The sequence below is a fragment of the Novosphingobium sp. KCTC 2891 genome (genome assembly GCF_025938155.1).
In the GTDB taxonomy this organism is placed as follows: Bacteria; Pseudomonadota; Alphaproteobacteria; order Sphingomonadales; family Sphingomonadaceae; genus Novosphingobium.
Window position 1 is genome coordinate 110300 of record NZ_JAPCZG010000007.1, and the last position, 54513, is coordinate 164812.

General features: G+C 67.2%; 55 protein-coding genes and 1 tRNA gene (2 of these 56 only partly in view). 24 read left to right on the forward strand and 32 right to left on the reverse strand.

The window, feature by feature from the left end; translation table 11 throughout:
* From OLX02_RS13985 to OLX02_RS14010, 6 genes are all read right to left on the reverse strand, one after another.
* Positions 1-711 carry the 5' portion of a hypothetical protein gene (locus OLX02_RS13985; protein ID WP_264423788.1) on the reverse strand. It extends 501 nt beyond the left edge of the window, so only the first 711 of its 1212 coding nucleotides appear in the window; its start codon is at positions 709-711; its stop codon lies off the left edge, out of view.
* Between the two features lie 236 nt (positions 712-947).
* The gene (locus tag OLX02_RS13990; RefSeq protein WP_264423790.1) at positions 948-1301 is read right to left on the reverse strand and encodes a DUF3768 domain-containing protein; all 354 of its coding nucleotides are present in this window, start codon (positions 1299-1301) and stop codon (positions 948-950) included.
* Between the two features lie 129 nt (positions 1302-1430).
* Positions 1431-2069, reverse strand: a complete 639-nt coding sequence (locus tag OLX02_RS13995) for a hypothetical protein (RefSeq protein ID WP_264423791.1) — start codon at positions 2067-2069, stop codon at positions 1431-1433.
* A gap of 590 nt (positions 2070-2659) precedes the next feature.
* Positions 2660-3256: a hypothetical protein gene (locus OLX02_RS14000; protein ID WP_264423792.1), complete on the reverse strand. Its 597-nt coding sequence runs from the start codon at positions 3254-3256 to the stop codon at positions 2660-2662.
* Between the two features lie 258 nt (positions 3257-3514).
* A complete protein-coding gene (locus tag OLX02_RS14005) occupies positions 3515-4690 on the reverse strand; it encodes a tyrosine-type recombinase/integrase (protein ID WP_264423794.1) in 1176 nt (391 codons plus the stop codon).
* Between the two features lie 183 nt (positions 4691-4873).
* Positions 4874-4966 (reverse strand) — tRNA-Ser (locus OLX02_RS14010).
* A gap of 245 nt (positions 4967-5211) precedes the next feature.
* Between OLX02_RS14010 and OLX02_RS14015 the strand changes: the two genes are divergently transcribed.
* Positions 5212-5988: a DUF1134 domain-containing protein gene (locus OLX02_RS14015; RefSeq protein WP_264423795.1), complete on the forward strand. Its 777-nt coding sequence runs from the start codon at positions 5212-5214 to the stop codon at positions 5986-5988.
* Between the two features lie 10 nt (positions 5989-5998).
* Here the strand turns inward: OLX02_RS14015 and OLX02_RS14020 are convergent, their stop codons facing one another.
* Positions 5999-6586 carry a hypothetical protein gene (locus tag OLX02_RS14020; protein ID WP_264423797.1) on the reverse strand — a complete coding sequence of 196 codons (588 nt, stop codon included), beginning with the start codon at positions 6584-6586 and terminating at the stop codon, positions 5999-6001.
* Positions 6587-6638: 52 nt separating this feature from the next.
* On the opposite strand from OLX02_RS14020, the gene OLX02_RS14025 reads away from it, so the two are divergent.
* Positions 6639-7811, forward strand: coding sequence for an aromatic amino acid transaminase (locus OLX02_RS14025; protein ID WP_264423799.1), 1173 nt, complete (start codon positions 6639-6641; stop codon positions 7809-7811).
* Between the two features lie 77 nt (positions 7812-7888).
* Here the strand turns inward: OLX02_RS14025 and OLX02_RS14030 are convergent, their stop codons facing one another.
* Genes OLX02_RS14030 through OLX02_RS14060 form a run of 7 tightly spaced genes read right to left on the reverse strand, consistent with a single transcriptional unit; the run spans position 7889 to position 14931 of the window.
* Complete coding sequence (locus OLX02_RS14030) at positions 7889-8512, reverse strand: riboflavin synthase (protein WP_264423801.1); 624 nt, start codon at positions 8510-8512, stop codon at positions 7889-7891.
* A gap of 16 nt (positions 8513-8528) precedes the next feature.
* The gene (gene ribD / locus OLX02_RS14035) at positions 8529-9500 is read right to left on the reverse strand and encodes a bifunctional diaminohydroxyphosphoribosylaminopyrimidine deaminase/5-amino-6-(5-phosphoribosylamino)uracil reductase RibD (RefSeq protein ID WP_264423803.1); all 972 of its coding nucleotides are present in this window, start codon (positions 9498-9500) and stop codon (positions 8529-8531) included.
* A 7-nt stretch (positions 9501-9507) separates the two neighbouring features.
* Complete coding sequence (locus tag OLX02_RS14040) at positions 9508-10023, reverse strand: hypothetical protein (RefSeq protein WP_264423804.1); 516 nt, start codon at positions 10021-10023, stop codon at positions 9508-9510.
* A gap of 44 nt (positions 10024-10067) precedes the next feature.
* Positions 10068-13067 carry an L-glutamate gamma-semialdehyde dehydrogenase gene (locus OLX02_RS14045; RefSeq protein ID WP_264423805.1) on the reverse strand — a complete coding sequence of 1000 codons (3000 nt, stop codon included), beginning with the start codon at positions 13065-13067 and terminating at the stop codon, positions 10068-10070.
* Between the two features lie 48 nt (positions 13068-13115).
* Complete coding sequence (locus tag OLX02_RS14050) at positions 13116-13868, reverse strand: M48 family metallopeptidase (protein ID WP_264423807.1); 753 nt, start codon at positions 13866-13868, stop codon at positions 13116-13118.
* Positions 13865-14344, reverse strand: a complete 480-nt coding sequence (locus OLX02_RS14055; RefSeq protein ID WP_319641252.1) for a YcgN family cysteine cluster protein — start codon at positions 14342-14344, stop codon at positions 13865-13867. Before OLX02_RS14055 ends, OLX02_RS14050 begins: the two co-directional genes overlap by 4 nt.
* Positions 14332-14931: an SCO family protein gene (locus OLX02_RS14060; protein WP_413630288.1), complete on the reverse strand. Its 600-nt coding sequence runs from the start codon at positions 14929-14931 to the stop codon at positions 14332-14334. Before OLX02_RS14060 ends, OLX02_RS14055 begins: the two co-directional genes overlap by 13 nt.
* Before the next feature lie 157 nt (positions 14932-15088).
* Between OLX02_RS14060 and OLX02_RS14065 the strand changes: the two genes are divergently transcribed.
* The 5 genes from OLX02_RS14065 (at position 15089) to ssb (ending at position 19180) form a co-directional block, all read left to right on the forward strand.
* Positions 15089-15667, forward strand: a complete 579-nt coding sequence (locus tag OLX02_RS14065; RefSeq protein ID WP_413630309.1) for an ankyrin repeat domain-containing protein — start codon at positions 15089-15091, stop codon at positions 15665-15667.
* 13 nt (positions 15668-15680) lie between these two features.
* Positions 15681-16343 carry a COQ9 family protein gene (locus OLX02_RS14070; RefSeq protein WP_264423814.1) on the forward strand — a complete coding sequence of 221 codons (663 nt, stop codon included), beginning with the start codon at positions 15681-15683 and terminating at the stop codon, positions 16341-16343.
* Positions 16344-16435: 92 nt separating this feature from the next.
* Positions 16436-16681: a FeoA family protein gene (locus OLX02_RS14075; RefSeq protein ID WP_264423816.1), complete on the forward strand. Its 246-nt coding sequence runs from the start codon at positions 16436-16438 to the stop codon at positions 16679-16681.
* A gap of 9 nt (positions 16682-16690) precedes the next feature.
* On the forward strand, positions 16691-18544 hold the full coding sequence (gene feoB / locus OLX02_RS14080) for a ferrous iron transporter B (RefSeq protein ID WP_264423818.1): 1854 nt from the start codon (positions 16691-16693) through the stop codon (positions 18542-18544).
* Between the two features lie 72 nt (positions 18545-18616).
* Positions 18617-19180 (forward strand): single-stranded DNA-binding protein, encoded by a 564-nt coding sequence (gene ssb, locus OLX02_RS14085; protein WP_264423819.1) that lies wholly within the window; start codon positions 18617-18619, stop codon positions 19178-19180.
* A 128-nt stretch (positions 19181-19308) separates the two neighbouring features.
* Here the strand turns inward: ssb and OLX02_RS14090 are convergent, their stop codons facing one another.
* Positions 19309-20055, reverse strand: a complete 747-nt coding sequence (locus OLX02_RS14090) for a 7-carboxy-7-deazaguanine synthase QueE (protein WP_264423820.1) — start codon at positions 20053-20055, stop codon at positions 19309-19311.
* A gap of 19 nt (positions 20056-20074) precedes the next feature.
* Positions 20075-22777 carry a valine--tRNA ligase gene (locus OLX02_RS14095; RefSeq protein WP_264423821.1) on the reverse strand — a complete coding sequence of 901 codons (2703 nt, stop codon included), beginning with the start codon at positions 22775-22777 and terminating at the stop codon, positions 20075-20077.
* Between the two features lie 137 nt (positions 22778-22914).
* On the opposite strand from OLX02_RS14095, the gene OLX02_RS14100 reads away from it, so the two are divergent.
* The 4 genes from OLX02_RS14100 to OLX02_RS14115 are packed head-to-tail and all read left to right on the forward strand — an operon-like array spanning position 22915 to position 26547.
* Complete coding sequence (locus tag OLX02_RS14100; protein WP_264423823.1) at positions 22915-24045, forward strand: MlaE family ABC transporter permease; 1131 nt, start codon at positions 22915-22917, stop codon at positions 24043-24045.
* Positions 24042-25010, forward strand: coding sequence for an ABC transporter ATP-binding protein (locus OLX02_RS14105; RefSeq protein WP_264423825.1), 969 nt, complete (start codon positions 24042-24044; stop codon positions 25008-25010). The genes OLX02_RS14100 and OLX02_RS14105 overlap by 4 nt, the downstream gene beginning before the upstream one ends.
* 9 nt (positions 25011-25019) lie before the next feature.
* Positions 25020-25958, forward strand: coding sequence for an MlaD family protein (locus tag OLX02_RS14110; protein ID WP_264423826.1), 939 nt, complete (start codon positions 25020-25022; stop codon positions 25956-25958).
* A gap of 16 nt (positions 25959-25974) precedes the next feature.
* Positions 25975-26547, forward strand: coding sequence for an ABC-type transport auxiliary lipoprotein family protein (locus OLX02_RS14115; RefSeq protein ID WP_264423828.1), 573 nt, complete (start codon positions 25975-25977; stop codon positions 26545-26547).
* A 9-nt stretch (positions 26548-26556) separates the two neighbouring features.
* On the opposite strand, the gene OLX02_RS14120 is transcribed toward OLX02_RS14115, so the two are convergent.
* The 7 genes from OLX02_RS14120 to crcB form a co-directional block, all read right to left on the reverse strand.
* Positions 26557-26814: a plasmid stabilization protein gene (locus tag OLX02_RS14120; protein WP_264423830.1), complete on the reverse strand. Its 258-nt coding sequence runs from the start codon at positions 26812-26814 to the stop codon at positions 26557-26559.
* Between the two features lie 77 nt (positions 26815-26891).
* Positions 26892-27584, reverse strand: a complete 693-nt coding sequence (locus OLX02_RS14125; RefSeq protein WP_264423832.1) for an ATP12 family chaperone protein — start codon at positions 27582-27584, stop codon at positions 26892-26894.
* Positions 27584-27814: a hypothetical protein gene (locus tag OLX02_RS14130; protein WP_264423834.1), complete on the reverse strand. Its 231-nt coding sequence runs from the start codon at positions 27812-27814 to the stop codon at positions 27584-27586. Before OLX02_RS14130 ends, OLX02_RS14125 begins: the two co-directional genes overlap by 1 nt.
* The gene (locus OLX02_RS14135; RefSeq protein ID WP_264423836.1) at positions 27811-28473 is read right to left on the reverse strand and encodes an HAD-IA family hydrolase; all 663 of its coding nucleotides are present in this window, start codon (positions 28471-28473) and stop codon (positions 27811-27813) included. Before OLX02_RS14135 ends, OLX02_RS14130 begins: the two co-directional genes overlap by 4 nt.
* A complete protein-coding gene (locus tag OLX02_RS14140; RefSeq protein WP_264423837.1) occupies positions 28470-29072 on the reverse strand; it encodes an FMN-binding negative transcriptional regulator in 603 nt (200 codons plus the stop codon). Before OLX02_RS14140 ends, OLX02_RS14135 begins: the two co-directional genes overlap by 4 nt.
* Positions 29072-30445 carry an RluA family pseudouridine synthase gene (locus OLX02_RS14145; protein ID WP_264423839.1) on the reverse strand — a complete coding sequence of 458 codons (1374 nt, stop codon included), beginning with the start codon at positions 30443-30445 and terminating at the stop codon, positions 29072-29074. The genes OLX02_RS14140 and OLX02_RS14145 overlap by 1 nt, the downstream gene beginning before the upstream one ends.
* Positions 30442-30843 (reverse strand): fluoride efflux transporter CrcB, encoded by a 402-nt coding sequence (gene crcB / locus OLX02_RS14150; RefSeq protein WP_264423840.1) that lies wholly within the window; start codon positions 30841-30843, stop codon positions 30442-30444. Before crcB ends, OLX02_RS14145 begins: the two co-directional genes overlap by 4 nt.
* A 196-nt stretch (positions 30844-31039) precedes the next feature.
* On the opposite strand from crcB, the gene rpsU reads away from it, so the two are divergent.
* The 9 genes from rpsU to gatB all read left to right on the forward strand — a co-directional run bounded on the left by rpsU (position 31040) and on the right by gatB (position 39529).
* Positions 31040-31246 (forward strand): 30S ribosomal protein S21, encoded by a 207-nt coding sequence (rpsU, locus tag OLX02_RS14155; RefSeq protein WP_008995590.1) that lies wholly within the window; start codon positions 31040-31042, stop codon positions 31244-31246.
* A gap of 177 nt (positions 31247-31423) precedes the next feature.
* Entirely contained in the window at positions 31424-31969 is a 546-nt protein-coding gene (locus OLX02_RS14160; RefSeq protein WP_264423844.1) for an FKBP-type peptidyl-prolyl cis-trans isomerase, read from the forward strand.
* 110 nt (positions 31970-32079) lie between these two features.
* Positions 32080-32382: an Asp-tRNA(Asn)/Glu-tRNA(Gln) amidotransferase subunit GatC gene (gatC, locus tag OLX02_RS14165; protein ID WP_264423846.1), complete on the forward strand. Its 303-nt coding sequence runs from the start codon at positions 32080-32082 to the stop codon at positions 32380-32382.
* Positions 32383-32518: 136 nt separating this feature from the next.
* Positions 32519-34003: an Asp-tRNA(Asn)/Glu-tRNA(Gln) amidotransferase subunit GatA gene (gatA, locus tag OLX02_RS14170; protein WP_264423848.1), complete on the forward strand. Its 1485-nt coding sequence runs from the start codon at positions 32519-32521 to the stop codon at positions 34001-34003.
* Positions 34004-34048: 45 nt separating this feature from the next.
* Entirely contained in the window at positions 34049-34831 is a 783-nt protein-coding gene (locus OLX02_RS14175; RefSeq protein ID WP_264423850.1) for an FkbM family methyltransferase, read from the forward strand.
* Between the two features lie 163 nt (positions 34832-34994).
* Positions 34995-35852, forward strand: coding sequence for an FkbM family methyltransferase (locus OLX02_RS14180; RefSeq protein ID WP_264423852.1), 858 nt, complete (start codon positions 34995-34997; stop codon positions 35850-35852).
* Positions 35853-35942: 90 nt separating this feature from the next.
* Positions 35943-36734 (forward strand): FkbM family methyltransferase, encoded by a 792-nt coding sequence (locus tag OLX02_RS14185; RefSeq protein WP_264423854.1) that lies wholly within the window; start codon positions 35943-35945, stop codon positions 36732-36734.
* A 57-nt stretch (positions 36735-36791) separates the two neighbouring features.
* The gene (locus tag OLX02_RS14190; protein ID WP_264423855.1) at positions 36792-37964 is read left to right on the forward strand and encodes an acyltransferase family protein; all 1173 of its coding nucleotides are present in this window, start codon (positions 36792-36794) and stop codon (positions 37962-37964) included.
* 71 nt (positions 37965-38035) lie between these two features.
* A complete protein-coding gene (gene gatB, locus OLX02_RS14195; RefSeq protein WP_264423856.1) occupies positions 38036-39529 on the forward strand; it encodes an Asp-tRNA(Asn)/Glu-tRNA(Gln) amidotransferase subunit GatB in 1494 nt (497 codons plus the stop codon).
* 70 nt (positions 39530-39599) lie between these two features.
* Here gatB and OLX02_RS14200 read toward each other — a convergent pair whose 3' ends face one another.
* The gene (locus OLX02_RS14200; RefSeq protein ID WP_264423857.1) at positions 39600-42509 is read right to left on the reverse strand and encodes a M16 family metallopeptidase; all 2910 of its coding nucleotides are present in this window, start codon (positions 42507-42509) and stop codon (positions 39600-39602) included.
* 164 nt (positions 42510-42673) lie between these two features.
* Between OLX02_RS14200 and clpB the strand changes: the two genes are divergently transcribed.
* Complete coding sequence (clpB, locus tag OLX02_RS14205; protein ID WP_264423858.1) at positions 42674-45253, forward strand: ATP-dependent chaperone ClpB; 2580 nt, start codon at positions 42674-42676, stop codon at positions 45251-45253.
* 72 nt (positions 45254-45325) lie between these two features.
* Here the strand turns inward: clpB and OLX02_RS14210 are convergent, their stop codons facing one another.
* Positions 45326-46204, reverse strand: a complete 879-nt coding sequence (locus OLX02_RS14210; RefSeq protein WP_264423859.1) for a dienelactone hydrolase family protein — start codon at positions 46202-46204, stop codon at positions 45326-45328.
* 160 nt (positions 46205-46364) lie between these two features.
* Here OLX02_RS14210 and OLX02_RS14215 point away from each other — a divergent pair, with 160 nt between their 5' ends.
* From OLX02_RS14215 to OLX02_RS14225, 3 genes are all read left to right on the forward strand, one after another.
* Complete coding sequence (locus tag OLX02_RS14215) at positions 46365-47201, forward strand: SDR family oxidoreductase (protein ID WP_264423861.1); 837 nt, start codon at positions 46365-46367, stop codon at positions 47199-47201.
* A gap of 83 nt (positions 47202-47284) precedes the next feature.
* A complete protein-coding gene (locus OLX02_RS14220) occupies positions 47285-49429 on the forward strand; it encodes a PQQ-dependent dehydrogenase, methanol/ethanol family (RefSeq protein WP_264423863.1) in 2145 nt (714 codons plus the stop codon).
* Positions 49430-49470: 41 nt separating this feature from the next.
* Positions 49471-49935, forward strand: a complete 465-nt coding sequence (locus OLX02_RS14225; RefSeq protein ID WP_264423865.1) for a beta-lactamase hydrolase domain-containing protein — start codon at positions 49471-49473, stop codon at positions 49933-49935.
* Here OLX02_RS14225 and OLX02_RS14230 read toward each other — a convergent pair.
* From OLX02_RS14230 to OLX02_RS14260, 7 genes are all read right to left on the reverse strand, one after another.
* Complete coding sequence (locus OLX02_RS14230) at positions 49926-50324, reverse strand: VOC family protein (protein WP_264423867.1); 399 nt, start codon at positions 50322-50324, stop codon at positions 49926-49928. The genes OLX02_RS14225 and OLX02_RS14230 overlap by 10 nt on opposite strands.
* A 60-nt stretch (positions 50325-50384) precedes the next feature.
* Entirely contained in the window at positions 50385-51236 is an 852-nt protein-coding gene (gene purU / locus OLX02_RS14235) for a formyltetrahydrofolate deformylase (protein ID WP_264423869.1), read from the reverse strand.
* A 72-nt stretch (positions 51237-51308) separates the two neighbouring features.
* A complete protein-coding gene (locus tag OLX02_RS14240; RefSeq protein ID WP_264423871.1) occupies positions 51309-52088 on the reverse strand; it encodes an SDR family oxidoreductase in 780 nt (259 codons plus the stop codon).
* Between the two features lie 24 nt (positions 52089-52112).
* Positions 52113-52664 carry an NUDIX hydrolase gene (locus OLX02_RS14245; RefSeq protein ID WP_264423873.1) on the reverse strand — a complete coding sequence of 184 codons (552 nt, stop codon included), beginning with the start codon at positions 52662-52664 and terminating at the stop codon, positions 52113-52115.
* Positions 52661-53335: a TPM domain-containing protein gene (locus tag OLX02_RS14250; RefSeq protein ID WP_264423875.1), complete on the reverse strand. Its 675-nt coding sequence runs from the start codon at positions 53333-53335 to the stop codon at positions 52661-52663. The genes OLX02_RS14245 and OLX02_RS14250 overlap by 4 nt, the downstream gene beginning before the upstream one ends.
* Positions 53335-54117 carry a TPM domain-containing protein gene (locus tag OLX02_RS14255; protein WP_264423877.1) on the reverse strand — a complete coding sequence of 261 codons (783 nt, stop codon included), beginning with the start codon at positions 54115-54117 and terminating at the stop codon, positions 53335-53337. The genes OLX02_RS14250 and OLX02_RS14255 overlap by 1 nt, the downstream gene beginning before the upstream one ends.
* A gap of 25 nt (positions 54118-54142) precedes the next feature.
* Positions 54143-54513: the 3' portion of a LemA family protein gene (locus OLX02_RS14260; protein ID WP_264423879.1), read on the reverse strand. It continues 310 nt past the right edge of the window; only the last 371 of its 681 coding nucleotides appear in the window; its start codon lies beyond the right edge, outside the window; its stop codon occupies positions 54143-54145.

Genomic DNA, 54513 nt, shown 5'->3' on the forward strand with positions numbered 1-54513 from the left:
GGGTATCGAAGAGACCACCTTGAAGTTTCCGATGGTCCAACCAGTGGCTGGCAGCCAAGTTGGAGTCTCCTTTGTCGTAAGGCCTGTGGCGCGAACTTGATTTGTGCTTTCCGCCCATTGAGTGATGCCAGCCGTCGCTGTTTGTGCACTGATCTTGGCGCAGAACATGCCGGGCTCCCAAGCAGCATTCTCCGCTCCTTTGGGACGGCCAATGACTGCGGCCACTGCAGCTGCCATGGCAGGATCGCGCTCTGCTTCCTGCTCGACCATGGATCGATAGGAGCGGTCGTCGAGAAATACCCGCTCCCAGATTGCAGCGATTGCTGTCCGTTCGTCGAAGCCCGTCAGGAGGAGCGTCAGTGGTTCTACGCGACCAGTGGCAGGTGAATAGCGGAACTCCACATCCCGCAGTTCCACACGGTGAGCGGGCAGGGAAGAAGTCACGCTTGAAAAGGTAATGCGACAGATGATCTCCGAGCCCGTGGCGCGGACAACAATGCCCCGGCTGATCGAACCGGACTTTACCGACTGTTCGACGAAGGTCTGGCGGTAGCGTTCCCCCCAATTGCGGGTCAATTGTGATGCTGGGTCAGTGATGAGGCCGCGATCGCAGAAATTGCTATCCACGCCGCTCGTCTGAGCAACAGCCGGATATGCACTGATCAGCGCCAGAATCGCTGCAGAGATGATTGACCCGGTCTTGCGTCCCATAAATGCCTCCCCTCGTAACGGAGGCACCGGGCAAAGCCGGGTGTTCAGAACCCCGAGCAGACCCAAGGCGTCGCCGCCTTTAGGCAAGCCTTGGACATGCGCGACGACCACCCGGCCGAGAAATCTCGACCGGCGTCTGCTTTTTGAGGTTCTGACGCCTCCCCTGCGGGATTGACCGCAGGTGACGCTGCTATGCGGCGCGTGCGCGGATTGTTCAAGATGTTGGTGGGCCATGGTCACAGGTCCATTGCCGTCATGATTGTAATGACCCGGCAGGTTACCGCTTCGTCGGCCGGATCAGGCGAACCATATTCGAGGTTCAAATCGTAGGCATCGATCTTCCAGAAGTAGCGCTCGCCCTCGATGCCTACCTCTCCGAAGTCGTGCTCGCCCCACGGGTCATTTCCGCTGGTGAAAGTGTTGAACTCCCGGACCCTTCGCAGCAGGTCGGTCAGTTCCAGGGCGTCCATGGCCGCCACTGCGCGGGTGAGGACGACCTTGCCGCCGATGCCCGTCTTGCGCAGTCGGTCGTTCAATTCCTGTATCTTTCGCGTGCGCTGCAGGCGCGACGCATCTTCGTGGCGATCCATGCCAACGGTCCTTGTCTTGATGATGGTGGTGGAAAAGCCGGTGTCCCCGGCAGTAATGGGCAAAAGGGCCGCGCGGCCGGATTGGGAGTTGGTGGCTGACAGCGAACAGCCGCGCGGCACGCCTGCTAGCTACTTGGCCTTGGCCGCTGCCCTGATCCCTTCGAGCAGCGTGTCGAGGGCCGGCTTGGCAGCAAGTGCCGCCTGCATCGCCTTGGCAAAAGGCTGCACTGTCGGCGTCAGGTCGTTCTGCGCGAAGCCCTGAGCTAGCTTCTCGGCCGGGATATGGATGGGCACGAACAGTGCCAGATTAGCGTCGTCGCGAACGAAGCCCTTTTCCAGCACTGGGCCGATTGCCTTCATGTCCTTGATTGCAGCTTGGGCGTGGTCCTGTAGGCCCCTGCGGAACATCAGTTGAACGCAGAGTTGTGATGGCACCATCTTCGTGACGGCCGCGATCCAGGTATGTTCGTATTCGTCGTCGTCGGCGGATATCTCGGCCACCTGCAGCCACATGTCACCGGTGCCGACGCCGCGCGTCATCTTCCACTCGGGGCACACAGCTTGCGGCGTCCAGTCGTTCTCAATGAACTCCCATGGACTGGCCACGACCTTCTCGATTGCGACGAGCGCTTCTGACATCATGCGCTCGCTGAGAGGGCCTGCGGCGTGGAAGAACTGAGCCTCGATCTCACCTATGCTGCGAACCACCTTTGCCGCGAGTTCTGGGTCTTGGCGGTTGGTGGCCTTGGTGCGCTGTTCGTGGTCCATGATGCTTGTTTCCTTGTGCAGAGGGAGGCCCATGAAGGACACTCCTCCGGCACGCACCGGTGTTGCAGCAGGCCTGCGGCATCACCGGATCACCCGATCGACACGCAAGCGAATACCCCGGTCAGGATCATCTGACCGTCCCTTCATGGAACTTCGTTTTTCGAGAGTGCGCCGGAGCCGGAATCGGCCTGCCGAGAGGCTCGGCATTGCGGCCAAGGGCCAGGCCCGGCGCGTCGCAAATATATGGGATTCTGCCAAAAATGTCAAAACTGGCCGGTTTCGCTGGCCGCGCTGTTGGGTAAGCAATTCAGTAACTTACGAAGGCTGCGCTGTCTCACGAGCCCGATTCGCAATGTTGGCAGATGAGGTTTAAGCCGACTTGGGATTGGCTGAATCTGGGACATTCCCGTCATTCCGACACATTGGTCCTGATGGCGGGTCTATCGCCCATACCTGACGCTCAGCGATTTATCTGACGGCAAAGATCGCGACTGCAGATGGACCAGTTCCAGACTGACAGCTTCTGCGCGGCGTGCAAGGATATCTTCGCGGCTCATAATAAGCTTTAGGTCGCCGTTATCTATACAGCACTAACAGCGATATCGCTTAGCCAAATGCTCAAGGCTGCCGATTTCGATCTTGACGAAAGAATCGGCAGATTGAGCGTGCGGCTTCAACGGCAGCACAAACCTAGATTCATTCTGCCAGTCATACTCGGGCGGTTTCATCAGCACGACCCGCTCAGGAAATGCCCATTCTACCCCAGGTATTGCGTCGAGCGGGCGGTATTCCACAGGTCCGAACGACACCTGAGCATAATCCAACTTAGAAGTGCGACAGGCGCGCGCCTTGAGCCGTGCGACGATCTCTTCCGGGTCAGAGATCTCGACGCAAAACGAGCCGAGCTCTTTGGCGCAGCGGTCGGACGGCTCATTGCTGACGCAGTAGACAAACATGTTCTCAGCGGCGGTGGTGAAGCTCATACCAGTCAGCTTTCGTCCGTCTTTCACCATAGTGATTTCCAGCCCGTCGGGCGGAGCGTAGTGCAACGCCCCGTCTTTCGGATCACCTCTGACACCGCCATCATCGTAAGCCCGATACGAGGCCAACGAGCCAAACCGCATTTGACCGTCTGTTATGAACGAGTCCGCAAAGCGCTGTTCGGAAAAGTATCGGAATATGGGCATTCGGCCTCATTGGTCTTAGTCATTGGCTGTTGAACTGACGGCGCGCGAAACCGCATCCCGCAAAAATGTACTTCGCGCGTCAGGACCCAGCAAGGACCGGTACTGAACGAATGGCGTGTTTTGGGAATGGGGACCGATCAGCTTAGATGACCAATTATGGGGCGCTTCACTAATCTTCTGCTTTCCCCCTCACGATCGGCAGGTTTTGGCTTGATGCGACACTCGCTGCTGCAAGCCTGAGCGACCGGATCTGGGTCGTCATTTGCCGCAGAACGCTGCCCACGCCGTCATCAACTCGCGCCTCTTTTCCAGAGCGCGACCACGCCGGTAGGCCCTCTCCACGGAAGAAGCGACCGTGTGGGCCAGCGCCATTTCCACCTCTTCGCGCCCGAACTGGGTCTTTTCGCCTGCCCAGTCACGGAAGGTCGAACGAAACCCGTGCACAGTAATGTGCGAGTATTCCATGCGCTTGAGAAGCTGCGACAGCGCCATGTCCGATAGCGAGCCACCGCGCGGAGCCGGAAACACAAAGTCTGTCGGCTCGAGACCGTCTTCGTGCATCGCCTCAAGAACGGCGACAGCGGCATCGCTGAGTGGAACTTCATGCTGAACTTGCGCCTTCATGCGTTCTGCCGGAACGGTCCACAGCTTTTCCACAAGGTTGACCTCAGCCCAGGTCATGCCACGAGCCTCGCCCGATCGCGCTGCTGTGAGGATTGTGAACTCCAGCGCGCGAGCTGCAACAGCAGGTCGTGCTCGCAGTGCCGTCATGAAGGTGGCGATATCCGCAAAGGGCAAGGCGGGATGGTGCCGGACCGAGGCCTTGCTGCGCTTGGGCAGCAGCAGGTCTAGATGTCCCCGACCACGCGCAGGGTTTTCGCCATCGCGCAGCCCCTTAACCTTCGCCGCGTCGAGGACGCGCTCGATACGGCCACGGAGGCGAGAGGCCGTCTCGGACTTGCTCAGCCAGATGGGCTGGAGAACCCCGAGTATCTGCTCGGTGGTCACCTGATCGATCGGCACCTCGAACAAGGGCTCGGCGTGGGTTTTCAGGGTGTTGCGCCACTGCTGTCGGTGCTTGGGATTCTTAAAGCCCTCTTCGATATCGTCGACCAGCTCCATCGCGAAAGTGCCGAAGGTGACAACCGGCCGTTCCTCGACTTTGGTCTTGGTGCGTGCGGCGCGAGGATCGATGCCGTCGATCAGCATTGCGCGGATGCCGTCAGCGCGTTCTCGTGCTTTGGCGAGCGTGACATCCAGCGCCGAGCCGAGGCCTAGTTCGATTCGTTTGCCGTGAAGGGTGCCGATGTAGAACCACGACCGGCCCGACGTGCGGACCCGGAGATAGAGGCCACCACCGTCAGAGTAGACGTTGGGCTCCGTGAGCGTGGCCACTTGCCTAGCCGAAAGCTTGTTACGCGCGCGCGAGGGCATGATTTCGCTGACTAGCAGCTTATTTCAGGCCGAACCAGCCATAAGATTAGCCATAGTTTTGACTCTGGCTTGAAGCGATCTCCGGCGAACCATTGTGAACGCATAACCCGCAAGAAAGCCCAGAAAATCCGGGCTTTCGAAGTGTTCGCGATGGTTCGGCGTAGACCGCGGAAATGCGTGATCTGGCGGAGACGGAGGGATTCGAACCCTCGGTACCGGATTTACCAGTACGACGGTTTAGCAAACCGTTGGTTTCAGCCACTCACCCACGTCTCCGGATCGCAGCGGCGAGGGCGCGCTATAGCGAGCGTTTTTGGGGGCGGCAAGGGCAGGGGCGGAAATTGTCGCAGATTTTGCTCGTTGCCCTTTGCGCCCCCGATTATCGCCGGAAATGCGCGGTCGGGCGCAAATTGGACTCGGCTCATCGCCCGTTCATTGTCGGGGGGCGACCATCGGCTCCAGTGAACATCGGCTTGCCGGCACGGGGTCGTTGCCGCCGGAACGGGACGGGAAACAAACGCATGAAACTCCACCGCCGCATCGCGCTGGCCGTCGCCGGACTCGGCCTTCTTGGCGCGCAGGTCGCCTTCGCCCAGGTCGAGACGATCGATCCCAATGCCGCGATCGACAGCGATCTCAACCGCAATGGCGCGCCCGCACCGGCCGCCCGCATCGACCAGGCCGCGCCCGTGGGGCAGGAGGCGACCGGCGCCCGGCCGCTGCCGCCGCTTGTCGATCCCAATCCGCCCGCCACGTCCGCGATGCCCGCCGCCGACCAGCCGCCGCCGCCCGCCGGGGCGCAGGGCGCGCCCGCTGGCACCTACAAGGAGGACGACCTGATCGGCGCGGCCGAAGGCGTGTTCGGCAAGGGCGCTCGTGGCCTCGCGCTGATGATCCGCGACGTGCTGAAGAAGCAGGGCGAACCCATCGGCTATATCACCGGGCGCGAGGCCGGCGGCGCCTTCGTCGTCGGCGTGCGCTATGGCTCGGGCACGCTGCACCACAAGATCGAGGGCGAACGCCCGGTCTATTGGACGGGGCCTTCGGTCGGGCTCGACCTTGGCGCCAATGCCGGCAACACCTTCGTGCTTGTCTATAACCTGCACGACAGCGAGGACCTGTTTCACCGCTTCGGCGCGGGCGAGGGGCAGGCCTATCTCATCGGCGGCTTCAACGTCAGCTATATCCGCCGGAACGACGTGGTGCTGATCCCGGTGCGGATGGGCGCGGGGCTGCGGCTCGGGGTCAATGCCGGCTACATGAAGTTCAGCCGCAAGCAGAACTGGATGCCGTTCTGATCCGTCTCGTTCAGGCTGGCGCAGGATCGAAGGCGACCGTCGCGTCATAGCAGGCGCGTACCCCGGCGATGATCGCGGCGAGGTCGCCCGCATCCACGGCGCGCAGCACCCAGTCGTGCAGGCGGCTTTCGCGAGCGGGTTCGCCGATGTTGCCCGGCAGGTTGAGGTGGACGCCGATGCCCCGCCCCACGAAGGCGGCGACCAGTTCGGCAAAGGCCGCGGTGCCGATCGCGGCGTGCGCCCATGCCGCGACGATGAACACCACCGAGATGCCGCTGGGCGTGCCGCCGGTCTGCGACGAGGGAGCGATCAGCACGCCGGATACGTCAGGGCGCCAGGCCTCGTCCACGAACGCCACCTGCCGCCAGAGGCAGAAGAATTCGCGGCAAGGCTGCGGGCGCGTATCGTAGATGCCGCAGCCGCCCTGCGGCAGGCAGTTGCGGCAGGCCTCTCCGGCGGGTTTGTCCAGCCCGTGGCCGGGGATGGCGGGTTCGATGCAGCACGCCATGCACGGACCGCAGGTGCGCCCTGCAACCAGATTGTCGTAACGGTCCATGGATGCCGTAGCTGCCAGCCCGGCACGACAGCGATAAGACATCTGTGTATCGCCCCCTCTTGCGTCACGAACCGTCCGGAGGCAAAGGCGCGCAATGCTCAAGAATCTCCAGCAACAGCCCGCCGATGCGCTTCTGGCGCTGATCAAGCTGCACAACGCCGATCCGCGCGTCGACAAGATCGATCTGGGCGTCGGGGTCTATCGCACCTCCGACGGTGCGACCCCGGTGTTCAAGGCGATCAAGGCGGCCGAGCAGAAGCTGCTCGAAACGCAGGATTCCAAGGCCTACCTCGGCCCTGAAGGCGACATGGGCTTCGTCCACGCGCTGATCCCCTACGTCTTCGGCAAGGATTTCGACCGGTCGAAGGTCGAAGGGATGCAGGCCCCCGGCGGCACCGGCGCGGTGCGCCTGGCGGTCGAAGTGGCCAAGCGCGCTGGCGTGAAGCGCATTCTGATGGGCACGCCTTCGTGGCCCAACCACGCGCAGATCGTGGCGGCCGTCGGCCTCGAACTCGTTACTTTCAAGCACGTCACCGCCGAAGGCACCGCTGACCTCAATGCGCTGAAGACGGCGCTGGCCGCTGCCCAGCCGGGCGATGCGGTTCTGCTCCACGGCTGCTGCCACAACCCCACCGGCGTCGATTACACCAAGGCCCAGTGGGACGAGATCGCCGCGCTGGTCACGGCGAGCGGCGTGCTGCCGATCCTCGACCTCGCCTATCAGGGCCTGGGCGATGGCATGGAAGAAGACGCCTACGGCCTGCGCAAGGTGCTGGCCGAAGTGCCCGAGGCGCTGGTCGCCTATTCGTGCGACAAGAACTTCGGTCTTTACCGCGACCGCGTCGGCGCGTTCTACGCGGTGACGTCGGATGCCACCGCGTTGGCCAACGCCATGGCCAACGGCTCCACCATCGCCCGTGCTTCGTGGTCTATGCCGCCGGACCACGGCGCTGCCGCCGTGCGCCTGATCCTGTCCGACGCGGACCTGACCGCGCTGTGGCTGGCCGAGCTGGACGAGATGCGTGATCGCATGGCCTGGGTGCGCGAGCGCCTGTCCGCCGCGCAGCAGGTCGGCACCGTCAACATGGCGCCGCTGGGCATCCAGAAGGGCCTGTTCTCGATGCTGCCGATCAATGGCGACCAGATCCTCGCCATCCGCGAGAAGCACGGCGTCTACATGGCGGGTTCGGGCCGCATCAACATCGCCGGCCTGACCAACGGCAACATCGACAAGTTCATCGCAGCCCTGGGCGACGTCGCCGCCTGAGCCATTGCGGTAAATGCTAACGAAAAAGGGCGGGGCCTCGCGGCACCCGCCCTTTTTTCTGGCCGGGGAAGGCTGGTTCAGCCCTTCGCCGCCAGCATCTGCATCCGCCGCAGGTAGCGCGCGAGCACGTCGATTTCGAGGTTCACCTTGTCACCCGGCGCCAGCGCGCCGATCGTGGTGACATCGGCGGTGTGCGGGATGATGTTGAGCGCGAAGTGGCAGGTGCCGTCGGGCTGGTCCGTCACTTCGTTGACGGTCAGCGAGGTGCCGTCGACCGTGATCGAACCCTTGGCGGCAATGTAGGCCGCCAGGTCCGCCGGCGCGGAAATGCCGATGCGCGTCGATCCGCCTTCGGGGCACACGCCGACCACTTCGCCCACGCCGTCGACATGGCCGGTCACGATGTGCCCGCCCAGTTCGTCGCCCAGCTTGAGCGCGGGTTCAAGATTGAGCGCGGCGCCGACCTGCCAGCGCGAGGGCGAGGTGCACGAGATCGTCTCGCCCGAGACATCCACCGCGAACCATGCATCGCCTGCCGTGCCGCCGCGGTCCACCACCGTCAGGCACACGCCCGAACAGGCGATCGAGGCGCCGATGGCGATTTTCGCCGGGTCCATCGCGCAGGCGATGGTGATGTGCTTGTCCCCCCGGTCTTCGATCGCGGTGATCTTGCCGATTTCGGTGACGATGCCGGTGAACATGGGTCGTGCCTTTCCTTCAACGCGCGCGGTCGTAGACGTCCAGCGTGTCGCTGCCAAGCAGCCTGCGGTCGGTCAGCCGCCAGCGGCCATGCGCCTCGGCCAGCGTGCCAAGGCCGATGTCGCCAATGCAGGGCAGTCCCTCGCCGATCACGATGGGCGCGCGGTACAGCAGCAGCCGGTCGACCATGTCGGCGCGCAGGAACGTGGCGGCCGCGCCCGCGCCGCCTTCCACGAACAGATATTGCGCCTCGCCGAACGCGCCCGGCGCCGTGATGTCGGTCACCGCGCGCCAGCCTTCGGGTGCGCCGCCGTTGGTCAGCACGCAGCGTTCCGGGCTGCGCGGCTCCAGCCCGGGCAGGCGCACGTCCAGCCGCGGCGCATCGGCGCGCAGCGTGCCGCCGCCGACGAGGATGGCATCGGAGCGGGCGCGTTCCGCATGGCAGTGCGCGCGCGCTTCCGGACCGGTGATCCAGCGGCTCGAGCCGTCGGGCAGCGCGATGCGGCCATCGAGCGAAGTCGCCAGCTTGAGTGTCACGTGCGGCCGGCCCGCCCGAGCCCGCATCAGGTAGCCTGCGAGCGATGCCTCGGCGACGGGCGAGGGCAGCAGTTCCGCGGCGATGCCCGAGGCGCGCAGCATGGCGATGCCGTTGCCGGCGGTGCGCGGGTCGGGGTCCTCGCAGCCGATCACCACCCGGCCAAGACCGGAGGCGGTCACCAGCGACGAGCACGATGGGCCGCGCGCGCTCTGGTGCGCGCAGGGTTCCAGCGTGACGTAGAGCGCGGCGCCGCGCGCAAGTTCGCCGGCCTGTGCCAGCGCCATGGCTTCGGCGTGGGGGCGTCCTCCGGCCTGGGTGAAGCCGCGCCCCACCACGCGTCCGTCGCGCACCACGATGGCGCCCACGGCCGGGTTGGGGCGGCTCAGCGGCCGGCCGCGCGCGGCGAGCGCTGCTGCGGCCTCCAGCCAGTCCTTGTCGCTCCGCCCCCCCATGCGTGCGTTATTTCTGGCCGGGGGCGGTCTGGTCGGGCTTGGCCGGGTCGGGAGGGGCCTGTCCGGACTTCGTCTCGCCGGGGTGCGCTGCATAGCGCTCGAGCAGGGCCTTGGCCTTCGCGTCCTCGGCCTTCTTCTCGGCCTCGCGCTCGGCCTTGCCCTCGTCGTACATCTTCTGCGTGTCCAGCCCGGTCGCCGCGCCCACCGCCTTGTACATCTGGCGGATGTTCTCGGCGTGGCGTTCTTCTTCGGCTTCCTCGGCGCGGGCCTTCTTCGTGGCGGCGATGTTGCCGGCGATGATCTCTGCGTCGCTACGGTCTGCGCGCCAGCTTTCGAAATAGACGATTCGGGGCGGACGGGGCAGGCCGCGTCCCTCCTGCTGCATCATCAGGTAGAAGATCCCGCCGGTGATCGCGGCGGCCATGATCAGCGAGCGCGTGCGATATTCGCTCGGCGCGCCGATCACCTGCCACAGGTCGCTGACCGCCTTGCGCGGGGATACGTTGGAGAAAAAGCCCTTCATGCGCGCCTAGATAGGCAGGCGCGGACGATTCCGCCAGTTGTGCGTCACAGTTCCTCGTCAAGGCTCAGCAGCGAGGCGTTGCCGCCCGCACTGGTGGTGTCGGTCGAGGTCACGCGTTCCACGCAGAACCGCGCCAGATAGTGCGGCCCGCCGGCTTTCGGGCCGGTGCCCGAAAGGCCCTCGCCGCCGAAAGGCTGGCTGCCCACCACTGCCCCGATCATCGAGCGGTTGACGTAGAGGTTGCCCACGCGCGCTGCGCCTTCCACGGTTTCGGCCACGCGCGCGATGCGGCTGTGCAGCCCCATCGTCAGGCCGAATCCCTTGGCATTGATCGCGGCGATCACCTGCTCCAGCGTGCCCGTCTTCCACGTCGCCACATGGAGCAGCGGGCCAAACCATTCCGCGTCCAGATCGTCCACCGAATCGAGGCGGATCACGGTGGGCGGCACGAACAGCCCTTCGCCCGGCACGGCCACGGTCTTGACGATCCGTCCCGCCATCGCTGCGCGGCGGCCCATCAGCTTGTCGTAGGCGGCGCGGTCGATCACCGGGCCGACATCGGTGGCCGGATCGGCCGGATCGCCGATCACCAGCGCATCCATCGCACCCGCCAGCATCTCCAGCGTGCGGTCCGAGATCTCCTCCTGCACCAGCAGCAGCCGCAGCGCGGAGCAGCGCTGCCCGGCGGAGCGGAACGCGCTCGTCACGATATCGCGCACCACCTGTTCGGGCAGGGCGGTCGAATCGACCACCATGGCGTTGATCCCGCCGGTTTCCGCGATCAGCGGCACGATCGGGCGCGCGTCGTCCTCCAGCAGCGTGCGCGCGATGCGCTTCGCCGTGGGCACCGATCCGGTGAAGGCCACGCCCATCACGCGCGCATCGCCGACCAGCGCCGCACCGGCCTCCGCCCCGCCGGTGACCAGCCGCAGCGCATCCACCGGCACGCCGGCCTCATGGGCGAGCGCCACGGCCCAGCGGGCGATGTCGGGCGTCTGCGGCGCGGGCTTGGCGACCACGGTGTTGCCGGTCACCAGCCCGGCGGCGACTTGCCCCAGGAAAATCGCGAGCGGGAAGTTCCACGGCGCAATGGCCGCCCACACCCCGCGCGGGTGCAGGCGCAGCACGTTGCTTTCGCCCGTGGGACCGGGAAGCGGCGCCGGCTGCATCAGATCGCACGCCTGCCGCGCATAGTATCGGCAGAAGTCGGCGGCCTCGCGCACCTCGGCCAGCGCGTCGGGCAGCGTCTTGCGCGCTTCCTGCACCAGCAGCGCGAAAGCTTCGTCGCGCCGCTGCTCGATCAGGTCGGCCAGCCGTTCGAGCACTTCGGCGCGCCGCTCTACCGGGATGGCTGCCCACGCGGTGGTGGCGGCAGCCGCGGTGTCGATCGCCGCGCGCACTTCGTTCCCGGCCAGCGCGATCGCGGGTTGCCGGGCCAGCTTGCCCGCCACGTCCGCCAGCACCGCGCGGTCGTTCAGGTCGATCCCCGCCGAATTGCCGCGCAGCGGCTCGAACAGGTCGCGCGGCAGCGGGATCGAGGGATGCGGCAGCCCGCCGCTGGCCTGCGCCTTGGCCACCGGATCGGCCAGCAGGTCCTCTTCCGAAAGGTCCGCGTCGGCCAGCTGGTGGACGAAGCTGGTGTTCGCGCCGTTTTCCAGCAGGCGGCGGACCAGATAGGCCAGCAGGTCGCGGTGCCCGCCAACAGGGGCATAGATGCGGCAGCGATAGCCCTGCTCGCGCACCAGCTTTTCATACAGCCCTTCGCCCATGCCGTGCAGGCGCTGGAACTCGAAGTCGCCGCCGGTGCGTCCCGCTTCCTGCGCCCATTGCACGATGGTGGCCACGGTGCGCGCGTTGTGGCTGGCAAAGGCCGGCTCGATCCACGGGCTGGCCAGCAGCTCGCGCGCGGCAGCGAGGTAGGACACGTCGGTGTGCGCCTTGCGCGTGAACAGCGGATAGTCGGCCAGCCCCTGCTCCTGCGTAGCCTTGATCTCGCTGTCCCAGTAGGCGCCCTTGACCAGCCGCACCTTGATCCGCCGCCCGGTCGCCTCGCCCAGCCCGCCGGCCCAGCGGCACACGCTGCGCGCGCGCCTGGAATAGGCCTGCACCGCCATGCCCAGCCCGTCCCAGCCCTTCAGCGCCGGGTCCGCCGCCACCGCCGCGATGATGTCGAACGACAGGTCCAGCCGCTCGCTTTCCTCGGCGTCGATCGTCAGCGGGATGCCCGCGTGCGCCGCGCCGCGCGCCAGTTCCAGCAGCATCGCGGTCAGTTCGGGCAGGCAGGCATCGGCCTGCGCCGCTTCGTAACGCGGGTGGAGCGCGGACAGCTTGACCGAGATCGAGTGCCCTTCGCCGCTCGCCTTGCCGACGGAAGCGATGGCATTCTCGTAGGATTCGAAATAGCGCCGCGCATCGCCGAACGTGCGGGCGCCTTCGCCCAGCATGTCGAAGCTGGCGGTAAAGCCCTTGTGCTCGCTCTTGCGCATCCGGCCCAGCGCTTCGTCGATGGTGCGGCCCATCACGAAAACTTCGCCCATCAGGCGCATGGCGGCGCCCACCGCCTGCCGCACGAACGGCTCGCCGCTGCGCGCGATCAGCCGCCGCAGCACGCCGGCCTGCGGCTCCACGCCGATCACCGCGCGGCCCAGCACCAGCCCCCAGGTGGCCGAATTGACCAGCATCGACGATGATTTGCCCGAATGCGCGCGCCAGTCCGCTTCGCCGATCTTGTCCGCGATCAGCAGGTCCGCCGTGGCGGGATCGGGCACGCGCAGGAAGGCTTCGGCCAGGCTCAGCAGCGCCAGGCCCTCGTCGCTGTCCATGCGGTATTCCGACATGAAGCGGTTGACCCAGCCGTTCGACTGGCCCTTGCGCAGTTCGGCGATCAGCGCCTTGCCCCGCGCCATGATCGCGGCTTCGTCGCCGCTGCCTGGCAGCGCGGCCAGCAGGGGGCGCACCACCTCGGGCTCGGGCAGCCGGTGCAGGCGGTTCATTTCGGCGCGCGCGAGCGCCATCGCGGGGCTGAAGTCAAAGCGGTTCGTCATGCGCCGGGCCTAGCGCAATCCGGTTTCACTTGCGACGAATATTCGGGGTTATCCGAAATGCCGGTAGAGCCCGCGTCCCTCGCGCTTCAGCCAGCGGTTGGCGTCTTCGATCCGGCCGTCGTAGAGCGCGTCAAGGTGGGCGTGAAACGCCGGGCTGTGATCGAAATGGGTCAGGTGCGCCACTTCGTGCGCCACCACCGAACGGCGCACGAAATCGGGCGCCATGATCAGCCGCCAGTTCATCCGGATCGATCCGTCCGCCGCGCAGCTGCCCCAGCGCCTTTGCGCGCGCGACAATGCCAGGCGCGGGGCATCCTGCCCGGCGCGCGCGCAGTAGTGCGCCAGATCGCCCGCCATCACGCGCAGCGCCTCGGCTTCCAGCCAGCGCGCCAGCCGCGTCTGCAATCCCTCCTGCGGGCCGCCCAGCACGATCTCGCCGTCGTCCAGCACGGGCCGGCGCGGGGCGCCGTCCTGCCACACCACGCGCAGGATCTCGCCGCGATAGGGAACCGTGCTGCCGGCTTCCACCGCCGCGCGTGCGGGCATCCGCGCCAGTTGCGCGCCCAGCCAGTCTGCGCGGTCGCGCGCGAATGCCACGGCATCGCCCACCCGGCCCCAGCTGGGAATGGAAACGCGCGCCTCGCTGCCATCGGGCGCCAGCCGCAGCGTCATCCGCCGCGCATGGGAAAGCCGCCGGATCACCAGCGGCAGGTCGCGGCCCTCCACTGAAATCGTGCGCGGGGCGATGGGGCGCGCGGTCGCGGCCGGCTCGCGCGCAAGGCGCCGCAGCCAGTCGATCACGTCCAGTCCTCCGGCGCGTCCCCCTCCGCCCAACTCTCGTCGGGGCCGGGCACGACGTGTTCCTCCAGCGGTCCCGCCAGCACTTCGCTGATCGCGCGGCCCCGCACCGAAGCGCCCGCGCTGTGCACCGTCTCGCGGTCGCCCGAAATCAGGTAGTGCCAGCCGGGCAGGGGCTTGTCCTCGGCGCGCAGGCGATAGGCGCAGGTGCGCGGCAGCCACGGCACTTCGCGCACCAGCCGGGGCGTCAGGCGCAGGCAATCGGGCACCATCGCCTTCCTGTGGCGATAGTCCGAGCAGCGCCCGGTCTTGATGTCGAGCAGGCGGCAAGCGACGTTGGTGTGGTGCACCTCGCCGGTGTCCTCGTCCTCCAGCTTGTGCAGGCAGCACTGGCCGCAGCCGTCGCACAGCGCTTCCCACTCGTCGCGGGTCAGCGCCTCGATCGGCTTCTCCCAGAAATGGTCGCTCAATGCACCCACTTCGCCAATTCCGCGGCAACCGCCTTGCCGTCCTTTTCCGCCGGCAGCAGCGCCACCGGCTTGCCGTCCGGCCCCATCAGATAGGCGGCGCGGCTGTGGTCCATCAGGTAGGCATCGGGCGATCCGCCCTCGCGCTTCTGGTAATAGACGGCGAAGGCCTTGGCCACGGCAGCGATCTGCTCAGGCGTGCCGGTCAGCCCGATCAGCTCCGGCCCGAAGTTGGCGGCGAACTTGCCCACCACCTCGGGCGTGTCGCGCGCCGGGTCCACGGTGATGAAGATCGGCTGGACCTTCGCGGCCAGCGCCGGCTGGTCCTTCGCCAACAGGTGATAACCCTGCATCAGGTGCTGCACGTCCAGCGGGCAGACATCGGGGCAGAACGAATAGCCGAAATAGACGACGCGGTATTTCCCCGCGAAATCGGCATAGCGCACCGGCTTGCCGTCCTTGCCCGTCAGCGTGAAATCGCCGCCGATCGCCGCGCCTTCCAGCGGTGGGCGCTCGGCAGGCGCGGAACCGCCCCCGCAAGAGGAAAGTGCGAAGGCCATCGCCCCCGCCAGCGTTAGGATAATCGATCGGTGCATCATCGCTCCCGGAGGGTTCGCTCTCGGCATGGCGCGGCGGTTCATGCTCTGCTAACCAGCCGGTTGCAAGGGCGTGGACCTGCAAGGGGCGCGCAACAGGAGGACAGGAATAGTGAACACGTGGTGGCACCGGGCGCGCAAGGCCGCGCTGGCCGTCTCGATGATCGGCGCGATCGGGCTGGCGATGCCGGCGCAGGCGCAGTTCTCCGATAGCTACAAGTTCCTGGAATCGGTGCGCAAGAAAGAGGCCGAGAAGGTCACCGACGCGCTCAACGAACCCGGCAGCCAGATCGTCAACACGCGCGACGTGACCACCGGCGAATCGGCGCTCTACATCGTCACCGCGCGCCGCGACCTGACGTGGATGCAATTCCTCGTCGGCAAGGGCGCCAACGTGAACATCCGCGACAACAAGGGCACCACGCCGCTGGTCCTCGCCGCCAACCTCGGCTTCATCGAGGGCGTCGATTTCCTGATCTCGGCCGGCGCCCGCATCGACGAGCCGAACAACACCGGCGAAACCCCGCTGATCGGCGCTGTCCACCGCCGCGACGTGGCGCTGGTGCGCACGCTGCTCAAGGCCGGCGCCAGCCCCGACCGCCCCGACAATTCCGGCCGCACCGCGCGCGATTACGCCGCGCTCGATGGCAAGGGCAGCGCCATGATGACCGAGATCGAGAACTCGGCGAAGGCCAAGGCTGCCGCGCCGGTCAAGAAGACCTACGGCCCCTCGTTCTGACGGAACGCCTCCGATGACCGACGCCCCTGATACCCGTACGCTCGACGAACTCCGCCTCGATCTCGCGCCCCTGGTGGCCGAGGCGGCGATGTTCGACGGCTGGACCGACGCTGCCGTCACCGGCGCGGCAGAGATCGCGGGCATCGATCCCGCCGCCGCGCGCTTCGCGTTCGAGGGCAGGGCGATGACCATGATCACCGCCTGGATCCACGCCATCGACCGCGCCATGGCGCAAGAGCTGCCGGCGGAGCGCGTCGGCAACCTGCCGATCCGCGAGCGCATCCGCACGCTCGTCCAGTTCCGGCTCGATGCGCTGGTGGGCAAGGAAGAGGCGCTGCGCCTCGCGCTGATCGAGATGGCCAAGCCGCGCAACCTGGCTGCCGCCGCGCGGCTGGGCTGGGAAAGCGCCGACGCGATGTGGCGCCTCGCGGGCGATACCGCGACCGACTACAACCACTACACCAAGCGCGCGACGCTGGGTTCGATCTATGCCGCCACGCTCGCCGTCTTCGCCGAGGACCGCAGCGAGGATCACGCCGAGGCCAAGGCCTTCCTCGCCCGCCGCATCGAAAACGTGATGCAGTTCGAAAAGGCCAAGGCCCGCTTCCTGCGTCCGCGCGACGAGACCTTCAGCCTCACCCGCCTGCTCGGTCGCCTGCGTTACCCGGCGACGTAAGGCACCTTCAGCCCCGCACGCCCGCCATTTGACCCAGATCAACTATTGCGAACGACTTGCAATTGATGATCCGGTGTGGCAGCGCGATAGGCGTGACACTCGATCAGCTTCCTCTTGGCACCAGCGCCCGCATCGCGGCGGTCGACTGGGCGCTGCTCGTTCCCGAAGAAGCGCAGCGCCTGCGCGCATTGGGCATCGACGAGGGCGCGCGGGTTCGCCTTGCCTATCGCGGGGTGTTCCTGGGCCGCGATCCTATCGCGATCGAGATCGGCCGGATGACCGTGGCGCTGCGCCGCGCCCACGCCCGCGCGATGACGGTGGAGGCCGAAGCGGCATGAGCGCCCGAAATGACTAGAGGCCCCTGCGTCGCCGCGCTTGTCGGCAATCCCAATGCGGGCAAGAGCGCGCTGTTCAACGCGCTGACCGGCGCGCGCCAGAAGATCGCCAATTACCCCGGCGTCACCGTCGAGCGGAAGGCGGGGCGGATGATCCTGCCCAATGGCGAGCCGATCGAACTGGTCGACCTGCCCGGATCCTACGGTCTCCAGACGACCAGCCCGGACGAGGAAGTGACCCGCCGGGTGATCATGGGCGAGCAGGCCGGACAGGCCCAGCCCGACGTGCTGGTGATCGTGCTCGATTCGTCGAACCTCGAACAGCACCTCGTCTTCGCGCAGGAAGTGCTCGAACTCGGCCGGCCCACGGTCGTCGCGCTCAACATGGTCGATCTGGCCGAGCGGGACGGGCTGGTGCTCGATCCCGCCGCGCTGTCCGACGCGCTCGGCGTGCCGGTCATTCCCACGGTGGCGGTGCGCCGCCGCGGGCTGGACGATCTTGCCGCCGCCGTCGCCGAAGCGCGCGGCCGGGTGGCCGAACACCCCGTCACGCGCCCGCACGTCACCCTGCCCGAACGGCGGATGCTGGCGCACGAAATGGCGCACGGGGCGATCCTGTCGGAAACCGCCAAGCACCGCATCCACGCCAAGATGGACAGGGTGCTGCTTCATCCGTGGCTCGGCCCGGTCATCCTGTTCGCGCTGCTGTTCGTGGTGTTCCAGGCCGTGTTCACCTGGGCCACGCCTTTTGCCGATGCGATCGACGCCGGCTTCACCGCGCTGGGCGACGGGGTGCGCGGCGCGCTGCCGCCCTCGCTGGCGCGCGATCTGCTCACCGATGGCGTCATCGCCGGCGTCGGTTCGGTGGTGGTGTTCCTGCCGCAGATCCTGATCCTGTTCTTCTTCATCCTGACGATGGAGGCGACCGGCTACATGGCCCGCGCCGCCTTCCTGATGGACCGGCTCATGGCCGGGGTCGGCCTGTCGGGGCGCAGCTTCATTCCGCTGCTCTCCAGCTTCGCCTGCGCGGTGCCGGGGATCATGTCCACGCGCTCGATCACCGATCCCAAGGACCGGCTGACCACGATCCTCGTGGCCCCGCTGATGACCTGCTCGGCGCGCCTGCCGGTCTATGCGGTGATTATCGCCGCGTTCATTCCCAACCGGCTGGTCGGCCCCGGCATCGGCCTTCAGGGCCTTGTCCTCTTCGCGCTCTATGTCGTCGGCATCGTCGGTGCGATGGTCGTCGCGCTCGTGCTGCGGCGGTCGGTCACGAAGGGCGCGGCCTCGGGCTTCATCATGGAATTGCCCAAGTACCAGCTGCCCACGGTCAAGGATCTCGCGCTCGGCCTGTTCCAGCGCGCGTGGATCTTCCTGCGCCGCGCCGGCACGATGATCTTCACCGTCACCGTCGCGCTCTGGCTGCTGCTGAACTTTCCCCGCGCCGAGGCAGGGCAGGACCAGATCAACGCCTCGATCGCGGGCCACATCGCCAATGGCCTTGCCGTGGTGGTCGAACCGATCGGCTTCAACCGCGACATCGCGCTGGCGCTGATCCCGGCGATGGCCGCGCGCGAAGTCGCGGTCAGTTCGCTCGCCACCACCTATGCGGTCGGCGCGGCGGACGCAGATCAGCAGGGCAAGCAACTGGGCGACCAGCTGAAGGCGCGCTGGAGCCTCGCCACCGCGCTCGCCTTCCTCGCGTGGTTCGTGTTCGCGCCGCAGTGCATGTCGACCATCGCCGTGACGCGGCGCGAGACGAATGGCTGGAAATGGCCGGGCTTCATGCTCGCCTACCTCTTCGGGCTCGCCTACCTGTTCGCGGGGGCCACCTACTGGACGGCGGTAGCGCTGGGCTGGGGATAGGTCGGGGCTCCTGCTTGAGGTAGCCCCTCCGGCCGCTTACCGAAGCCGGACGATTTTCAAGGACACGATTCGATGGCAGGCAGCGTCAACAAGGTCATCCTCGTCGGCAATCTCGGGGCCGACCCCGAAGTGCGCTCGTTCCAGAACGGCGGCAAGGTCTGCAACCTGCGCATCGCCACCTCGGAAAGCTGGAAAGACAAGAACAGCGGCGAGCGTCAGGAACGCACCGAATGGCATACCGTGGCGATCTTCTCCGAAGGTCTGGCCGGCGTGGCCGAGCGTTTCCTCAAGAAGGGCAGCAAGGTCTATCTCGAAGGCCAGCTGCGCACCCGCAAGTGGCAGGACCAGTCGGGCAATGACCGCTACTCCACCGAAGTCGTGCTGCAAGGCCCCGGCGCGGTGCTGACCATGCTCGACGGCGCCGGTGGCGGCCAGGGCGGCGGCGGCGGCGGTGGTGGCGGCTTCGGCGGCGGCCAGCGCTCGGGCGGCGGCGGCGGCGGCTGGAATCAGGGCGGCGGCGCTTCCTCGGGCGGCGGCAGCGCCGGCGGCTGGAACCAGGGCGGCGGCGGCTCGTCGGGTGGCGCTTCGTCGGGCGGCGGGTTCAGCGACGACCTGGACGACGATATCCCGTTCTGATCGTCAGGGCGTTCTGACCATCAAGGTGGGTCGCAGGGGTTTGTCGCCCCTGCACCCTATGGCCGTCTCCCGGCGCTTGGCGGCGCGCGAGGCGGCCTTTTCATTTTTGGGATGCGCTCCAGCAGCGCTCAAGTCCCCCGCGTATCCCCGTAAAGGTGGATATGCAGCCGGTCGGTGAACCTCCACCCCGCCTCCAGCGCGGCTTCGGCCAGCCATTTCGACCGCTCGCGCAAGGCGGCGCTGCCGGTCCCCTCGGGCATCACGAACAGCCGGTCGCCGGGGATGGCATATTGCGCCTGCAGCGCCGCTACTTCCGCCAGATCGGCAGGCTCCGCCACCACGAACTTGAAGAACGCGCGCGGCTCGCCGGCCCAGTGCGCCAGCCGCTCGGGCACCAGCGCCAGATCCGCCGGGTTGCCCGAATGCGCCAGCTTGGGGCTGACGTTGTACTGATCCACCAGCGCATCCAGCGCGGGCACGGGCGCGACCGAACCGTTGGTCTCGATCTCGACGTGCATCTCGGGCCGCGCCGCTTTGACCGCCGCCACCATCCGGGCGAGGGCGGGGCCTTGCAGCAGCGGCTCGCCGCCCGTCACCACCAGCCGGTCCGGCGCCAGCGCGGCAATCCGCGCGGCCACCTCGGCCTCGTCCAGCACGATCTGGTTGGCGGTCCGCTCGAAGGCCAGATCATCGCGGTGCGGCCGGTTGTCGCCGGTGAAGCGCCAGGTATAGGCCGTGTCGCACCAGCGGCAGGCCAGATTGCAGCGCGACAGCCGCACGAAAGTGGAGGGCCGCCCCATCGACGGCCCTTCGCCCTGAAGCGAGGCGAAGATTTCCGCTTCGCCCGGCGTGACGGTGGCAAGCGTCAGCGACATGAGGCGCCGGCCTTGCCCATCACCCCAGCCGCTTGAGCGCCGCCGCCAGCCGCTCGGCTTCGGCCGCGTGGTGCGCGTGGTCGGCGCGGGCCTTCTCGACCGCCTCGGGCTTGGCCTTCTCGGCGAAGGCGGGGTTGCTCAGCCGGCCTTCCAGCGACTTGGCTTCCTTCTGCGATGTCGCCAGCGCCTTTTCCAGACGGGCCTTTTCCGCCGCGATGTCGATCACGCCTTCCAGCGGCAGCACCAGATTGGCGTCGCCCACGCCGACCTGCATCGCCGCGCCCGCCGGAGCCGGCTCGAAGCGGATCGCGGACAGCCGCGCCAGCCGCTCGATCGCGGCCGGGTTGCCTTCGATGATCGCGCGCGTCGCAGCGCTCGGTTCGGGCAGGAATGCTTCCAGCCGCGCGCCGGGCGCGATGCCCAGTTCGTTCTTCGCGCCGCGCAGGCTGGAAACCAGCCCGATCAGCCACTCGACCTCGCGCTTGGCCTCGGCGTCGACCGGGGCATCGGCGGCGGGCCACTCGGCCACGATCAGGTCGTTGGCGCGGGCGCCCAGTGCGTGCCACAATTCCTCGGTCACGAACGGCATGAACGGGTGCAGCATGACCAGCACCTGGTCCAGCACCCATCCGGCGACGGCCTTGGTCTCGTCGTCGAACGATCCCTTGATCAGCTCGATGTACCAGTCGCAGAACGTGTCCCACACGAAGTGGTAGATGGCGTTGGCGGCTGCGTCGAAGCGCAGGTCGGCCATCGCCTTGTCCAGCTCGCGGACGGTCTCCGCAACTTCGCCCACGATCCACTTGTTGACCGCCAGGGTGCAGTTAGGTGCCGTTCGGGTATCGCTCGCGCCGATGCCGTTCGCCATGCAGAAACGCGCGGCATTCCAAAGCTTTGTCGCGAAGTTGCGGTATCCCTCGACCCGCTTCTCGTCCATCTTCACGTCGCGGCCCTGGCTTTCCATCGCCGCCATGAAGAAGCGGAGCGCATCCGCGCCGTACTGGTCGATCAGGCCCAGCGGATCGACCACGTTGCCCTTGGACTTGGACATCTTCTGCCCGTCCGCTGCGCGGACAAGGCCATGAAGATAAAGCTTTTTCCACGGAACCTGGCCCATGAACTCGATGCCCTGCATCGCCATGCGCGCATCCCAGAAGAACAGGATGTCGAAGCCCGAGATCAGTAGGTCGTTCGGATAATGCTTCTTCAGCAGCGGCGCGTCAGTATCCGGCCACCCCAGCGTGGCGAAAGGCCACAGCGCCGAAGAAAACCACGTATCCAGAACGTCTTCGTCGCGTGCCAGCACCTTGTTGCCGGCCAGCGCCTGCGCCTCTTCCTCGGTCTCGGCGACGTAGACCGAACCGTCCTCGGCATACCACGCGGGAATGCGGTGACCCCACCACAGCTGGCGCGAAACGCACCACGGCTGGATGTTCTCCATCCAGTTGAAAAACGTCTTTTCCCAGGACTTTGGCACGATTTCGATGGCGCCGGAGCGCACCGCCTCGATCGGCGCGACCGCCAGCTTCTCGGCGTCGACATACCACTGGTCGGTCAGCCACGGCTCGATCACCACGCCGCCCCGGTCGCCGAACGGAGTCTGGATCGTGCGCGGTTCGGCGTCGTGCTGAACCTCGTTGCCTTCCTTGTCCTTGGTCACGTGCGGGATGAGGAAGCCGGCTTCCTTCATCCGCTGGACCACCAGCTTGCGCGCTTCGAAGCGTTCCACGCCGAGGAACTCGGCGGGCACCAGCCCATCGGCGGTCTGCACCACGTGGGCTTCGGCATCGAACATGTTGAGCATTTCGCCGGCCTTGATCCCGGCACGCTTGCCCACTTCGAAGTCGTTGAAATCGTGGCCCGGCGTGATCTTCACCGCGCCCGAACCCAGTTCGGGATCGGCGTGTTCGTCGGCCACCACGCGGAACCGGCGCCCCGTCAGCGGCTGGAGGATGTCCTTGCCGATCACCGCCTTGTAGCGCTCGTCCTCGGGGTGGACGGCCACGCACATGTCGGCCAGCATCGTTTCGGGCCGGGTGGTCGCCACCTCGATGTAGTCCAGCCCGTCATCGCGCTTCACGCCGTCCGCCAGCGGGTACTTGAAGTGCCAGAACCCGCCCTGCGTCTCGCGCGTCTCGACCTCAAGGTCGGAGATAGCGGTCTTGAGCTTGGGGTCCCAGTTCACCAGCCGCTTGTCGCGGTAGATCAGGCCCTTGTTGTAGAGATCGACGAAGACTTTCACCACCGCGCGGGTGAAGTGCGGGTCCATCGTGAACTGCTCGCGGCTCCAGTCCATCGAGCAGCCCAGCCGGCGCAGCTGGCCGGTGATCGTGCCGCCGCTTTCGGCCTTCCATTCCCACACCTTGTCGACGAAGGCTTCGCGCGAATAGTTGGTGCGCTTGTCCTGCCGCGCTTCCATCTGGCGTTCGACGACCATCTGCGTGGCGATGCCCGCGTGATCGGTGCCCACCACCCACAGCGCATCCTTGCCGCGCAGGCGCTCGTAGCGGATGACCACGTCCTGCAGCGTGTTGTCGAGCGCGTGGCCGATATGGAGCGAGCCGGTGACGTTCGGCGGCGGATTGACGATGGTGAAGGGCTGCGCATCGGGCCGTTCGGGGCGGAACAGGCCGTTCGCTTCCCAATGGGCATACCACTTGGCCTCGATGCCGGCAGGCTCGAAGGTCTTGGCGAGTTCGGTCGAAGAAGTCTCGTCGTTCATGGCCGCGCTCTGCCACCCCATCCGCACGGCTGCAAGGCCCGCGCGGGACCCGCAAGAGCCCTTCGCGCGTTACGTCGCCCATGCCGCCCAATTCGCCGCACTTGTCCGGCCGCCAGTTTTACCCCATGAAGCGCACGATGCGGGCGCTAGCGGACTTCACGATCGAACCGGAAGCCGTTGATTCAGGCGGAAAGGGGGGCGCCACGCTGGCGTTCACCGGACCCATGCTGGTGTCCTCGCTCGGCCCGATCGACCAGCGTCTGCGCGATATCAGCGAACCGATCGCCCGGATCGACCTTTCCGCCGTGGACCGGATCGACACCGTGGGCGCCTGGACCGCCTGGCGCGTCTCGCAGGCCACCGGCGCGGAAATCGTCAACTGCCGGACCGAAGCGGAACGCCTGATCGCCGCCATCAGCCGCGCCGATGACAACACCGCGCGGATCGATGCCGAACGCCTGCCGCTGCTTCAGCGCGTGCCCGAACGGGTGGGCGACACCATGATCGGTCTGGGCCTGGGCACGCTGCAGGTGATCGGCTTCCTGGGGCAGGTGGTGCAGGCGACAGGCGCGCTGCTGCGCCGTCCGAGCGATTTCCGGGGCAAGGCGCTGGTTCACCAGATGGAACTGGTCGGCGTCAACGCGCTGGGCATCATTGCGCTGATGAGCTTCCTCGTCGGTATCGTCATCGCGCAGCAGGGTGCGGTGCAGCTGCGCCAGTTCGGCGCGGAGATCTATACCGTCAACCTTGTCGGCCGGCTCACCTTGCGCGAGCTGGGCATCCTGATGACCGCCATCATGGTCGCGGGCCGATCCGGTTCGGCCTTCGCCGCGCAACTCGGCACGATGAAGCTGACCGAGGAAATCGACGCCATGCGCACCATCGGCGTGTCGCCGCTGGCCGCGCTGGTGCTGCCGCGCATGCTGGCGACGATGATCATGATGCCCTTGCTGGGTATCTATTCGGCGGCGGTGGGCATCATCGGCGGCGCGTTCCTGTCCTCGCTCACGCTGGGCATCCCGTTCTTCACCTTCCTGGCGCGCATCCAGGAAGTGGTGCCGCTGCACGATGTGTGGGTCGGGCTGGTCAAGGGGCCGGTGTTCGGCCTGATCGTTGCGGTTTCGGGCTGCTATCAGGGGATGCAGGTCAAGACCAATGCCGAGGAAGTGGGCACGCGCACCACGGCGGCCGTGGTCATGGCAATCTTCACGGTGATCGTGCTCGACGCTTTCTTCGCGGTGTTCTTCACCGAGATCGGTTGGGGATGAGCCAAGTGCCAGATCCCGCGACTGATCCCGCGACTGATCCCCGGGCTGAGCTTCAGGCCGAGTCTCAGGCCGATCCGTCACCGGACTTCCCGATCCGCGTGCGGGGTCTGAAGAACGTGTTCGGCGAGCACGTGGTCCACGAAGGGCTGGATATCGAAGTGCGCAAGGGCGAGATCCTGGGCGTGGTGGGCGGTTCGGGCACCGGCAAGTCGGTGCTGATGCGCTCGATCATCGGCCTGCAGATCCCCGCCGAGGGCGAGATCGAGGTGCTGGGCCAGTCCATCACCGACGCGCGCAACGACGACGACATCGACATTCGCAGCCGCTGGGGCGTGTTGTTCCAGGGCGGCGCGCTGTTCTCCACGCTGACCGTGGCGGAGAACGTCGAAGTCCCCTTGCGCGAGTTCTACCCCGAGATCGGCGACGAACTGCGGCACGAGATCGCGCGCTACAAGGTGCTGCTGTCCGGCCTGCCGGCGGAAGCGACGAGCAAGTATCCCAGCGAGCTTTCGGGCGGCATGAGGAAGCGCGCGGGCCTGGCGCGCGCGCTGTCGCTCGATCCGGAACTGCTGTTCCTCGACGAGCCGACCGCCGGGCTGGACCCCATCGGCGCGGCCGCGTTCGACCAGCTGATTCTGGGCCTGCAGCAGACGCTGGACCTTACCGTGTTCCTGATCACCCATGATCTCGACACGCTGTACGAGATCTGCGACCGCGTGGCCGTGCTGGCGGACCGCAAGGTGATCGCGGTGGGCACGATCGCGGAACTGCTCGCGCTCGATCATCCGTGGATCCAGGAATACTTCAACGGTCCGCGTGGGCGTGCGGCGCAGGATGCCAAGGAACGGCACAGTGCCGTCCAGAAGGCATCACAACAGGCGGCGTCGCTGGCCGCAGGCGAGAACCGCATGGCGGGTTCGGGCGTTGATGCGCCCATGGACCGGCCGGCGGCAGGGGAGCAATAAGGGGCAGCGATGGAAACGCGGGCAAACCATATCTGGGTCGGGGCCGTCACCCTGCTGCTTCTCGCGGGGCTGGCCGCGCTGACGATCTGGATCGCGCGCCTGAATCAGGGCGACCAGAACGAGTACGACATCTTCTTCAAGCAATCGATCGATGGCGTGGCGAAGGGATCGGAAGTCTCGTTTTCTGGCGTGCCTGCCGGGCAGGTGAAGGACATCGAGCTGTGGGAGAAGGATCCCGAGTTCGTCCGCATCCGCATCAAGGTCGACAAGAAGGTGCCGATTCTCCAGGGCACCACCGCCAGCCTGCAGGGCAGCTTCACCGGCGTCACCACGATCCAGCTGCAGGGCGCGGTCAAGGGCGCGCCGCCGATCAGCGATCCGGGGCCGGAAGGCGCGCCGGTGATCCCCACCAAGCGCAGCGGGCTGGGTGAAATCCTTTCGAACGCGCCGCTGCTGCTCGAACGGCTGGCCACGCTGACCGAGCGGCTGACGATGGTGCTTTCCGACAAGAACCAGAAGTCGATCGAGAACATCCTCGTCCACACCGACAAGCTGACCGCCAACCTCGCCGATGCCTCGCCCGACGTGAAGCGCACGCTGGCAGAATTGCAGGCCACCTTGCGGCAGGCGAACTACACGCTGTCGAGCTTCGAGAAGCTGGCCGGCAGCGCCGACACGATGATCAACGACGAGGGCAACGGGCTTGCCAAGCAGCTGCGCACCACGCTGAAATCGGCGCAGGGTGCTGCCGATGCACTGCAGGAGACGCTGGCTGACGCGCGGCCCAGCGTGAAGCAGCTCAACGAGCGCACCTTGCCCGCGGCCGAAGCGGCTATCCGCGATCTTCAGGCCACGACCCGTTCGTTGCGCGACGTGACCGACCGGATCAACGACCGCGGCGTTTCCAGCATTGTCGGCAGCCCCAAGCTGCCCGACTACAAGAACTGAGCCGGGAGCCAGATCGATGAACAAGTTCCTCCCCGCCGCCCTTCTGCCGCTCGTGCTGGCGGGCTGCGTCAGCATCGGCGCCAAGGTGCCGGACACGCTGCTGAGCCTGACGCCCGAGGCCGCGCCCGAAGCCGGCGCAACCGCGAGCGGCCGGCTGGGCGAGGCGCTTTCGGTGCTGGAGCCGAGCGCCGAGGCCAAAGTTGCGGTGCTGCGCGTGCCCGTGCAGATCGACGGCGCGAACATCGCCTATCTCAAGAAGACGATGTGGGTCGAGCGGCCGGCGCGTCAGTTCCAGCACCTGCTGACCGAAACGCTGCGCGCGCGCGGCAACCGGCTGGTGGTGGAGAACGATGAGGGTACCAAGGGCCTGCGCGTGGGCGGCCGCCTGCTCGACATGGGCTATGATGTCCGCAGCCGGTCCGTGGTGGTGCGCTTCGACGCGGTGAAGGAACGGCCGGGCGGCGCGATCGAGACGCGCCGGTTCGAAAGCACCGTGCCGAACGTCGAGGCGGACCAGGAAAGCGTCGGTCCGGCGCTCAACACCGCGGCCAATGTGGTGGCAAAGCAGGTCGCCGACTGGGTGGGCTGACCGCGGAAGTCAGGTCCCGGCCTGTTTCCGGCGCCTGGTTTCCCAGCCTTTCTTCGCGGCGGCGGATCGCTGCCCATGGCTCTCCGGGCCACCACCGCCCCGGCCCGATCCGGACTTCTTGCCGCCGCCGTCCTGCCTGTTGACGGTGGCCCAGGCGCGGCGCTCGGCCTCGTCCTTGCCGAGCCCGCGATCCTCGTAGCTTTGTTCGATGTGTTCGGCCTGCCGCTTCTGCTTGCCGGTATAGGCGTCCTTGTCGCCGCGGGGCATGGTGGCGCTCCTTCGCTGTGCTGCTCGCCAGCATGCAGCGCGCAAGGCGCGGGGGCGGTTCCCCGGTGAAAGACGGTTCAGCGGGCGAGTGCGGCGAAGTGTGCCGCGGCGGCGAAGGCGGCGTGCCGGCGCTCGCGCCGCTCCAGCGCTTCCGCATCCTTGCCCCACAGTTCCGCCTGCCAGTCCTCTTCCAGGTTGGCGGCATCCCACAGCGCATCGATGTCCGCACCCGGCTCCAGCGCGGCGAGGCCGAGCATGAGCGACGCGGCCAGCCCGGCGGTGTTGCGCAAGGCGGCGAGCGCGAAGGCGTCGAGCGATTCCAGCACCTCGCGCACGCGGGCAAGCGTCGGTTCGGGCTGGGGGCGGTGCATCACGCCCGCGACGCGCACGAAGCGCACGCCGTGGCGCTCCTCCGCCGTCACCAGCAACGGCTCCCACACAGCGTGCTGGCGCCGGCCCAGCGCTTCGTCGGGTTCGGCGCGGTAGCACAGCGTGTCGGTCTCGCCGTAGGGCAGCAGTTCGGTGATCGCCTGCGCCCGCTCCGGGGCGACGACATCGAGCGCGTAGTCGGCCATGTCACGCAGCAGGAACGAGGCGGCGTCGATCTCCTCGCCCTGTGCGGCCCATTCCGCCGCCAGCGCATCCGCCAGCGCGCGCGTGGGCACGATCTGCGGCTTGCCCGCCACGGTCCTGATGCCCCGTCCGTCCAGCGTCACGCGAAAGCCGCCCGCTTCGGCCGCGACGGCCACGTCCTTGTAGAAACGCTTCATCAGTCCTTGCTCTTCCAACGCCTGGCCAGAAACCGGGGGACGAAGAAGAACTCCGCCAGCCCCGCCATCGCCAGCGCAAAACCCGCGACGGGCGGCACGCCCGCCAGCCACGCCACATTGCCCGATTGCGCCATCACGCCCAGCAGCACCATGACCGCGCCCGACAGACGCACGGCCTGCAGCACGGCGAACCGCGCAATCGCCGGATCGCGGCCTCCCGTCCCGCTCATTCCATGCCTCGCAGCAGGGCGCGCAGGCCGTCCATCGACGCCGCGACCGCTTCCGCGCCGGCGTCCATCAGTTCCTGGGGATGGTGGTATCCCCAGTCCACGCCGAAGGCGCGCACGCCCGCGTTGACCGCCATTTCCATGTCGTAGGCGGTGTCCCCGATCATCGCGGTCCTAGCCCGCTCGACTCCCGTCGCGTCGAGGCAGGCCTCGATCATGCTGGGGTGCGGTTTCGAGGGGTGCCGATCGGCCGTTTGCAGCGTGACGAAATGGCCGGCAAGGCCGTGCGCGGCAAGGCAATGGGCCAGCCCGCGGTCGCTCTTGCCGGTCGCCACGCCCAGCAGCCAGCCATCGCGCGACAGCTCCTCGATCAGCGCGGCGATGCCGTCATAGAGCGGCTCGCCCACCTGTCCCGCCTCGCGCCGGGCGCGGAAGGCGTCCTTGTAAAGCTGGGTGAGGGCGGCGTGATCGTCGTGCGCGCCTTCGGGATGCAACTGGCGCATCGCCTCGTGCAGCGAGAGGCCGACCACGCGGCGCGTTACGGTCCGGTCGGGGGCGGCAAGCCCCGCCGCGCCGAACGCGCTGTCCATCGCGGCACAGATATCGGCCTGGCTGTCCACCAGCGTGCCGTCGCAATCGAAAATGGCGAGACGCAAGCTCATGGCACCAGCCTCCGCATCAGTTCGGCGATCGCGGGCGCGCCTTCCGCCTCAAGCCCGGCAGCCACCCGCGCACGCTCATCGGCGGGCTTGTTCTGCGAAAGCTTCAAGGTGGGGCGCCAGGCGATCACTTCGAGTTCAAAGCCCACGATGGCGTCGATCATCCGGCCGAGCGCGGCCTCGGGCATCTTGTCCATGGTCCACGCATCGCCTTCGCCGATTCGCGCCTCATGCCGGGCCGAAAGCGCTTCCAGCAACGAACGCAGGCCCGCGCGGTCCAGTTGCCGCACCCGGCCTTCCAGTTCGAGCGCGACGTAGTTCCACGTCGGGACTTGCGCCGGATCGGCATACCAACGCGGGGAGACATAGCCGTCCGGGCCGTTCACCACCACCAGCGCCGTTCCCCCTTCGAGGACGCGGGCCAGCGCGTTGCCGCGCGCCAGATGGAACTGCACCGCGCCGCTGCCGGTGGAGAGCAGCGGCGTGTGCGCCACGCGCGGCCCGTCGGGCGTGGCGGCAAAGACCATGCCGAAGCCGATCTCTGCCAGCAGGGCCTCATGCAGCGCGCGTTCGTTGTTCCGGAAAGCGGGGTTGGGATGCATCAGGTCCGGGGATCCGAGGGCTTCTTCGATGCCGGCTTGCGCGGCGCGGCGGGCTTGCCGGTTGCTGGCCTTCCGGCTGCGGGCCTGTCACCTGCAGGCCTGTCACCTGCCGGTTTGCGGGCAGCAGGCTTGGCGCCGGGCTTGCCTGCAGGCTTGCCCGGCCCCTTGGCTGCCGGCTTGCTCCCCGGCCTCGCAGGGCCCCTCGCAGGGCCCTTGGCGTCCAGGCCTGCCGAGGCGCGCTTGCCGGTGGGCGTGCGCGCAGAGCCGCCGCCGCCGTCGGCGCGCTTGCGGCGCTCGCCCCGGCGTTCCTTGCGGTATTCCTTGGCATGGGCTTTGGCCGCGCGCTTCTGGAATTCCTTTTCGGGTACCAGCTTGATCGGATCGAGCGGCAGGTCGCCGTCCTCCTCGTGGAAGCCGAGCTGCGCCATGCTCGCCGCGAAATGTTCGGGCAGCGGGGCGGTCACGTCGATCAGGTCGCCTTCGGGATGCTCGATCCGCAGGCGGCGCGCGTGGAGGTGCATCTTGCGGCTGATCGATCCGGTGAGGAACGCGGCCTGCCCGCCATACTTGCCATCGCCCACGATCGGGTGGCCGATCGCGGCCATGTGCACGCGCAGCTGGTGCGTGCGGCCGGTCAGCGGCTGCAATTCGATCCACGCGGCGGCGTTGCCGGCGCGGCTGATCATGCGGTAGCGGGTGCGTGCCGACTGGCCCTGCCCGCTTTCATCCACCATCATCTTCTCGCCGCCGGTGCCCGGCTGCTTGGCCAGCGGCAGTTCGATCAGGCCGTCCTTGACCTCGGGAACGCCGGTAACCAGCGCCCAGTAGATCTTCTTGGCGGTGCGGCCGGAAAAGCGCTTGGAGAAGAACGCCGCACTGCCGGGGGTGCGTGCGATCAGCAGCACGCCCGACGTGTCCTTGTCGAGCCGGTGGACAAGGCGCGGGCGGGGCTCGCCCTCGTTCGCATAGGCATCGAGCAGGCCGTCGACGTGTTCGTAGGTGCCGCTGCCGCCCTGCGTGGCGAGGCCGGGCGGCTTGTTCAGCACGATGGCGGCGCGGTCCTTTTCCAGCACCATCGATTCGGCGAGCGTGACCTGTTCGTCGGTCAGCGGCTTGCGCACGCGCTGTCCGGTCCCGCTGGTGGTGATCGAACTGCCCGGCGGCACACGCAGGACCTGTCCCGCCTCCAGCCTCGTGTCGACATCGGCACGCTTGCCGTCGACGCGGATCTGGCCGGTGCGCGCCCAGCGCGACACGGTGGCGAAACCCACTTGCGGCAGGTGGCGCTTGAACCAGCGGTCGAGCCGTGCGCCGGCATCGTCCTTGATGATGGTGAACTGGCGGACTTCGCCTTCGTTCGACTTGCCCTTCATGCGGTAGCCCTCACTGCGGCAAGACCCAGGAACAGGCCGCCCACGCCGGCGATCACCGACGCGGCAGCATAAAACGCGGCAAGCCCGACAAGGCCGCGCTCGAACAGCATCGCGGTTTCGAGGCTGAACGAGGAAAAGGTGGTGAAGCCGCCCAGCACGCCCACGGCGAGCAGCAGGCGCCATGCCTCGCCCCCGTTGACGTGGCGTGCCAGCCAGCCGGCCAGCAGGCCCATCGCCAGCGAGCCTGCGACGTTGATAGTGAAAGTACCCCAGGGAAACGCGGCATTGGGACCGGCAAAGGCACTGACGAGCCGGCCGAGATGAAATCGCAGTACCGCGCCCGTGGCGCCGCCAAGGGCGACAAGGGTGCTGGCCTGCAGAGAGGATGAGGCGATCATGGGCCCGCCCTTAGCCTTGCTGGCCGTGAAATGCACGAGTTTGCTTGCCTTTGATCCATGGAATCGCTATCGGCCCGCCGGTTCGAGCTGGTCCTGTTCGGATTCGGCCCGTTTGGTGTTTCCCGGAATCATGGGCGACTCCCGCTCTTGTTATATGGCGGGCTCTCGCCTGAAGCTGATTGAGGTGTAGCGGTTTATGCAAATTCTCGTACGCGACAACAATGTCGACCAGGCTCTTCGCGCGCTCAAGAAGAAGCTGCAGCGTGAGGGCGTGTACCGCGAGATGAAGCTGCGCCGTCACTTCGAAAAGCCGTCGGAAAAGCGTGCTCGCGAAAAGGCTGCCGCCGTTCGCCGCGCGCGCAAGCTTGAGCGCAAGCGCGCCGAGCGCGACGGCGCGAAGTAAGTAGGGTTGGTCGCGGGGAGGGGTTCTTCTCTCCCTTGTGACCCCTTGCCGAGCGGCCCTTGCTGGGCCAAGAGGGCGCCGTCCAAAGCGGCGCCCTTCGCGTGTCCGGGCCAGTGACCCGGCGCGATTCGGCGCCCACCTGTGAAGCGTTTCGGGGATCACCCCAGAGGGGAAGAAATGTCGGAAATCACCCGCGTTCCGTTGCAGCCCGTCGCCAAGGGCTCGCTCAGCAAGATCTGGCTTGGCGTGATCGTCGCCGTGCTGCTCGGCGCCGGCGTCGCCTGGGCCGCGCGCTATCATGGCCTCGTGGTCGATACGATCAAGGCCGGGCAGGGTGCATCGCCCACCGCCGCGGACGTGGTCCTGATCAACTATGCCGGCCACTTGCCGAACGGTAAGGAATTCGACCACGGCGAGCGCGTGGCCATGCCGGTCGAAGGCGTGATCCCCGGCTTCAGCCAGGGCCTGCAGAAGATGCAGCGCGGCGGCAAGTACCGCCTCGAGATCCCCGCCGCCATGGCCTATGGCGCGCAGGAGCAGAAGAACCAGACGACCGGCGAAGTCGTGATCCCGGCCAACAGCGACCTCGTGTTCGATGTCGAGCTGGTCGATTTCAAGAGCGCCGCCGAGCTCGAGCAGCAGCGCCAGATGCTCCAGCAGATGCAGCAGCAGATGCAGGGCGGCGCGCCGCACGGCATGCCGGGCGCAGCACCGGGCCGCTGATCGTCACGCGGGCTGGCGGGGCATTCCCGCCGGCCGCCTGCTTGAACCGCGCCGCGCGCTTGTGCTAGCGCGCGGCGTTCGTTTTTTCCGGCACTGGAAGGCAAGTTCCCATGTCCGTAGACACCGCCACGGTGGCGAAAATCGCCTCGCTGGCCCGCATCAAGGTTTCCGAGCAGGAGATCGCGGCGATGGTCCCCGAACTCAACGGCATCCTCGCCTGGGTCGAGCAACTCGGTGAAGTCGACGTGACCGGGATCGAGCCGATGACGGCCGTCATCCCCAACAAGCAGCGCCTGCGCGACGACGTGGTCAATGCCGACCCGCTGACCGGCGGCGGCATCCGCGACGCGGTGCTGGCCAACGCGCCCGCACCCGAGCATGGCTTCTTCGGCGTGCCGAAGGTGATCGAATAGGGGCCGCGCCCCGGGCCGGCGCCGTGCGCGTGCTTCGATGGCATGCCCGGCCCGCGCGGATGCGGTGTGAATTTTCAATGTCCGCTCGTCCTGAGCCTGTCGAAGGATGTGCGCTGCCGTCAAAGGCGATCAACAGATGACCCAGCTTACCGATCTCGGCGTTGCCGCCATCCGCGATGGCATTGCCACGGGCGATTTCACCGCCACTGAAATCGCGGCCGCTTTCAACGCCGCGGTCGAGCAGGCGCAGCCCGCGCTCAATGCCTTCATCGTGACGACGCCTGAAAAGGCGCTCGAAGCTGCGGCGAAGGTCGATGCCGACCGCGCTGCTGGCAAGGCGCTGGGCAAGATGGCCGGCGTGCCGATCGGCATGAAGGATCTGTTCGCGACCAGCGGCGTGCAGACCACCGCCGCCTCGAAGATCCTCGAAGGCTTCACGCCTCCTTACGAATCGACCGTGTCGCAGAAGCTGTGGGACGCGGGCGCGGGGATGCTGGGCAAGCTCAACCTCGACCAGTTCGCGATGGGGTCATCGAACGAGACCAGCGCGTTCGGCAACGTCGTGTCGCCCTGGCGCCGCCCCGACGATACCGCGCCGCTCGCGCCCGGTGGCTCTTCGGGCGGGTCCTCGGCCGCGGTCGCCGCGCGCATCGCGCCGGCTGCTACGGGTACCGACACCGGCGGCTCGATCCGCCAGCCTGCCGCCTTCACCGGCATTTCGGGCATCAAGCCGACTTATGGCCGTTGCTCGCGCTGGGGCGTGGTCGCTTTCGCGTCCTCGCTCGATCAGGCCGGGCCGATGGCGCGCGACGTGCGCGACTGCGCGATCATGCTGGAGGCGATGGCCGGCTTCGATCCCAAGGATTCGACCAGCCTCAACCTGCCGGTCCCGGCATGGGAAGCGGGCCTTTCCGCAGACCTGCGCGGCAAGAAGGTGGGCATCCCGCGCGAATACCGCATGGACGGCATGGACGCCGACGTCGTGCGCGTGTGGGAAGAAGGCGTGGCCTGGCTGAAGGATGCCGGGGCCGAGATCGTCGACATCTCGCTGCCCCACACCAAGTACGCGCTGCCGACCTACTACATCATCGCCCCGGCCGAAGCCTCGTCCAACCTCGCGCGGTATGACGGCGTGCGCTATGGCCTGCGCGACCTGCCCGACGGCGCGGGGCTTCAGGACATGTACGCCGCGACGCGCGCGGCCGGCTTCGGCGCAGAAGTGAAGCGCCGCATCCTGATCGGCACCTACGTGCTCTCGGCGGGCTTCTACGATGCCTATTACACGCAGGCGCAGAAGGTCCGCACGCTGATCAGCCACGATTTCAGGAACGCGTTCGGCGAAGTCGACGTGATCCTGGCGCCGACCACGCCGACCGCCGCTTTCGCGCTGGGCGAGAACAGCGACGATCCGCTGGCGATGTATCTCAACGATGTGTTCTCTGTGCCGGCAAGCCTTGCCGGGCTGCCGGCGATGTCGGTGCCGGCCGGGCTGGATCGCAACGGACTGCCGCTGGGCCTCCAGCTGATCGGCAAGGCCTTCGACGAGCAGGGCGTGCTCAACGCCGCGCTCGCCATCGAGAATCGCGCCGGTTTCGCCGCCCGCCCCGCGAAGTGGTGGTAACACTCCACCGGGGCGGATAGCCCGGACCAAACGGAAGGTCGGGCGATGCGCTGGTGGACTTCGGTGATCGAGAACCGGGATGACGTGGGGATGTTCGGCCCGCGCTTCCTGCTGCGCCACCTTGCCCGGCTGACGGGGGCGCCCACGGTCACGGTCGATCTTCCCCGCTTCGGCCGCTTCACCATGCGCCGCGGCGAAAGCGACATGTACTGCGTGCGGCAGGTGCTGGGCGGCGGCGACTACGATCTTTCGATCTATCCCGACGTCCATGCGCGCGTCCGCGCCCGCTGCGATGCCATCCTGGCGCGCGGGCACAAGCCGATCGTCATCGATGGCGGCGCGAACATCGGCGCGGCGAGCCGATGGTTCCGCTGGGAATGGCCTGCGGCGATCGTGGTTGCGGTCGAGCCCGATCCACGCAGCATCGCCACGCTCCGACTGAACCTCGCAGGCGATTCGGACGTGCGCATCCTGCACGCGGCCCTAGGCAGCGAGCGCGGCAAGGTGGCGGTGATCGAGGAGGATCTGAGCTGGGCCAGCCGGACGGCGCGCGCCGAAGATGGGGTCCCGATGGTCACGATCGACGATGCGATCGCGGTGGCCGGCGATGGCGAGCCGTTCCTGTGCAAGCTCGACATCGAAGGATTCGAGGAGGACCTGTTCGCTCGCAATCTTGACTGGATCGAGCGTTTTCCGGTGGTCGTGATCGAGCCGCACGACTGGCTGATGCCTGGCCGGGGCACGTCGCTGCCGTTCCAGAAGGCGATGGCCGCGCGAAACTACGAGCTGGTCATTCGCAACGAGAACCTGTTCTTCCTCAAGCTGTGACAAAGCGGCCGTTGCGCCAGCCATCCGGATTGGCACTTAGTGATATACCCGATGGAGTTATAACCAAAGATATGTAAATGTGGTCCCTAAGGTAAGGCGTGGGGAGCACATGAGCGCGCACGAATGGATTGACCCCCCATCGCTTGACGATGGGCGAGACAGCTTGGGGTCGCATCCGTTGCGAGCTGCGCTGCCGATTGCGGCGCCTGAGGCGCCGTCGCTGGCGCGGCGCGTGCTGCGCCGTCTGCGCGAGGCCGTGGTGCTCAATCTGACCGACATGGCGCGCTTCGGTCCGGCCTTCCTGCTGCGACATTTCGCGCGTCTCTCGGCAGCACCGGTCTACAGCGTCAGCCTGCGCGATCGCGGTCGCTTCCATGTGCGGCGCGATGAAAGCGATCTTTCGGTGCTGCGCGAGGTGTTCGGCGAGGGTGCCTACGATGTCCGCGCCCACCCCGCGCTCGCCGACCGCCTGGATCGTCGCTACCGGGCCATTCTCGCGTCCGGCCGCCGGCCCGTGGTGCTGGACTGCGGTGCCAACATCGGCGCGGCGACAGTCGCGTTCGCGGATACCTGGCCGCGCGCCGCCGTCGTGGCGATCGAACCCGATCCCGGCAACGCGGCGATGGCGCGGCGCAATCTGGTGGGCACGCCCAACCATGTCGTACTCGAAGCGGCGATCGGCAGCGTTCCCGGCTTCGCGGCGCTCAACGACGATGGTCTTGCCTGGGCCATCCAGACCGAGCGGGCGCAGCGAGGGGTGCCCATCATCACCATCGAAAATGCGCTGGCGGCGGTTCCGAATGGTGAGCCTTTCATCTGCAAGATCGACATCGAAGGCTTCGAGGCGGATCTGTTCGCGCGCGACACGCGCTGGATCGACCGCTTTGAAGTGCTGATGGTCGAACCACACGACTGGCTGCTGCCCGGTCGCCGCACGTCCCGTCACCTCCAGCGTGCGATGGGCGCGCGCGGGTTCGAGATGATCCTGCATGGGCAGAGCATCTTCTACCTTCGCCCTTGATCGGCGCGCTCCCTGTCGATCGAGAAATCTTGCCAACTCGAACGAAATGATAAAAAAGGAACATAAGTTATAGGATAAAAGCCTCGCCAGATGAATTTTGCACCTTCTTTTCGGTACTTCATCCGGCACAATGTCGATGACGTTGCGCGTTTCGGTCTTGGCTTTCTCCGGCGACATCTGGCCCGCTTCACCGCTGGGCCATTGATTTCTCTAAATATTCCCGGTTTCGGACCCCTCTCGATCCGCAAGCGCGGAGCCGATCTGGATCTGACGCGCAGCGTACTGGGCGATGGCTGCTACGATGTGGCCTGGCCCACACCGGCGCTGAAGCGGCTGGAGGATCGCTACCATTCGATTCTCGCCTCGGGTCGCCGCCCGGTGATCGTCAATGCGGGCGGCTATATCGGCCTTTCCGCCTTGTGGTTTGCGCGGCGCTGGCCTGCCGCCGTGGTCGTCTCGGTCGAACCGGATGCCGGAAACCTGAGCGTGCTGCGGCTGAACGTGGGCAACCGGCCCGGCCACGTCATCGTGCCCGCGGCGCTGGGCAGCGCCCCCGGCATGGTTTCGCTGACCGACGACGACGGCTGCGCCGTCCAGACCCAGCGCGCGAACCGCGGTGTCGAGATCATCACCGTGGACGATGCCGTGGCGGCGGTGCCGGACGGCGAACCATTTGTCTGCAACATCGACGTGGAGGGATTCGAGAAGGATCTCTTCGCCGCGAACACCCGCTGGATCGACCGTTTCCAGCTCATCATCGTGGAGCCGCATGACTGGCGTTCGCCGGGTGACGGCATTTCCGCCAATCTCCAGCGCGAGATGGCAAGCCGCCGGTTCGACATGTTCATCAAGGACAGTGCGATCCACTACCTGCGGGTCTGACCGCCCGCTGCTTTCGCTTCCACGTCCGGTCCCCTACGGTGCCGCGCGATGGAGCAGGTGGCAGCACATTCAGGCGCAGCGGTGCCAGCGGGGAGCGGCGAGCGGTTCCATGTGCTCGATTCGCTGCGCGGGATCGCGGCGCTCGCCGTCGGGCTGTCCCATATCAGCGGCCCGGGCCTGCTGCTTTCCGGACCCGTGCACGAAAATCTGGGCCGCGCGGTCGATTTCTTCTTCGTCCTGTCCGGGTTCGTGATCGCCGCCAGCTATGGCGAGCGGCTGGCGCAGGGTTTTTCCTTGCTGCGCTACATGGTGCTGCGGATCGGCCGGGTGTGGCCGCTCCACGCCGTGATGGTACTGGTCTATATCGCCCTGGAAACAGGGCTTTGGCTGCGGATGGGGACCGATGGCGCTGCCGGACGCATTCCCTTTACCGGCGTGCGCGACTGGACGGCGCTGCCTGCCTGCTTCCTGCTGCTTCAGGCGTGGATCTGGCCATGGCGAGAGCTGTGGAACGTCCAGAGCTGGTCGATCTCGGTCGAGCTGGGGCTTTATCTGGGCGCGGCGCTGGCCTTTCGTGTGCTGGGCCACCGGGCATGGGTGCCCGGGCTGGTTCTGGCCTTCTCAGCGCTGGCCCTGCTGGAACTTCCGTCGCAGGCGGGCCATCCCGTGCTGCGCGGGCTTGGCGGTTTCGGGCTGGGCATGGCCTGTCACGCCGCATGGCCCGCGTTCCGGCGGGTGGCCTTGCCAGCATGGGCGGCGACTGTCGCGGAACTGGCTGTGCTGACGCTGATTGCGCGGTTGCTGGCAAGGCCGGAGGCACCGTGGCTGTGGTTCGATCCCGCCTGCGCGCTGGCGGTGCTGGTCTTCGCGCGCGAGCAGGGCCTTGCCAGCCGCGTTCTGCGGCACCGCGCCTTCGCCGCGCTGGGGACGCTGTCCTATGCCTTCTACATGGTGCACGGCCTGGTCATCGGACGGATGTTCGACCTGATCGGCGCGGTGCAGGCACGCGCTGGGCAGCGTTGGGCCGATGCGCACCTTGGCGGCGGAGACGTGCTGATGCTCCCGCAGCTTCCCGCGCTGCTGGTCGCGGCCGCGATGCTGTGCGCAGCGCTGGTCGTCGCCATGGCGGCGCACCGCTGCGTGGAAGCGCCTGCGCGTGACTGGTCGCGCCGTTTCGCCGCGCGCATCGGGGCGCGGTTGCCCATGGAACCGGAGCGGGGCGCCGTCTGATACGGTGACGGTTGCGCGCCCGCGCCAGTTATCCCTTTTCACGCGCGCGCTCCGGCCTTATCGGCTGCGGCATGAGCGAATATCGTATCCAGGGCGCCACCGGCGAATGGGAGGTCGTGATCGGCCTCGAAGTCCACGCGCAGGTCACTTCCAACGCGAAGCTTTTTTCGGGCGCGGCGACCGCGTTCGGGGCAGAGCCGAACGCGCAAGTGAGTCTGGTGGACGCGGCAATGCCGGGCATGCTGCCCGTTCCCAACCGCGAGTGCATCCGCCAGGCGGTGCGCACCGGCATGGCGATCAATGCGCAGATCAATAAGTGGTCGCGCTTCGACCGCAAGAACTACTTCTACGCGGACTTGCCGCAGGGCTACCAGATCAGCCAGCTCTACCACCCGCTGGTGGGTGAAGGCAGCCTCGAGATCCAGCTCGACGACAAGAACCCCGAGAGCACCAAGACCATCGGCATCGAGCGCATCCACGTGGAGCAGGACGCGGGCAAGCTGATGCACGACCAGCATCCGACGATGTCCTACGTCGATCTCAACCGCTCGGGCGTGGCGCTGATGGAAATCGTCAGCCGCCCCGATATGCGCAGCCCGGCCGAGGCCGGCGCCTATCTGTCCAAGCTGCGCACCATCGTCCGCTATGTCGGCTCGTGCGATGGCAACATGGACCAGGGTTCCATGCGCGCCGACGTCAATGTGTCGGTCCGTCGCCCCGGCGAGCCGTTCGGCACCCGCACCGAGACGAAGAACGTCAATTCGGTGCGCTTCGTGATGGCCGTGGTCGAACAGGAAGCGAAGCGCCAGGTCGGCGTGATCGAGGACGGCGGCACGATCGTGCAGGAAACGCGCCTCTACGATCCCGATCGCAACGAGACTCGTTCGATGCGCAGCAAGGAAGACGCGCACGATTATCGCTACTTCCCCGATCCGGACCTGCTGCCGCTGGAACTGGACGACGCGTTCCTCGAAGAATGCCGCGCCAGCCTGCCCGAACTGCCCGACGCCAAGCGCCACCGTTATGAAACCGTGCTGGGCCTGTCGGCCTACAACGCGGGCGTGCTCACCGCCGATGTCGAAACCGCGCGCTGGTTTGAAAAGCTGCTCGCCGAAGCCGCCAGGGCGCAGGGCAAGGACGAGGCCGCCGTGGCCAAGCAGGCCGCGAACTGGCTGATTTCGGAACTGTTCGGCGCGCTCAACAAGCTGGGCAAGGGGCTGGACAATTCGCCCGTCGGTCCCGAGGCCGGCGGCGAACTGCTGGCGCTGATCGGCAACGGCACGATTTCGGGCTCGGCTGCCAAGCAGGTGCTCGAAAAGATGCTGGAAACCGGCGATGCGGCGGGCGTCATCGTCGAGCGCGAAGGCCTTACGCAGACCAGCGACACCGGCGCGATCGAAGCCGCGGTGGACGCGGTGCTGGCGGCCAATGCGGACAAGGTTGCCCAGTACAAGGGCGGCAAGGAAGCGCTATTCGGCTTCTTCGTGGGCCAGACGATGAAGGCCATGCAGGGCAAGGGCAACCCGCAGCTGGTGAACGAAGTGCTGAAGGCCAAGCTGGCCTGACCCGTTCGGCTGGACCGAAACAAGGCCCCGCGCTCCCGATGGAAGCGCGGGGCTTTTTCGTTTCAGGCCGTCACTTCGCCGCGGCGGGGGCGACCACCTCGACCGGCAGTCCCAGCCCTTCCAGTTGCGGGCGCACTGTCCTGGCGTCTCCCACCACCACCCACGTCAGCGCGCGGGGATCGACCTTGGCGCGGATCGCGGCGTCGAGGTCGGCGGGGGTCATCGTGCGGTAGCGTTCGGGCAGGGTCTGGTAGAAGTTGTCGGGCCGGCCATACGTGACGATCTTGGCCACCGCATCGAGCACCGCGCCCGATGTCTCGAACATCCCCGGCAATTCGCGCGCGCTGCCCGATGTGGACCAGGCGAGTTCGTCCGGCCGCGCGCCCTTGGTGGTGACGTATTCGGTCAGCTCGCGCCGCATCTCGGCGATGGCGGGGCCGGTCTTGTCGGCCTGTACCGGCGCGACCATCAAGTAGGCCAGTCGGTCCAGCCGGTCGTTCAGGCCGCTCGACGTGCCATAGGTCCAGCCCTTGGTCTCGCGCAGGTTGGTGTTGAGCCGGCTCAGGAAATCGCCGCCGAACACGTCGTTGGCGGAACGCAGCGCCACCAGGTCGTCGGTGCCTTTCGCCGCGATCGGTTCGCCCGCCATGATCATCGACTGCGGCACGCCCGGCCGGTCGATCAGCAGGATGCGCGGACGCGGGGCGGGGATCGGGGCGGAAAAGTCCTTGGCCGGTGCGGGTTCTGCGGGGGCCTGCCAGTCGCCAAAGCTGCGTTCGAGCAGGCGGGTCACATCGCTCAGGGTGGTATCGCCGACGATGAAGACCCGCGCCTTGTCCGGGCGCAGCCAGCGGCGGTGGAACGCAGCCAGGTCGGCCTGCGTCAGCCGCGCGACCACGCCCGCCTCGCCCCTGCCCGAAGGCGCGATGCCGTAAGGATGCGCGGGGCCATAGAGCACGGGGTAGAGCGTGCGCGAGGCGAGCGACTGCGGGTCGCTGGTTTCGGCCGAGATTGCCGCGAGCTGCTGCGCGCGCACGCGTTCCAGTTCTGCCGGCGCCAGCGCCGGGCGGCGCACGTAGTCGGCCAGAAGATCGAGCGAGGGCGCAAGGTTGGGCGCCATCGCATCAAGCTGGAACGAGGTGGCGTCAGCCGTGGCGAAGCCATTGATCTGTGCGCCCAGCCGCTCGCGCGCCCGCGCCAGTTCGGTCGAATCGCGGGTGGTCGTTCCCTCGTCCATCAGTTGCAGCAGCAGCGCGCCGGTGCCCAGCGCATCCTTGGGATCGGCGGCATAGCCGGCATCGAAGCTGACCCGCACCGACACTGCGGGCACCGCCGCGCGCCGCGCGAAATAGACTTTCATCCCGTTGGACAGGGTGGCCCGCTCGATGGCCGGGAAATCGAGCGCGGTCACCTCGCCCACGGCCGGCAGCTTGCTGCGGTCGGCCGGGTCGGCGAAGGCCAGCGCCGTCCGGGCGGCGGGGGCAGCGCGAGCGGCGCGGGCCTTGGGCAAGGGGCCAAGCCCGTCGCCTCCGCGCTGCTCGCCGCCCTCGGTGCGGGCACCGGGTTCCACTGTCAGCGCGAAGGCGGGGCGCGTCAGCCATGTGCGCGTCGCCGCACGTACGTCGTCCGGGGTGAGCGTGGCCGCGCGCGCGAGTTCGGCCTTGGTCCGTTCCGGATCGCCGGAAAACAGCAGTCCTTCGGCCAGCGCCTGCGTCTTGCCGCTATCGCCGCCCACCGATTCCAGTGCGCGGATCTGTCCGCTGGCGATCACCGTCAGCGCGCGGGTCAGTTCGTCCGCTGTTGGTCCGTCCGCCGCCAGACGCGTGATTTCGGCGTCGAGCGCTGCGGCTGCGGCTGCCGGATCGGCGCCGGGCTTCACATCGACCTGCGCCACGAACTGCCCGCCCTGAGCGAAAACGTCGCCGCTGGCGGTGACCGAGACGGCCAGTTGCTTCTGCCGCACCAGTGCATCGTCCAGCCGCGAGCTGGCCAGTCCGCCCAGCACCACCGCGCTCACCTGGAGCGGCAGGTAATCGGGGTTGTCGTATCCGGGGATCGCCCACATCCGGTAGATCCGCGTCGTCGCCACCGAATCGCGGATCGTTTTCGTCAGCGGCGCGCCCAGCGTGGGGACGGGCACGGCCACCGGCTCCACCTTCGGCCCTGCGGGGATCGGAGCGAACCACTTGGCTGCCTTTTCCTTCGCAGTGGCAAGGTCGATATCGCCCGACAGCACGAGGATGGCGTTGTTGGGGCCATAGTGATCGCGGAACCACGCCTTCACGTCCGCGAGCGAGGCGGCGTCGAGATCGGCCATCGAGCCGATGGTGGAGTGGCGATAGGGGTGGCCCGCGGGATAGAGCGCTTCCAGCTGTTCGTATTCGACCAGACCGTAAGGCTGGTTGTCGCGCTGGCGCTTCTCGTTCTGGACAACGGCGCGCTGGGCATCGAGCCGCTTCTGCGTCATCGCGCCCAGCAGATAGCCCATGCGGTCGCTTTCCATCATCAGCGCGCGGTCGAGTGCGCCGGTGGGCACCGTCTCGAAATAGTTGGTCCGGTCGAGCCAGGTCGTGCCGTTCATGTCGGTCGCGCCCGCCTGCGTCAGCGGCTGGAAGAAGTCGCCCGGTACGTGCGGCGTGCCATAGAACATCAGGTGCTCGAACAGGTGGGCAAACCCGGTCTTGCCGCGCGGTTCGTGCTTGGAGCCGACTCCGTACCATACCGCCACCGCCACCACTGGCGCCTTGCGGTCGGTGTTGACCAGCACGGTCAGCCCGTTGGGCAGGGTGAAGCGCTCGTAGGGAATGTTCACGGCATCGACCAGCGCGGACAGCGGTGCGGGCCTTGCCTCTGGCGCAGGCTCGACTTGCGCCGCGGGGGCGGTGGCCGACGCGGGACGAGAAACCTGTCCGGCACACGCGGCGAGCGACAGGACGAGGAGCGAGGGGGCGACGAGCGAACGGGCGGGGAAGCGGCGCATGGTTTCGATGCTAACCACAGCCGCGTGCAAAACCAATGTAGCATCGGCAATATTCGACCAAGACCATTGTGCTTCACGCCCGGCAGGCCCAAATTTGACTCATGTCCTTGTGTTGCCAAATGGCAACACTATCTTCGGGGCCAGCAGGAGGACACGAACCAGCCATGAACCTCGAAAAGTTTACCGATCGCGCCAAGGGCTTCCTCCAGGCGGCCCAGACCGTTGCAATCCGCATGAACCACCAGCGGATCACCCCTGACCATATTCTGAAGGCACTGCTGGAGGACGGCGAAGGCATGGCCTCGGGCCTGATCCAGCGTGCCGGCGGCAATGCGGCCTTTGCCCAGTCCGAAGTGGACAAGGCGCTGGCGAAGATCCCCGCGGTGTCGGGCGGCGGCGCGCAGCAGACGCCCGGCCTCGACAACGATGCGGTGCGCGTGCTCGACCAGGCCGAACAGGTCGCGACCAAGAGCGGCGATAGCTTCGTCACCGTCGAGCGGATGCTCGTCGCGCTGACGCTCGCCACGACCACCACCGCTGGCCAGGCACTCAAGGCGGCCAATGTCACTCCGCAGGCACTCGAAGCCGCGATCACCGCGCTGCGCGGCGGACGTACGGCGGACAGCGCGGGGGCCGAGAACGCCTATGAGGCGATGAAGAAGTATGCCCGCGACCTGACCGAGGCCGCGCGCGACGGCAAGCTCGACCCGGTGATCGGCCGCGACGAGGAAATCCGCCGCACCGTGCAGATCCTTGCCCGCCGCACCAAGAACAACCCGGCGCTGATCGGCGAACCCGGCGTGGGCAAGACTGCGATCGCGGAAGGCCTGGCGCTGCGCATCGCCAATGGCGACGTGCCCGACAGCCTCAAGGACCGCCGCCTGATGGCGCTCGACATGGGCAGCCTGATCGCGGGCGCCAAGTATCGCGGCGAGTTCGAGGAACGGCTCAAGGCCGTGCTCGACGAAGTGAAGGGCGCCGAAGGCGAGATCATCCTGTTCATCGACGAGATGCACACCCTGATCGGTGCGGGCAAGGGCGAGGGCGCGATGGACGCCTCGAACCTGCTCAAGCCCGCGCTCGCGCGCGGCGAACTGCACTGCATCGGCGCGACCACGCTCGATGAATACCAGAAGTATGTCGAGAAGGACCCCGCCCTTCAGCGGCGCTTCCAGCCCGTGTTCGTGGGCGAGCCGACAGTGGAGGACACCATCTCGATCCTGCGCGGGATCAAGGAGAAGTACGAGGTCCACCACGGCGTCCGCATCGCCGACAACGCGATCGTCGCCGCGGCCACGCTGTCGAACCGCTACATCTCGGACCGCTTCCTGCCCGACAAGGCGATCGACCTCATGGACGAGGCCGCCAGCCGCATCCGCATGGAAGTGGAAAGCAAGCCCGAGGAAATCGAGAACCTCGACCGGCGGATCATCCAGCTCAAGATCGAGGAAATGGCGCTCGCCAAGGAAAGCGACACCGCGTCTAAGGACCGGCTCGCCAACCTGCGCGAGGATCTCGCCAACCTCGAACAGCAGTCGTCCGAACTGACCACCCGCTGGCAGAACGAGCGCGACAAGATCGCCGCCGAAGGCAAGATCAAGGAAGCGCTCGACGCCGCGCGCGTCGAACTGGAACAGGCGCAGCGCCAGGGCGATCTCGGCAAGGCGGGTGAGCTGGCCTATGGCCGCATTCCGGAACTCGAACGGCAACTGGCCGAAGCGCAGGGCGTGAGCGAAAACGCCATGCTGCGCGAGGAAGTGACCGCCGAGGACATCGCCGCTGTCGTCAGCAAGTGGACCGGCGTGCCGGTCGACCGGATGATGGAGGGCGAGCGCGAGAAGCTGCTGAACATGGAGAACGTGATCGGCCAGCGCGTGATCGGGCAGAAGGATGCGGTCCTGGCCGTGTCGAAGGCGGTGCGCCGCGCGCGCGCCGGCCTGCAGGATCCGAACCGGCCGCTCGGCTCGTTCCTGTTCCTCGGCCCCACGGGCGTCGGCAAGACCGAACTGACCAAGGCGCTCGCCGGCTTCCTGTTCGACGACGACAGCGCGATGGTCCGCATCGACATGTCCGAGTTCATGGAGAAGCACTCGGTCAGCCGCCTGATCGGCGCGCCTCCGGGCTATGTCGGCTATGACGAAGGCGGCGTGCTGACCGAGGCCGTGCGGCGCCGGCCCTATCAGGTGGTGCTGTTCGACGAGGTGGAGAAGGCGCACGGCGACGTGTTCAACGTGCTCCTTCAGGTGCTCGACGACGGCCGCCTCACCGACGGACATGGCCGCGTGGTGGACTTCACCAACACGCTCATCATCCTCACCTCGAACCTCGGCAGCCAGTACCTCGCCAACCTTGAGGAAGGGCAGGACGTCGAGACGGTCGAACCGCAGGTCATGGACGTGGTGCGCAGCCACTTCCGGCCCGAATTCCTCAACCGTCTGGACGAGATCATCCTGTTCCACCGTCTGGGCCACGAACACATGGCCCCGATCGTGGACATCCAGGTGGCACGCGTGGCCAAGCTGCTGAAGGACAGGAAGATCACGATCGACCTGACCGAGGCCGCCAAGCGCTGGCTGGGCCGCGTCGGCTACGATCCGGTGTATGGCGCCCGGCCGCTCAAGCGCGCCGTGCAGCGCCACCTCCAGGATCCGCTGGCCGAGAAGCTGCTCGGCGGTGAGATTCCGGATGGCAGCACTGTCACCGTGGACGAAGGCGACGGCGCGCTGGCGTTCCACGTCGCCTGACGAAACCGGCCCCTTTCCCGGATTGCGGGGAAGGGGCCTTTCGTTGCCTGGTCTATGGTGAGGGCGCTGCCGTCAAAGCGCGCCTGCAAATAGCGCCAGCATCCGGCCCCATGCCTTTTCCGCCTGCGGCTGGTCGTAGACCGGCGCGTCGATCGTGCACCAGCCATGCTGCGCGGGATAGACCTCGATCTCCGCCGGTCGCCCCGCCGCCGCCGCCGCCTCGCGCAGCTTGTCCTTGTCGGTTGGGGAACGGGCGTCGTCGTTCTGCGCGATGGCGAACAGATACGATGCCCTGGTCCTGCCCAGCAGCGCGTGCGGGCTGTCGGGGGTGTCGTTGACAAGGTTCGCGCCGTGGAACGAGGCCGCCGCGCCGACGCGCGCGGGATTGGCCAGTGCGGTGCGCACGGTGAACGGCCCGCCCATGCAGTAGCCGGCCGAGCCGATCCGGCGCGCGGTGTCCACTTCCGCCTGCGCGTCGAGCCAGCCGACAAAGGCCGCGGCATCGCGGACCGTGCCCGCCGGGGTGATCGCCGCGATCATCGGCTTGAGCTTGTCCTGCCCTTCCGGGGTGCGCCACTCGGCAAAGTCCTTCAGCACCGGCGCCGGGCTGGAGCGATAATACTGGTTCACCACCAGCACGGCATAGCCCGCCGCGGCCAGCCGCGTGCCCATGGTGCGATAGGCTTCCCGCAGGCCCGCGATGTCGGGCCACAGGATCACGGCCGGGTGCTTGCCGGCCTTGGGATGGACGAAGAACGCATCCGCCTTGCCGTCGGGCGTGGCGATCGAAACGCCCCGGCTCACGGTCTTCATCGCCTTGCTGGCGGGCGCGGGGCCGGCCATGCAGCCCGGCACCACCGCCAGGGCCGCCGCGCTGGCGCCGATGGCCGCGAACTGCCGCCGGTTCACCGTGAACGCCGCGTTGTCGCTCTCGGTCCATTCATCGCACATGGATCAGCCTCCTCGCGTTCCCGCCGCAGGGCACGATAGCGGCTTGGCCCAGCCTGACAACGCGCCCGTGGCCCTAGGTTCCGCTTGCCCAAAGCGTGGAACCATTTTAATCGATGGGTTAAATGAAAGTCCGGCGCGAAGGCTCGGGAGAGGGACATATATGGCAGACCACGTCGCCGGCAAATCGATCGTCATCACCGGGGCCGGAGGCGGGTTCGGCCGGCTTGTCGCGCTGAAGGCCGCCGCGCGCGGCGCGAAAGTGACGCTGGGCGATGTTAATGCCGAAGCGCTCGCCGCCACCGTGGCCGAGATTTCCGCCGCAGGCGGCACCGCGCAGGGCGTGGCGACCGACGTGACGGACCTTGCAGCGATGAAGGCGCTGGTTCGCGCGGCGGTCGATGCCCACGGCGGGATCGACGTGATGGTCAACAACGCCGGGGTGATGCCCCTGGCCTTTTTCGCCGATCACGAAGCCGCCTATGACGCCTGGGTTCGCTGCATCGACATCAATTTCAAAGGCGTGCTCAACGGCATGGTCGCGGCCTATGATCCGATGATCGCGGCCGGGCGCGGGCAGGTGGTCAACGTCTCGTCGATCTACGGCAATTTCCCCACGGTGGGCGCGGCAGTCTATGGCGCGACCAAGTCGGCGGTGAACATCCTGTCGGAATCGCTGCGACTGGAAGCGCGCGGCAAGATCAAGGTGACGACGGTCAAGCCCACGGGCGTGGGCGGCACCGGCCTTGGCGGCACGGTGGTGAACATGGCGGGCCTTGCAGGCATCCTCGGCCTCAACGCGGGCGAGGCGAACGAGGTGTTCGCCGCGATGGCCGCCGGCACGCTCGACCCGGCGCGGCTCGATCCCGACAACATCGATTACGCCAATCTCGATCCCCAGCACATCGCCGATGCGGTGCTCTACGCGGTGGACCAGCCGTGGGGCGTTTCGATCGGCGAAGTCACCGTGCGCGCGGCCGGGGACTATTACGTGCTTTGATGGTTCTTAAGCCGGGCACGTCCCGGCACACGACATGACCGAAAGGATCCGGGGCAATCCCGGACGGATGGAGAGGGTCTTCTATGCGGATGAAGTACATTCCGACGTTCGCGGTTTCGGCGATCGCGCTGACGATCGCCGCCTGCCAGATGGGCAGCGGGGGCGCGGCGGGCGCGAACCCGACCAAGGAAGGCGTGACTGACGCGCTGATCGCGCAGGCGCCCGACAGCGAATGGCTCAGCTATGGCCGTGATTATGGCGAGCAGCGCTTTTCGCCGCTGACGCAGGTGAGCGACCAGAACGTCGGCCAGCTCGGCCTTGCCTGGTCCGCCGATCTCGATACCGCGCGCGGGCAGGAAGCCACGCCGCTGATGCACGACGGCACGCTGTTCGTCTCCACCGCCTGGTCGATGGTCAAGGCCTACGACGCCAAGACCGGTGCGCTCAAGTGGGCCTACGATCCCAAGGTCCCGCGCGAAACGCTGGTCCGCGCCTGCTGCGATGCGGTCAACCGCGGCGTCGCGCTCTATGGCGACAAGGTCTATGTCGCCACGCTCGATGGGCGCCTGGTCGCCCTCGACGCCAAGACCGGCAAGGAAGTGTTCGCCAAGGTCGTGGTGCCCGATCAGCAGAACTACACCATCACCGGCGCTCCGCGCGTGGTGAAGGGCCGCATCGTGATCGGCGCCGGCGGCGGTGAATACCGCGCGCGCGGCTACATTTCCGCCTATGATCCGAACACCGGCGCGGAAGTGTGGACGTTCCACACCGTTCCCGGGAACCCGGCCGACGGGTTCGACAAGGAAGGCGCCAACAAGGCGGCGATGGAAGCCGCGGCCAAGACCTGGGGCGGGGACTGGTGGTCGCTGGGCGGCGGCGGCACCGTGTGGGATTCGATCACTTACGATCCGGCAACCAATCTCGTCCTGTTCGGCACCGGCAATGCCGAGCCGTGGAACCCGGCTGCATCCGGCCGCAGCGGCGATGCGCTCTACACCTCCTCGGTCGTGGCGGTGAACGCCGATACCGGACAATACGCCTGGCATTATCAGGAAACCCCCGAAGACCGCTGGGACTTCGATTCCGACGCGCAGATCACCATCGCCGATCTCATGATCGGCGGGCAGAAGCGCCACGTGGCGATCCACGCGCCCAAGAACGGCCATGTCTACGTCCTCGATGTGAAGACGGGCGAGTTCCTGTCGGCCACGCCGTGGGTCGCGGTCAACTGGACCACCGGGATCGATCCTAAGACCGGCAAGGCCACGATCAATCCCGAAGCGCGCTACGAAAAGACCGGCAAGCCGTTCGTCGGCCTGCCCGGCGCGATCGGCGCGCACAGCTGGCACGCACAGAGCTTCAGCCCCAAGACCGGCCTGCTCTACATCCCGACCAACATCGCCGCGCAGGGCTATGTCGCGGCGAAGGACTGGAAGCCGTCCGACATCGGTTACCAGTTCGCCATCGATTCCAGCGTCACCTCGCTGCCCGCTGCGGGCCGGGCGGCCGCCAAGGCAGCCACGACCGGCGCGCTGGTGGCGTGGGACGTTGCGGCCAAGAAGGAAGTCTGGCGCGTCCCGATGCCCTCCCCGTGGAACGGCGGCGTGCTCTCCACCGCCGGCAACCTGGTGTTCCAGGGCAATGCACAGGGCCAGTTCGTCGCCTACAGCGCGGACAAGGGCCAGAAGCTGTGGTCCTTCGCCACGCAGAGCGGCGTGATCGCGCCGCCGATGACGTATGCCATCGACGGCGAACAGTATGTGGCCGTGCTCGTCGGCTGGGGCGGCGTCTGGGATCTGTCCGCGGGGATCCTCGCGCACCAGGGCGGCGCCTATCGCAACATCAGTCGCATGATGGTGTTCAAGCTGGGCGCCAAGGGCCAGCTTCCGCCCGCGCCGAAGGTCGATAACCAGGCCGTGCTCGATCCGCCGCCGTTCACCGGCACCGCCGCGCAGGTGGCGCAGGGCGGGCAGATCTACGGCCGCTATTGCACCGTCTGCCACGGCGACGCCGCGATCGCGGGTGGCCTCGTGCCCGATCTGCGCAAGTCCGGCGCACTGGGTTCGGCCGAGGCGATCAAGTCGGTCGTGCTCGACGGCGTGCTGCATGAAAACGGCATGGTTTCGTTCAAGTCGGCGCTGAAGCCCGAGGACGCCGAGGCCGTGCGCCAGTTCCTGATCAAGCGCGCCAACGACGACAAGGCGCTGGAAGCGAAGCAGGGCGGCTGATCGCCCTTGCGGGTGGTGGTCATGCCGGGCACGATCCTGGCATGATCACCGACCCTGACGATATCCGCGCCTGGCACCGGCTCGATGCGCGGACCACCACATCGGGGCGGCTTGAGGCGCCCGATGTGGACCGTCTGGCTGCGTTAGGTGTCGTTCAGGTCATCAACCTCGCGCTCGCCGATCATCCGGAGGCGCTGTCCGATGAAGCCGAGCGCTGCGCCGCCGCCGGCATCGCCTATGCTCACATTCCGGTGCCCTTCGACGCCCCCGACGAAGCGCATTTCGCTGCCTTCCGTGCCGCGCTGGATGCCGCCCCCGATGGCCCGGTCCACGTTCACTGCATCATGAACTGGCGCGTTTCCGCGTTCTTCTACCGCCTCAACCGCGAACGCGGCATGGCCGAGGCGGACGCGCGTGCGCTGATGGAACGGCACTGGACGCCCCAGACGAGCGACCACCCCGCATCATCCGCATGGGCCGCATTCGTCACCCGCGCTCAGTCGTAGAAGTTGAGTTCCAGCAGCACGCCGTTGGGATCGAGCGTGAAAATCTGGGTCATGCCGATCGAATCGATCCGCCGCAGGTCGTAATCGCGGCCCATCGCCTCCAGCCGGCGCTCCACCACATCGCGCCCGCTGCAATTGAGCGCGACGTGATGGATCGCCCCGGTCACGTTGCCGGGCACGACTTCACGGTCATAGGCGCGCGGGCAGTCGGCCGAATTGATGTGCAGGATCGGCCGCTGTCCCTTGTCATACATCCACTGGATCTGGTCCGGGCGCGAAGGCGGCGGCCCGTCGCGCCGCTCCAGCCCCAGCAGCGCAGCATAGAACGCCGCCGTCCCGTCAAGGTCGTCGGTGATGATGTTGACGTGGTCGAGCGCGTTGACGTGCATGGCGTGCCTCTCCTGTTTTGCCACAGGAAAGCCCCGCCGCGCGGGCTATGCAACTGGCATTTAGCTTTTGAAGACCACCGTCTTGCTGCCGTTGAGCAGCGCCCGGTCGCCCAGGTGCAGCCGAACCGCTTCGGCCAGTACGCGGCGCTCGATGTCGCGGCCCTTGCGCACGAGGTCATCGGGCGTGTCGGCATGGCTCACGGTTTCCACGTCCTGGTGGATGATCGGGCCTTCGTCGAGATCGGCGGTGACGTAGTGAGCGGTGGCGCCGATCATCTTCACCCCGCGCGCGTGCGCCTGGTGATAGGGCTTGGCGCCCTTGAAGCTGGGCAGGAACGAGTGGTGGATGTTGATGCAGCGGCCCGAGAGGAAGCCGGCCAGGTCGTCCGACAGGATCTGCATGTAGCGCGCCAGAACCACCAGTTCGGCCCCGGTCTCGGTCACGATGCGCTTCACCTGCGCTTCCTGCTGCGCCTTGGTGTCCTTCGTGATCGGGAGGTGATGATAGGGCAGGTCGCCGAACAGCGAGACGTTGAGCGCCTCCAGCGGGTGGTTGCCGATGATGCCCACGATATCCATCGGCAGTTCGCCGATCCGCGCGCGGTAGAGCAGGTCGCCGAGGCAATGGTCGAACTTGGATACCATCAGCACCACGCGCCGGTTCTGCGAGGTGTCGCGCAGGTTCCAGTCCATGCCCAGGCTCGCCGCCATCGGCGCGATCGCCCCGCGCATCCCGTCGAGCCCAGCTTCGGCATCGAACACCACGCGCATGAAGAAGCGGCCGGATTCGATGTCGTCGAACTGCTGCGCCTCAAGGATGTTGGCGCCGGCCTGGAACAGGCACCCGGTCACCTTCGCGACGATCCCCGGTCGGTCGTCGCACGAGAACGTCAAGATCAGCGGCGCAGGCATAGGTGGTCTTTCCCCTTGTCGGGCTGGCTCATAAGGGGAGGGCGGGGGCAGGCCAACCCCCGCCGGTCGCCATCACATCGCGGAAATGCCGCCGTCGAGCTTCAGTTCGGCCCCGGTCATGAAGCGGCTTTCGTCGCTGGCGAGGTAAAGCACGCCGTTGGCGATGTCCTGCGGCTCGCCGACGCGGCCCAGCGGGATCTGGCGCGCCAGCTTGCCCATGACCACGTCCTTGTCGAGGTTGGCGTTGCTGGCGATGCCATCCAGGATCGGCGTGTCGACGAACGTGGGGTGGACCGAGTTGCAGCGGATGTCCCACCCGCGCTTGGCGCAATAGAGCGCGACCGACTTCGACAGCATCCACACCGCCGCCTTGCTGGCGTTGTATCCGGGCATGGTGTCGGACGCGATCAGGCCGGCGATCGAGCTGATGTTGACGATCGAGCCCGGCTGGTTTTCCTTGAGCAGCGGCAGCGCCTTCTGGCAGCCGAGGAAGACCGAATCGACGTTGATGGCAAAGCCGCGGCGCCAGTCTTCCAGCGTTGCCGTCTCGATGTTGCCGCGCACGCCCACGCCGGCATTGTTCACCAGCACCGACAGCCCGCCCAGCTTGTCCGCCGCCATGGCGATGGCCGCGTCCCAGTCCTCGGGGCTGGTCACGTCGTGGCGCATGGCAAAGGCGGTGCCCGCGCCCAGTTCGGCGTTGATGCCTTCGGCCTGCGCGGCGGCGCCTTCGCCGTTGATGTCGGTCAGCAGCACTTTCGCGCCCTCGCGCGCCAGCGTCCACGCGTGCGCCGCGCCAAGACCCTGCGCCGCGCCGGTCACCAGCGCCTTCTTCCCCTCAACCCTGCCCATCGTTCTACCCTCTCTGGTCGTTTCTTATGTCAGTCCCGGCATCCTGGCGCCGAGCAGCATCAGCATCCGCACGTCGACCCCATATCCCGCCGCGCGCTTTTCCGCGAGGAAGTCGTCAAGGCCCGCAAGCGGCACACGGTGGACGGTGATGCCTTCGCCCTCGGTGCCGCCGCCGTCACCCACTTTCACCAGATCGTGCGCCCGGAACATCGTGAAGCTTTCGGTGACCATCCCCGGCGAGGAATAGAACTCGCCCAGCGACTCCATGCGCCCCGCGCGGTAGCCGGTCTCTTCCTCCAACTCGCGTCCGGCGGCGACTGCGGCATCCTCGTCCTCGCTGCCTTCGACATCGCCGATCAGGCCGGCGGGCATCTCGATCGAGGGCTTGCCCAACGGCACGCGGAACTGCTCGACGAGGATCACGTGGTCGTCCGCGTCGATGGCCAGGATCACCGCCGCGCGGATATTGCGCGTGCGGCCGACATATTCCCAGCGGCCCCGGGTCTTGGCGACGATGAAGCGGCCTTCCCAGCGCACCTGTTCGGGCTGGGTCGCGAATTCTTCTTCAAGGCTCATACTTCGATCAACCGGTCCGGCAATTCGTTGATGTCATCATCGGCGCGCGGGAAGTGCTGGGCAAGCACCACGCCCACGCGCTCCACGGCAGCGACCATGCCTTCGGCCACGCGGTCTTCGCGCAAGTGCGCCAGCATGGCGTGCATGGCATCGCCCCACACTTCGGGAGAAACCTTGGCCGCGATCGCTTCGTCCGCGATGATCTCGGCGCGGTGCTCGGCCATCGACAGGTAGATCAGGATCCCGGTGTGCCCGGTGGTGCGGCTCTGCGCGCCAATACGGAAGCAGGTGAGCGCGCGCGCATGGACCCGTGCCGCCTTGACCGGCTTGGGCGTGAGCAGAAGCCGCAGGGGCGTCCACGCCATCAGCGCCAGCATCGCCGCGAACTTCAGGATGGCCACGCTCAGCGCCAGCCCCAGAACCGCGCGCGGGGTCCATTCGCTCGCCCACAGACCCAGCATGCGGTCGACCAGCCCGATGTAGAAATCCGGCGCCAGTTCCAGCGCGGCGAGCGCGAGGAAAGCGACGAACGCGCTCCACGCCAGCGCCACGTCGCGGTAGGCGTCGGACCGCGCGGTCACGATCGTCACGATCTCGCCGGCGGTCGCGCCTTCCGCCGCGGTCACCGCCGCCGCCACGCGGGCGCGGTCTTCGTGTGTCAGGCCGTGCATCACCAGTCTCCCGAAGAGCCGCCGCCGCCGAAGCTGCCGCCGCCACCCGAAAAACCGCCGCCTCCGCCGCCGAAACCGCCAAAGCCGCCGCCCGAACCGCCGCCCCATCCGCCGGTGGGGAAGATCATCACGCCGGGGCCGCCGCCATAGCGCCGCCCGCCGCCGCGCATCGCGCGCAGGAACGGCAGCACGAAGAAAAAGAAGAAGATGACAAGGAAAACCACGGTGCCGAAATCGAACTGCGGTTCGGCAGCCTTGCTTTGCTGGGTCTGGGCCGCCTGCGCCACCTTGCGCGCCTCGTCATCGGGCAATTTGAGCTGCGCGATCAGCTGGTCGGAGGCGGCATCGATCCCGCCGGCATAGTCCCCCTGCTTGAAGCGGGGCACGATCTCGCGCTGGATGATCACGCTCGACAGTGCGTCGGTCAGGATGCCTTCCAGGCCATAGCCGACCTCGATCCGCACCTTGCGTTCATTGGGCGCGACGATCAGCAGCGCGCCGTCGTTGCGGCCCTTGTCGCCGATGCCCCATGCGCGGCCAAGGCGATAGCCGTAGTCCTCGATCTCGTAGCCTTCGAGGCTGGGCAGCGTGACCACCACCAGCTGGCGCTGCGATTGCTGCTCCAGCCCGGCCAGCTTGGCGTCGAGCGCGGCCACCTGCTCGGGCTTCAGCAGGTGTGCTTCATCGACCACGCGGCCGGTCAGCTTGGGAAAGGTCTGCGCGAAGGCGGGGCCGGCGACGAACGCCAGCACCGCCATCAGCGCAAGGACAAGGCGTTTCATCGCCCGCGCGCCGTCCGCGCGCGCCTTACTCGCCCGCCGCCTTGCTCGCCGGTGCCGCCGTGTTGTCGTTGGCAGGGGCGGCGGCGGGAGCGGCGGCCGGCCCGTCGAAGCTCACCGCGGGGGCGGTGTCGGCGCCGGGCGTCGTCGCTTCGAACGGGACCATCGGCTTCGCGCCGTAGATCACCTTGGCGCCGATGATCGCCGGGAAGGTGCGGATCGTGGTGTTATATTCGCGCACCGCCTCGTTGTAGTCGCGCCGGGCGACCGCGATGCGGTTCTCGGTGCCTTCAAGCTGGCTCTGCAGCGCAAGGAAGTTCTGGTTCGACTTGAGGTCGGGATAGGCCTCGACCGAGGCGAGCAGGCGGCCAAGGCCCGCCGAGAGCTGGCCCTGCGCCT

What these genes read in the sequence shown, in the direction of transcription:
- rpsU (WP_008995590.1), top strand. Translation starts at nt 31,040, where the DNA reads ATGCAAATTCTCGTACGCGACAACAATGTCGACCAGGCTCTTCGCGCG.
- OLX02_RS14120 (WP_264423830.1), bottom strand. Translation starts at nt 26,814, where the DNA reads ATGCCCCGCGGCGACAAGGACGCCTATACCGGCAAGCAGAAGCGGCAG.
- gatA (WP_264423848.1), top strand. Translation starts at nt 32,519, where the DNA reads ATGACCCAGCTTACCGATCTCGGCGTTGCCGCCATCCGCGATGGCATT.
- feoB (WP_264423818.1), top strand. Translation starts at nt 16,691, where the DNA reads ATGACTAGAGGCCCCTGCGTCGCCGCGCTTGTCGGCAATCCCAATGCG.
- OLX02_RS14045 (WP_264423805.1), bottom strand. Translation starts at nt 13,067, where the DNA reads ATGACGAACCGCTTTGACTTCAGCCCCGCGATGGCGCTCGCGCGCGCC.
- OLX02_RS14240 (WP_264423871.1), bottom strand. Translation starts at nt 52,088, where the DNA reads ATGGGCAGGGTTGAGGGGAAGAAGGCGCTGGTGACCGGCGCGGCGCAG.
- OLX02_RS14140 (WP_264423837.1), bottom strand. Translation starts at nt 29,072, where the DNA reads ATGCATCCCAACCCCGCTTTCCGGAACAACGAACGCGCGCTGCATGAG.
- OLX02_RS14225 (WP_264423865.1), top strand. Translation starts at nt 49,471, where the DNA reads ATGATCACCGACCCTGACGATATCCGCGCCTGGCACCGGCTCGATGCG.
- OLX02_RS14135 (WP_264423836.1), bottom strand. Translation starts at nt 28,473, where the DNA reads ATGAGCTTGCGTCTCGCCATTTTCGATTGCGACGGCACGCTGGTGGAC.
- OLX02_RS14000 (WP_264423792.1), bottom strand. Translation starts at nt 3,256, where the DNA reads ATGCCCATATTCCGATACTTTTCCGAACAGCGCTTTGCGGACTCGTTC.
- OLX02_RS14105 (WP_264423825.1), top strand. Translation starts at nt 24,042, where the DNA reads ATGAGCCAAGTGCCAGATCCCGCGACTGATCCCGCGACTGATCCCCGG.
- OLX02_RS14200 (WP_264423857.1), bottom strand. Translation starts at nt 42,509, where the DNA reads ATGCGCCGCTTCCCCGCCCGTTCGCTCGTCGCCCCCTCGCTCCTCGTC.
- OLX02_RS14255 (WP_264423877.1), bottom strand. Translation starts at nt 54,117, where the DNA reads ATGAAACGCCTTGTCCTTGCGCTGATGGCGGTGCTGGCGTTCGTCGCC.
- OLX02_RS14115 (WP_264423828.1), top strand. Translation starts at nt 25,975, where the DNA reads ATGAACAAGTTCCTCCCCGCCGCCCTTCTGCCGCTCGTGCTGGCGGGC.
- gatC (WP_264423846.1), top strand. Translation starts at nt 32,080, where the DNA reads ATGTCCGTAGACACCGCCACGGTGGCGAAAATCGCCTCGCTGGCCCGC.
- OLX02_RS14145 (WP_264423839.1), bottom strand. Translation starts at nt 30,445, where the DNA reads ATGAAGGGCAAGTCGAACGAAGGCGAAGTCCGCCAGTTCACCATCATC.
- OLX02_RS14060 (WP_413630288.1), bottom strand. Translation starts at nt 14,931, where the DNA reads ATGATGCACCGATCGATTATCCTAACGCTGGCGGGGGCGATGGCCTTC.
- crcB (WP_264423840.1), bottom strand. Translation starts at nt 30,843, where the DNA reads ATGATCGCCTCATCCTCTCTGCAGGCCAGCACCCTTGTCGCCCTTGGC.
- clpB (WP_264423858.1), top strand. Translation starts at nt 42,674, where the DNA reads ATGAACCTCGAAAAGTTTACCGATCGCGCCAAGGGCTTCCTCCAGGCG.
- OLX02_RS14110 (WP_264423826.1), top strand. Translation starts at nt 25,020, where the DNA reads ATGGAAACGCGGGCAAACCATATCTGGGTCGGGGCCGTCACCCTGCTG.
- OLX02_RS14125 (WP_264423832.1), bottom strand. Translation starts at nt 27,584, where the DNA reads ATGAAGCGTTTCTACAAGGACGTGGCCGTCGCGGCCGAAGCGGGCGGC.
- OLX02_RS14040 (WP_264423804.1), bottom strand. Translation starts at nt 10,023, where the DNA reads ATGAAGGGCTTTTTCTCCAACGTATCCCCGCGCAAGGCGGTCAGCGAC.
- OLX02_RS14095 (WP_264423821.1), bottom strand. Translation starts at nt 22,777, where the DNA reads ATGAACGACGAGACTTCTTCGACCGAACTCGCCAAGACCTTCGAGCCT.
- OLX02_RS13990 (WP_264423790.1), bottom strand. Translation starts at nt 1,301, where the DNA reads ATGGATCGCCACGAAGATGCGTCGCGCCTGCAGCGCACGCGAAAGATA.
- OLX02_RS14215 (WP_264423861.1), top strand. Translation starts at nt 46,365, where the DNA reads ATGGCAGACCACGTCGCCGGCAAATCGATCGTCATCACCGGGGCCGGA.
- OLX02_RS14020 (WP_264423797.1), bottom strand. Translation starts at nt 6,586, where the DNA reads ATGTCTTATCGCTGTCGTGCCGGGCTGGCAGCTACGGCATCCATGGAC.
- purU (WP_264423869.1), bottom strand. Translation starts at nt 51,236, where the DNA reads ATGCCTGCGCCGCTGATCTTGACGTTCTCGTGCGACGACCGACCGGGG.
- OLX02_RS14210 (WP_264423859.1), bottom strand. Translation starts at nt 46,204, where the DNA reads ATGTGCGATGAATGGACCGAGAGCGACAACGCGGCGTTCACGGTGAAC.
- ssb (WP_264423819.1), top strand. Translation starts at nt 18,617, where the DNA reads ATGGCAGGCAGCGTCAACAAGGTCATCCTCGTCGGCAATCTCGGGGCC.
- OLX02_RS14005 (WP_264423794.1), bottom strand. Translation starts at nt 4,690, where the DNA reads ATGCCCTCGCGCGCGCGTAACAAGCTTTCGGCTAGGCAAGTGGCCACG.
- OLX02_RS14100 (WP_264423823.1), top strand. Translation starts at nt 22,915, where the DNA reads ATGCGGGCGCTAGCGGACTTCACGATCGAACCGGAAGCCGTTGATTCA.
- OLX02_RS14230 (WP_264423867.1), bottom strand. Translation starts at nt 50,324, where the DNA reads ATGCACGTCAACGCGCTCGACCACGTCAACATCATCACCGACGACCTT.
- ribD (WP_264423803.1), bottom strand. Translation starts at nt 9,500, where the DNA reads ATGGGGGGGCGGAGCGACAAGGACTGGCTGGAGGCCGCAGCAGCGCTC.
- OLX02_RS13995 (WP_264423791.1), bottom strand. Translation starts at nt 2,069, where the DNA reads ATGGACCACGAACAGCGCACCAAGGCCACCAACCGCCAAGACCCAGAA.
- gatB (WP_264423856.1), top strand. Translation starts at nt 38,036, where the DNA reads ATGAGCGAATATCGTATCCAGGGCGCCACCGGCGAATGGGAGGTCGTG.
- OLX02_RS14185 (WP_264423854.1), top strand. Translation starts at nt 35,943, where the DNA reads ATGAATTTTGCACCTTCTTTTCGGTACTTCATCCGGCACAATGTCGAT.
- OLX02_RS14245 (WP_264423873.1), bottom strand. Translation starts at nt 52,664, where the DNA reads ATGAGCCTTGAAGAAGAATTCGCGACCCAGCCCGAACAGGTGCGCTGG.
- OLX02_RS14090 (WP_264423820.1), bottom strand. Translation starts at nt 20,055, where the DNA reads ATGTCGCTGACGCTTGCCACCGTCACGCCGGGCGAAGCGGAAATCTTC.
- OLX02_RS14030 (WP_264423801.1), bottom strand. Translation starts at nt 8,512, where the DNA reads ATGTTCACCGGCATCGTCACCGAAATCGGCAAGATCACCGCGATCGAA.
- OLX02_RS14220 (WP_264423863.1), top strand. Translation starts at nt 47,285, where the DNA reads ATGCGGATGAAGTACATTCCGACGTTCGCGGTTTCGGCGATCGCGCTG.
- OLX02_RS14025 (WP_264423799.1), top strand. Translation starts at nt 6,639, where the DNA reads ATGCTCAAGAATCTCCAGCAACAGCCCGCCGATGCGCTTCTGGCGCTG.
- OLX02_RS14070 (WP_264423814.1), top strand. Translation starts at nt 15,681, where the DNA reads ATGACCGACGCCCCTGATACCCGTACGCTCGACGAACTCCGCCTCGAT.
- OLX02_RS14160 (WP_264423844.1), top strand. Translation starts at nt 31,424, where the DNA reads ATGTCGGAAATCACCCGCGTTCCGTTGCAGCCCGTCGCCAAGGGCTCG.
- OLX02_RS14175 (WP_264423850.1), top strand. Translation starts at nt 34,049, where the DNA reads ATGCGCTGGTGGACTTCGGTGATCGAGAACCGGGATGACGTGGGGATG.
- OLX02_RS14250 (WP_264423875.1), bottom strand. Translation starts at nt 53,335, where the DNA reads ATGCACGGCCTGACACACGAAGACCGCGCCCGCGTGGCGGCGGCGGTG.
- OLX02_RS14065 (WP_413630309.1), top strand. Translation starts at nt 15,089, where the DNA reads ATGATCGGCGCGATCGGGCTGGCGATGCCGGCGCAGGCGCAGTTCTCC.
- OLX02_RS14015 (WP_264423795.1), top strand. Translation starts at nt 5,212, where the DNA reads ATGAAACTCCACCGCCGCATCGCGCTGGCCGTCGCCGGACTCGGCCTT.
- OLX02_RS14130 (WP_264423834.1), bottom strand. Translation starts at nt 27,814, where the DNA reads ATGAGCGGGACGGGAGGCCGCGATCCGGCGATTGCGCGGTTCGCCGTG.